Source organism: Luteimonas mephitis DSM 12574 (assembly GCF_000422305.1).
Lineage (GTDB): Bacteria > Pseudomonadota > Gammaproteobacteria > Xanthomonadales > Xanthomonadaceae > Luteimonas > Luteimonas mephitis.
Genome location: NZ_KE383816.1, coordinates 741395 through 797169, shown reverse-complemented (window position 1 = coordinate 797169; position 55775 = coordinate 741395). Strand labels below are relative to the sequence as shown.

Below are 55775 nucleotides of genomic sequence, written 5' to 3'. Positions count from 1 at the left end.
CTTGCCGTTGAAGAGCGCAGCAAGTCGACGTCGTCTCACGTCAAGGCCGAAGCTACCGCCTGACAGTCTGGACGAACGTCTCGAGTGTCATAAGGTCCGGGCGAATGGCCGCCGGATAGGCACGATGCAGACGCGCAGGCGCAACAAGGGTCACGCCTTCATCCCGCATTTCCCTGAACTGGTTGGTCGAAACGCCTTCCTGCAAGGTAATCAGGTGCTTGTTCGGAATCAGGTTGGCTTCGTTGAGAATCTGTCGCCAGCGATCCTTGCAGGTGGTCTTGGCCGCCAGCATCCACAGTGGCTTCTCCCCTCGGCGGTAGGCTGATGCCGAAGGGAACAGGAAGTCTGGCTTCTTGTTTCCTTCCGAGACTTCGCCGTGGGAGAAGCTGATTCCCTCCTCGCGGAATAGCGCGTTCAGATGGAGCTCAAGGGAGCGACCGGATCGACTCTTTCGGCGGTTGTTGACCGAACTGCTGTAGTTGATGAACTCGTCGACGCTCGCAAAGCCCTGCTGCAGGCGCGGCAGCACGTGAATTTTCTCGATAGAGAGAAACATCTCGTACTCGCATGCGCGGCGAATCAGGAGCCGATCATCGACCGGCTTGCCGGGTGCGCGACGCAGCTGCGCGCAATACTCGGCAATTTCCTGTCCTGCAGGGAATCGTGTCAACCAATCCGCGGGCATCGTCGCAGCCGTCAGCGTGCAACTGGTTTGCGTGGGCGCCCGGAACAGTGGGAGTTGTCCCGAAACGAGGAGGGGAAGTCCGGGCTCCACCGGGCCGACTCGCTCTTCCAGAACTTCGACCTCTGCCTCTCTGCAGACCCACACCGCGCAGTAGTCGGAGTCAGTGCCGGACTGCTTGCGGAACGCAAGCACGACAGCGGCGCCGGTGGAGTCAGGATGCACGACTGGCGAGACTTGCCCACCCCAACGGGTGATGCGGCACTCGTTCCGGGAGCGCTGGTTGTACCAGGTCACGGTCACATCACGTTCCGGAAGGCCGTGGGAGTCGACGGACGCGGCAAAAACCACCTTGGGGTTGGGGGTCTGGGCGCGGAGCGATGGAAAGAGGTCAAACGCTTGCTGTTTCGGTAGGTAGGGACCGGCCTGATGCGCCCCCGTCGCATTGGTGTCATTCGCGGCCAAGCGCTTGATGTACCAATGCCACTCGTCGCCGGCGTGTGCGTCGAGCCAACTGCGGAAATCCTCGCTCATGCATTCCCCCTGATATCCAGCGCCAGGCGCTGAAGACGCTTGGCGCCAATCTCGCATTCCCACACGACCTGCACGTTCCAGCCGTCGCTGCGAAGCCGTTCCGCCACCTCTCGATCGCGTCGCTTGTTGGATTCGAACTTTGCCAGCCAGAACTCGGAATTGCTTGCCGGTGTCGTTGTGAACCGACAGCCCTCGTGACGATGCCAGTAACAACCATGCACCAACACTACCGCTCGGTACTTCGGCAGAACGATGTCGGGCTTGCCGAACACATCCCGCGGGGACAGTCGAAAGCGGAAGCCGGCAGCATGCAGGAAGCGACGAACCTGCAACTCCGGCTTTGTGTCCCGCCCGCGAATGCCGGACATCATCCGGCTGCGCGTTTCCTTGTCGACTATGTCGGCCACCGCTTCTCGCCTGGAAGATCCCGCAGAAAGAACGGCAAGCCTATGTCGTACACGTCATCTCCGTGACAGCTGAGCATGTGCGCGATCGTGTCTCGAAGTTCTTCACACTCGGATGCGGTGAACGTCGGGCTGTCGTCAGCGATGCAAACGATGTTGGCGGGATCATCGTCCGGATGAAACAGCAGGCCGCGATCGTACATCTGTTCAAACCAGCGGGAAACGCTCTCGCGGCTGTCGTCGGCAAGGCGGGGAATGCGGCTCTCGTCCATGTGGTTCGCTCCTTTCAGTTAAGCGGCAACGCGGTCTGCTCTTTCTGCTCGCGCATCACCAGTTCCATCACGCGCGGGACCATGATGCGCGCTACCTCCTGTATCACCGGAACGACGACGCTGTTACCGAACTGCTTGTAGGCCTGGGTGTCGCTGACCGGAATCTGGAAGGAGTCGGGGAAGCCCATCAGTCGCGCGCATTCGCGCGGGGTCAGTCTACGGGGGCGCTTGCGCGGTCCCTGCGAGACAAGGATCTCCGAGCCGTCCTTGTAGTAGCGCGCCGACAACGTGCGTGAAACACTGTTGCCGTTGACCAGCCCGAATCCGAAGCCGTTTCCCGCCGCCTTGTGCTTGGCGGCATAGCTCTGCAGGTAGGCCCACAGCTTCGGTGTCAGCGTGTACTTGTCGTCGATCTTCCCGCGTGGCCCGCCGGTCCAGCGCGACTCGACCAGTTCGCTGCCGTCCTGAGGATGCAGGATCGCCGCCATGCGCTTGTCGGCTTCAGGCAGACGGAGGTCGTCCCAGTCGAAGCCCGCAGAATCACGGAAGCCGACGATGATGATTCGTTCTCGGTGCTGCGGAACGAAGTGACGCCCATCGATGAGGCGATGGTGGACTTCGTATCCGAGTTCTTCCCGAAGCACGCGCAGGATCGTCGCGAACGTGTTTCCGCGGTCGTGGGACAGCAGGTTCTTGACGTTCTCCAGCAAGAACGCCTTCGGTCGCTTGGCGGCGATGATCCTCGCCACGTCGTAGAACAAGGTGCCCTGCGTGGTGTCCTCGAAACCGTGTGGCCGCCCCAACGCGTTTTTCTTGGACACGCCGGCGATGCTGAAGGGCTGGCAGGGGAAGCCACCGAGCAGCACGTCGTGGTCCGGCACGTCGGCCGCATCCACCTGCGTGATGTCGCCGACCAGGAGATGCCCGTCGTCCTGTGGAAAGTTCGCGAGGTACGTCTTCTGCGCGAACGTGTTCCACTCGCTGGTGAACACGCAGCGCCCGCCCAGCTCCTCGAAACCGAGTCGGATGCCGCCGATGCCGGCGAACAGGTCGATGAAGGTAAAGGCCGAGTCGTCGTTGGCCGGCGCCGTCAGCAACGGCAGCAGTCGCTGACGGATCGAATCGACCCGGTAGGACGGAATGTCCTCGCCGACCTTCCAGCGTCGCAGCGTGCTTTCGTTCACCTCAAGCAGGGCGGCCAGCTGCTTCTGCGAATAGCGGGTTCGGGCCTGCCGAAGCAATTCCATCGGACACATTTCGGCGTTCAAGCGGAGTTCCTTTCTCTAGGGCGATTACCGCGCATCATGCGCGAAGTTCGTCCCAGATGGCAATGTCGTGTACGCGATGCTGCACTCCTGCCGTCGCACGGGGCGGGATCGCAACGCGATGGGCCTCCACGCTCCGCAACCGAAGCTGAAACAGGCCACGCAACCAAGGTCAAGCGCTGCACTAATATGGTGCAATGCCTTCCGCACCCGTGCTGCCGCCCGACCTGGACGCCCTCGCCACGCCGCTGGCGTGGACGGATGCGGACGGCGCGATCGCCGGCTGCAATCCCGCCTTCGCGCGCTGGCTCGGGGTGGGGGCACGGCGCCTGCAGGGGTTGCCGCTGGCGGCGCTGGAGTTCGAGGGCGATGCGCTGGCGCGCTGGCTGGCGGACGGCGCCGCGCAGGAGCAGATCCGCCTGCGGCGGCTGCCGCTGGCGTTCCTCGGCGCTTCGCCACGTTTCGCAGACGTGTGGACCGGGGCGCTTGAAGCCGGCGGCTGGCTGCTGGAGGCCCATCCGGTCGACGAGTTCCCCGGCGAGGATCCGGTGGCCGCGCTGCCGTCGGCGCTGTCGGCGGCGCTCAAGGGGCTGGCGCACGAGTTGCGCAACCCGCTGGCCGGGCTGAAGGGCGCGGCGCAGCTGCTGTCGCGGCGGGTCGAGGATGCGTCGTCGCGCGAGCTGACCGGCCTGATCGAATCCGAAGTCGAGCGCCTGGCGCAGCTGCTCGACCGGCTGCTGTCGCCGATGCCACCGCAGCCGCACGCAGCGCTGAACATCCACGCGGTGCTTGAAAGGGTGCTGCGCCTGGCCGAATCCGATGCCGGCTGGGCGGTGAAGCTTGCGCGCGACTACGACCCGAGCCTGCCCGACCTGGCCGGCGACGCGGATCGCCTGGTGCAGGCCACCTGGAACCTCGTACGCAACGCGATCGAGGCCGGCGCCGCCAACGTCACCCTGCGCACCCGGGTCGAGCACGCGGTGCGCATCGCCGATGAGGTGCATCCGCTTGCGCTGCGGCTGGAGATCGTCGACGACGGCCGCGGCGTGCCCGAGGCGCTGGCCGAACAGGTGTTCCTGCCGCTGGTGTCCGGACGCGCGGAAGGCAGCGGCCTGGGCCTGGCGCTGGCGCAGCAGGTGGCGCGCGAGCATCGGGGCTCGCTGGCCTTTCGCTCGCGGCCGGGGCACACGGTGTTCACGCTGCTGCTGCCGATGGTGGGTGAGGCAGGTGGGGATGGAGGTAGCAGTGCTGGTGCCTAGTCGCGCGTGCTGTTCTTGCAGGAGCTAAGGTCATGACCGCCACCATCTGGATCGTCGACGACGACCGCAGCGTGCGCTTCGTGCTGGCCACCGCGTTGCGCGAGGCCGGTTTCGACGTGGTCGGCTTCGATTCGGCCGGCGCGGTGCTCGACGCGCTGGGCATGCGTCCGCCGCCGCAACTGCTGTTCACCGACGTGCGCATGCCCGGCGACGACGGCCTGGTGCTGCTCGACCGGCTCAAGCACGCGCACCCGCGGCTGCCGGTGGTGGTGATGTCGGCGTACACCGACGTGGCCAGCACCGCCGGGGCGTTCCGCGGTGGCGCGCACGAATTCCTGTCCAAGCCCTTCGACCTTGACGACGCGGTGGCGCTGGCCGAACGCGTGCTGGCGCAGCGCGGCGAGGGCGCTGGTGATGGCGATGTCGCGCCTGCACCACCCGCAGCGGCACCCATCGATGCGCTGGTTGGCGATACCCCGGCCATGCGCCAGCTGTTCCGCGCGATCGGCCGGCTCGCGCAGGCGCCGCTGTCGGTGCTGGTCACCGGCGAGACCGGGACCGGCAAGGAGCTGGTGGCGCGCGCGCTGCACCGCGAATCGCCGCGCGCGCGCGCGCCGTTCGTCGCCCTCAACACCGCCGCGATCCCGGCCGAATTGCTGGAAAGCGAACTGTTCGGCCACGAGGCCGGCGCGTTCACCGGCGCGAGCAAGCGCCACGTCGGCCGCTTCGAACAGGCCGACGGCGGCACCCTGTTCCTCGACGAGATCGGCGACATGCCGCTGTCGCTGCAGACGCGGCTGCTGCGGGTGCTGGCCGAAGGCGAGTTCTTCCGCGTCGGCGGGCGTGAGCTGATCCGGGTCGACGTGCGCGTGGTCGCCGCGACCCACCAGGACCTCGAGGCGCTGGTGGCCGAAGGCCGCTTCCGCGCCGACCTGCTGCATCGCCTCGACGTGGTGCGGCTGCACCTGCCGCCGCTGCGCGAGCGCCGCGACGACGTGCCGAAGCTGGCCGAACGCTTCCTGCAGGCAGCGGCGGAAAAATTCGACGCGCCGCGCAAGCGTTTCGGCAAGGCCGCGCTCGAACGCCTGCTCGGGCACGACTGGCCGGGCAACGTGCGCGAACTGGAGAACCTGTGCTGGCGGCTGGCCGCGCTCGCGCCGGGCGACACCATCACGCCGGCCGACCTCGACGGCATGCTGGCCGCCTCGCGGCGTGCGCCCGCGCGCGAGTGGGACGACGCGCTCGCGGCCTGGGCGCGCGAGCGCCTGGCCAGCGGCGACAGCGGCATCCATGCCGAAGCGCTGGAACGTTTCGACCGCGCGCTGCTCGAAGCCGCGCTCGCGCACACCGGAGGCCGCCGTGCCGAGGCCGCGCAGCGCCTGGGGCTTGGCCGCAATACACTCGCCCGAAAGCTCGGGACCGGGCGCAAGCGCCGTTGATGCGGCGCGCGGACGGGCCATTGCCCGTTCGGCTTTCGTAGGCGTGCGTTCGAACATCCTGTTCTCAGCCCGCCCGCGTTCGACCCGCGTGCTTTCATCCACCGTGAACCCCGCGCGCGCTAGCGTGCGCGGACTTTCAGCAAGGAGATCACCATGCCCAACCGCCATCGCCACCACCTGCTCGCCGTCGCCGCCGCCTGCGCGCTGGCGGCCTGTTCGACCACGGGCGAGAAGGCGCCGCCGCCGATGTCGTCGCCGACCCCGGCCACGCCGGTCACCAGCGCGGCGGAATCGGCCACCGTCAACCTTGCCTCGGCATCGGGCAGCCTGGTCAGCGGCAAGCTGTCGATCGTGCCGATGGGCGACGGCGTGCACATCACCGGCGAGATCGGCGGCCTCGGCGGCGGCAAGTCCCACGCCATCCACGTGCACGAGAAGGGCGACTGCAGCGCCGCCGATGCCAGCAGCGCCGGTGGCCACTTCAATCCGACCGGCAGCGCCCACGGCCGCGCCGGCACGGCGACGCATCACGCCGGCGACATGGACAACATCCTTGCCAACGCCCAGGGCGTGGCGGCCATCGACATCCACCTGGCCGGCGTCACCCTTGGCGGCGGCGCGGCCAACGACATTGCCGGCCGCGCGGTGATCGTGCACGCCGCACCCGACGACTACCAGTCGCAGCCGGCCGGCAACGCCGGCGCGCGCGTGGCCTGCGGGGTGATCAAGGCCCAGTAATCGCCTGCTGGACTCTCCGCCACATGACCACGCGCTCGATCCGGGAAGCCACTGCCGCCGACTGTGACTGGCTCGCCGACTGCGCCATCGCGATGGCGTGGGAAACCGAGCGCAAGCACCTCGATCCCGGCACCGTGCGCGCCGGCATCGACGCGGGCATCGCCGATCCGGCGAAGGCGCGCTACTTCGTCGCCGTCGACGACGGTGGCGAGCCCGCCGGCACCCTGATGCTCACCCGCGAATGGAGCGACTGGCGCAACGGCCACTGGTGGTGGATCCAGAGCGTGTACGTGGTCCCGGCGCAGCGGCGGCAGGGCGTGTTCGCGGCGCTGTATCGGCACGTGGAGGCGCTGGCGCGCGCGACGCCCGGCGTGGTCGGCCTGCGCCTGTACGTCGAGCGCGGCAACGATGCGGCGCGCGGCACCTACGCGGCGCTTGGCATGGCCGACGCCGGTTACGACATCCTCGAAGCCGGGATGCCGTAGGTCGGGACTACGCCCGCGGCGCCCCTCGATGATCGGGATCCACCGCGTCGGGGACGTCGCCCCGACCTACAGCTCGGCCGCCGGATCGCCCTGGCAATGCGCGAACGTCACCGCCACGCCGTGCGCGCGCAGCACCGCGGCGAACTGGCGCTGCCGCGCCTCGTAATGGGCGAAACCGCGCTGCAGGCGTTCGTCATCCATGTCCTTGCCGTCGCCGTTTGCCGCCGCGTTGCGCGCGCGCCACGCGGCCGGGGTCAGCAGGGCGATGCGCGCCTCCTGCCCTGCGTAGCGCAGCAGCGGTTCGGGCGGGGCGTCCAGCCAGGCTTCGCGCTCGGGCGAGAGCAGCGCGGTTTCGAGCACCGGCCACAGCGGTGCCAGGCCTGCGTGCTCGTACTGCATCGCCATCAGCGCGCACAGGTCGTGCATGGTCAGGTAGCGGGCGTGCTCGACCTGCAGGCCGAACGCTTCCTGCGCCAGCAGCGCGGTGTCGGCGCCGGCCATGCCGCGTTCCATCAGGTCGCGTTCGCAGGCCTCGCCGACCTCGCTTGCGACATCGCCCGCGCCGGCCAGCGACCAGGGCACCAGCCGCAGCGGGCCGCCGGCGTAGTCCGGTGATGGCGACAGCGCGCCGGGCAGGCGCCCGTCGTGGCTGCCGAAGGCGATGATGCGGCCGCCGCCACTGCCGCCGCCGGGCGCGCGCGCGCCGAGCTGGTCGAGCTCGCGATGCACCGGCCAGCCCGGACGCAGCAGTTCGACCGGGTCGTAGTGCGCGCCGGTAGTGGTCAGGTCCAGCGTTGCAGCCTGCGGCGCGAAGCGGGCCAGGTCGCGCGCCATCGCGGCGCCCAGTTCGCCGGCCTCGCGCTGCGGCAGCGCATCGCGCGCGGCGCTGCTGCCGGGGGTCAGTTCCAGTGCCAGTGCACCGAGGACGTGCAGAATCGGTTCGCTCATCGCCTGCTCATGATTGGCCGTACACCGTCACGGCGCTAGACTCCAATCCATTATGGCCCGCCACGCTGGCAGGCCCGCAACGAGGCAAACCCGATGCTCCATGGCCGTCCCGTCGCCGTCCTCGGCGGCGTCCGCATCCCCTTCTGCCGCCAGAACACGGCCTACGCCGACGTCGGCAACCTCGGCATGTCGGTGCGCACGCTGGGCGCGCTGGTCGAGAAGTTTGGGCTGCACGGGCAGCAGCTGGGCGAGGTGGCGCTCGGGTCGGTGATCAAGCATCCCAGCGACTGGAACCTCGGCCGCGAGGCGACGCTGTCGTCGGGCCTGTCGCCGCTGACCCCGGGCATCACCCTGCAGCGCGCCTGCGGCACCTCGCTCGACGCGCTGATCACCATCGGCAACAAGATCGCCACCGGCCAGATCGAGGCCGGGATCGGCGGTGGCTCGGACACCACCTCCGACGTGCCGATCGTCTACGGCCAGAAGCTGCGCCGGCGCCTGCTCGAAGCGGCGCGCGGCAAGACCACGCGCGACAGGATTGCCGCGTTCAAGGGCTTCCACTTCCGCGAACTCAAGCCCGAGTTCCCCGGCGTGGCCGAGCCGCGCACCGGCAAGAGCATGGGCGACCACTGCGAGGACATGGCCAAGGAATGGAACATCTCGCGCGATTCGCAGGACGAACTGGCCGTCGCCTCGCACCACAAGCTCGCCGCAGCCTATGACCGCGGCTTCTTCGACGACCTGGTGGTCAGTTTCCGCGGCGTCTCGCGCGACAACATCCTGCGCGCCGACACCTCGCTGGAGAAACTGGCGACGCTCAAGCCCGCATTCGACAAGGTCTCCGGCCGCGGCACGCTCACCGCCGGCAATTCCACGCCGCTCACCGACGGCGCGGCCGCCTGCCTGCTGTCGAGCGACGAATGGGCCGCGGCGCACGGCCACGAGGTGCTGTGCCACATCCGCGACGCGCAGGTGGCGGCGGTCGACTTCGTGCACGGCGAAGGCCTGCTGATGGCGCCGACCATCGCGGTGCCGGAGATGCTGGCGCGCAACGGCCTCACCCTGCAGGACTTCGACCTGTACGAGATCCACGAGGCCTTCGCCGCGCAGGTGCTGTGCACGCTGCGGGCGTGGGAGAGCGAGGACTACTGCAAGACCCGGCTCGGCCTCGATGCGCCGCTGGGCAAGATCGACCTGGCGAAGCTCAACATCAACGGCTCGTCGCTGGCCACCGGCCACCCGTTCGCGGCGACCGGCGCGCGCATCGTCGCGACCGCGGCCAAGGAGTTGCAGCAGCGCGGCGGCGGCCGCTGCCTGGTGTCGATCTGCACCGCCGGCGGCATGGGCGTGGTGGCGATCCTGGAGCGCTGAGCGCGAAGGACACCTCTGAACAGTTGCCGTCATTCCCGCCCTCGCAGGGATGACGGGCAGAAGCCGGGCCACCAGGCCTTCCCTAGACGATCCGCACCGGCGCCACGCGCTGCTGTTCGATCGCCACGTCGTCGACGGCCTGCTGCTGCCGCGCCGGCATCGGTTGCATGGCGTCGCGCAGCGCATCGAGCTGGCGAAACGACTCGGCAGCCGGCGTTTCCACCGCGACTTGCGTCTTCATGTGCGCGCGCAGATGCGCAGGATCATCAAGCCGGCCCTGCACGACGAACACGTTCTCGCCCTGGCGGACGTTCTCGTTGTGTTCGCTCAACACGACGTGGTCGACGCGGTCGAGTCCGCGACGACGGGCGAGGCAGGCCAGGCTGGCGGCCATGCATTCGCTGCTCTGGTCCGGCGTGCGGCCGAGGGCGGCATCGAGTCGACGCACGGCTTCGCGGCTGCTCAGGTACAAGGGGTCGTCGGGGTGGTCTGGATCGTGCATGGCGAGCTGGTTCGTGGTTGCGGGAACATCGGCCCCGGCGAGCGTGAAAGGGCTGCGTGCGATCTCGCGGTGCGGGTCGAGCGGATGGAATTGCGCCGCCTTCTGCTGCCGCTCCAGGCGCACGGCTCGGGCGCCGTCGAGCTCGGCGATGCGCGCCGGATCGGTGACGCGACGTATTATCGGTCCGCCCATCCCGCCGCCGGCGATGCTCGACCATTCGCATGCGTTGCGGTCGTACAGGTAGTAGAAGCCGGCCGCACCGATCACGTCCGGATCGGTGTCCGGCCGATCCTGCGAGGCCATCGCGCTGGCGCCGGCCAACGCGCCGGTGTAGCGCATGGCCGGCAGGTGTTCGTCGTTGTAGCGCACGATGTCGCCGACGGTGATGCCGGCGCGGCCGATCCCCAGGCCGAGGCCAAGCGCGTTGTTGTCGAGCATCGCGTGCCAGACGCCTTCGGCGGCTTGTTCGCCACCCTGCCGGCGCGCGGCCTCGAGCAGCTGGCGCGGGGTCCAGGCGTTGGGATCGATGTCGTGATCCTGGAAGGATTTGTCATGCGCGGACTGGATTTCCTTGACCGGCAGGTTGAGTGCAAGATCCGGTCGATGTCTGTTCATCCAGTACTGCCGTCGTTCGAGGTCGCGCACGAGCAAGTCCTGACCGAATTGCTCCCATTCACGCTCAGTGAGCACGCGATCGTCATGGCTGCGAGCATAGTTCTGTGCGAAGTTGTTGGCCACGGCACCCGGCATGCTGTCGTTGCGCACCACGCCCAGCGCGAGCAGGCCGTAGCCGTCGCTGCCTTCGTGCTGGGCCAGGTAGTTCCAGTACAGTTCGCGGTTTCCCTTCTGCGCGTAAAAGCTCAGGACATCCATGTCTCGTTGATCGAGTCTTGCCACGATGCACTTCCTTGCAGAATGAAGCAGGTCAATCCTTGCGATATTGCGTCAGCAACGCGCGGGCACGATCCTCGATCCGCTTCCAGTCCCGGAGGAACACCCGCGGATAGAAGGCCGAGAACGAGATCTTCTCGTCCGGCATCAGGAAGTAGTGGATGCAGCCGGCCGAGCGATGGCCTTCGCGGATCAGGCGCTCGCCGTGGATGATGAATCCGTCGGGTTGCAGGTGGGAGTCGCACTTGATTACGGTGGAAACCGCACCCCCAGTATCGCGGGCAACGTACCAGTCCCAGGTATCCTCCAGCTTGGCGGTGGACGGAAAGCCGAAAACCTGTTCCTGCTGTTTCTCGTAGGCAACAAGCCGATCATGGTTGACATGGTAGGGAATGAGGCCGAACACGGGTGCTTGTGCATCACGCAAGTCGAGCCGTTCGCGTGGATTTTGGTAAGCGAGTGAATCTTTCGCAGAATGTGATTGGATCGACTTCTCCAGCAGCCCTTCCATCGGTACCCGATCCACGTAATCGGGCGAGATCGTGACCTGCTTCGCGAACGTCTCCATGTCCTGCTTCGAGCGCTCGCCCGGCGGCAGCGGTTGCAGGTCCGGCCACTGCACCAGCAGGCTGAAGTTGCCCTGGAAGTCCGGGCCGATCTGGTCGCGGAAGTAATTGGCCGGAATCAGGTAGCGGTGCGGCCCGAGGCGGGCTTCGACCGGGCGGTCGTTGTAGCCGTACTTCTGGTAAGCCGCGGTGGCGGGGTCCAATCCCATGTCTTTCTCCTGCGCGTCCGTGCGGGTGGTACAGGCGGCCAGCAGGCAGCCGAGCAGCAGGCACAGACAGCGCGCGAATCCCTGCGTCATCCCGATCTCCTTGTCGAAGGAAAAGCATACCTTCACTCCATTGGGAAGGATTGCGACGCGTGTCACGCGGAGATTCCGGCGGTCGCTCATGCATGTGGCCGCGCGCGGTGCTAAGCGCGAGTGCCAGTCTCGCGTTACAGGCTGCGGCGAATCGCCGCCTCGGCGGCGCGCCGGATCGCCGGCCAGTTGCGGGTGCCATCGGCGCGACGGACGCGCCGGCGCGGCATGCGGGCGCGAACCAGGCGCGCGTGTCGCCATGATCGTGCCGGCGATGGCACGAACACCGCGACCACCTCGCCGTTGAGGCCGGCGCTGCGGTCCACGCGACCGTGCGCGTCGAGTTTTCCGTACAGCGGCTTGGCGGCGTAGTAGCCGAGCAGGCTTGCGTGCGCGTCATCGCCGGCGCGCAGTGGATGGAAGTCGTGTGCGTGCAGCGGGTAGCGGAACCAGTGCGCGAATCCGGGGACTTCCTCGCGCAGATTCTCGGGATCCAGGGAACGGGGCAGGGGCATCGTGCGGGGTCCGTAGGAGCGGCGGGAGCCGCGAGCTTTTTTGAGGAATGGCTCGGGGTCTTCAGGAAAACGCTCGCGGCTCCCGCGACGGACGTGGAAAGCTGCGTTGGTTACTCGCGCAACCTCGGCAGGCCGTGTTCGTCGCGTTCCTCGGTCACAGCGCGGTCGTAGATTGTCTGCCGGAGGTCGCGCTGGGCGGGCAGCCGCTCGATCGTTTCGCCGCGCGCCGCGCGCAGGGCGTTGACGTAGGCGATGCGGGCGCTGGCGTCGTCACCGGCGGCGGCGAAGCCGTGGCCGAACTCTTCCCAGGCTTCGCTGCCGGCGCCCTGCGCCAGGGCGCGGTGCAGGTAGTCCTGAGCCGCTGGCCACTGGCCCTGCGCGCGGGCCAGCCGCGCCAGGGTCAGCAGCAATGCGGGGCTGGCCGGGTGCGCCTGCAGCCAGCGCTGCGCGTTGTCGCGGCGCTGTTCCAGGCGGGCGATCGGAAGGGTGCCGTAGCGCGCGGCAAGGCGCTCGTCCCAGCGCGCGTCGAGCGCCTGCTCGATGCTCTTTGCCGACGCATCCTCCCAGCGCAGGTCGGCGGCGCGGTCGGCGTAGGCGATCACCACGCGCGGCTCGGATTTCAGCGGCTTGGGCAGGGCTTCCCAGCGGTCCGCCAGCACGTTGGCGTCGCCGGCTTCGTGCAGCGACGCCTCGGCCCAGCGGGTTTCCAGCTCGGACAGGCGCGCCTCGGGCAGCGCCTGCTGCTGGCGCATCGGGCCGAGCATGCCGTAGGCCTGCGCGCCCTGGCCGGAGATGGCGAACGCCTCGGCGCGCAGCGCGAGCCCGCGCGGAGGCAACGGCTGCGCGGCCGGTGCGTCGAGCGCGACCAGCGCGTCGGTGGGGCGGCCATCGGCGAGCGCGAGCTCGGCGGCGGCGATCGCGCGCGAAGCGGCGTGGCGTTCGCCCATCGCCTCGACTTGCGCACTCGCGCCGGCGACGTCGCCGCGCGCCAGCGCGGCCTGCGCCGCGGCGCTGCGGGCGACGCCGGCAACCGCGTCGTCGTCGCCCGCGGCCTGTTCCAGCAGCTTCTGCGCGCGCGCGTAGTGGCCGTGGTGCAGCGCCTCCAGGCCGCCGCCCAGCCGCGCGCGCGATTGCCGGTCGCGATGCCCGCGCCAGGCGCGCAGCGGCAGCGTCAGCAGCTTCCACAGCAGCCACAGCGCGAACAGCGTGCCGGCCAGGATCAACAGACCGGCCGCCACCGTGGTGGTGTAGTCCATGCCGCGGTAGCGCACCAGCACGTAGCCCGGATCGGCCAGCAGCAGCTGCGCGAGCAGCGCGCCCACCAGCGCCAGCACGATCCAGAACAGCAAGTTGCGGAACAGGTTCATCGCACGCTCTCCGTGTGTGTCGGTACCGCGTCGACCCGGGCCGCATCCGTGCACGAACGCGTCGAACCGACTTTCCCGGCGCCTCGCCCGCGATGCGGAAGGGCGGCAGGAAGGCACTCGAACAATTCGAGTACCCCTTCTATAACGCGCGCCGCGTGAACCCGGCATCGGGCCGCTGAACGCTTTCGAACCGGCGCGGCGCGTCAGGGCGACGCCGCGCGCATCGCACGCAGCTGCTGGAGGGTGGTGCCCAGCGTCGGCAGGTCGATCGCCAGCGGCAGTTCGCGCAGCTCGCGCAGGCCCGCGCGGCGCTCGCGCAGCTGCGGCGTGTCCGGCCACAGGCGCGTGGTCCAGCCGTCGGCGCGCGCAAGCGCATTGCGGTAGCCGTCGCGGTCGCGACGTTCCGCGGCGGCCTGGGCAAGGGTGAGCTCGAGTTGCAGCGCGGCCAGCCCGGCGGCGCGGTCGCCCGGTTCGATCGCCACCGCGGTGTCGGCGTGGCGCACGTCGATGACGCGAGCAAACGCACGTTGCCACCACGGCAGCGTCGCGTCGTCGCGCGTGGCGACGGTGATCGGCAATGCCGGCAGCGCCGCGGCGAACGCCTGCAGCCGACCGGCTGCGACCGCGCGCGGGTCGGCGCCCAGCGCGTCGACCGCGCTGCGCTCCTGCGCCAGGGTCTGGCGCAGGCTCAGCCAGGCGGGATCATGGATGCCGTCGAGCAGGTTTGCCGCAAGCGCATAGCCGCGGCGCGCGCCGTCGAGGTCGCCGGCCAGCTGCAGGCGCTGCTGGACCAGGCCGAGCACCAGTTCGAGTTCGTCCAGGCGCAGCGCCTGCGCGCCGCTGTGCGTGGGGTCCGCGAGCGCGGAGACGCTGTCCTCGAGCAGCGCCGCGCGCTGGCCGATGCCAAGCAGTTCGTCGCGCAGCACGCGGTTGGTGGCGGTGGCCTGCTGCAGCCGCTGCGCCTGCGCGCGCTGGTCGGCGTGCAGGGCGTCGATGCGCTGTTCGAGCGCGCCGAGGCGCTGGTCGGCCTGCGCTTCGACGTCGCGTGCATGCTGCGTGCGCGCCTGCCACCCGTGCCAGCCGAACCAGCCGCCCGCGGCGAGGACCAGCAGCGCCAGCAGCCAGGCCAGCGCGGAACCGCCGCGGCGGCGCGTGGCGGGAGGTGGAACGGGAGTGCTCAAGGCGTGCGGCCGGTGGCGACTGTGTCGGGGGATGGCGCAAATGCTATCGGATCAGCGCTGCTTCCGGGATCCGGCGGCGGTGGACGCGGCGGCATCAAGCAGGTCGCGCGGGCGCGCGCTGGCCGCGGTGACGATCCCGCTGAAGCCGTTCTCGCCCGCCAGCTGCGCGAGCCGTTCGCTGGCCGCGGCCACGCGCGCGCGGCGCAGCGCGGCGAGGGCGTCGCCGGGCAGGACATCGAGCAGGTGCGCCAATGCCTCGCCGCTGCTCAGCAGCAGCCAGGCGGGCGCGGCGGGCGCCGCCAGCGCGCGCAGCGCCGCGAGCGCGCGCGGCGACGGTGCGATCGGCACGCGTTCGTAGACGTTGGCGCGCAGCACGCGCGCGCCGCGGCGCTGCAGCGCCGGCACGATGCGGCCGCGGCCGCCCGGCGCGGTGACCAGGCCGGCGCTGCTGCCGCGCAGGCCGTGCAGCCCCGGCAGCGCGAGCAGGCCTTCGCTGTCCATCCGCGTGGGCGCGGCGACCTCGTCGATGCCGGCCCGCCGCAGCGCCGCGGCCGTGCCCGCGCCGACCGCGAACCACTGCTGCCCGCGCCGCCGATGCAGCGGCTGCAGCGCCCGCGCCGCGCCGACCGCGGCCGGGCTGGTCACCAGCACCCGGTCCGCGGCCAGCGCGGCGCGCAGGCTGGCGCGGGCCGTGCGGTCGTCGTGCAGGACCAGCTTCCATGGCGACAGCGCCAGCACGCGTGCGCCGTGGGCCGCCGCGGCGCGCCGGATCGCGGCATGCGCGCCCACCGGGCGCAGCGAGATGACGTAGCATCCGGCCAGTGCGGTGGGAGGCGGTGGTCGAGTGCGCATGCGGCCAGCTTGGGCGGTCGCCGGGATGCTCGCAAGCCTCGCTGCATCCGTTTCCACGCAAGACGATCCCTTCCAGCGAGGACCCTGCCGTTGCAAGACCAACCCGCCCTGCGCGCGCTGGACGCCCACTACCAGGCGATGCCGCCGGTGGCGGCGATGCAGCTGCGGATCGCCGGCCATGACGGCGACACGCTGACCCTGGAAGCGCCGCTGGCGCTGCACGTCAACGACAAGGGCTGCGCGTTCGGCGGCAGCCTGGTGTCGCTGATGACGCTGGCGTCGTGGGGACTGGTGACGCTGCACGTGCAACAGGCCGGGCTGGACGCGGACGTGTTCGTCGCCGACAGCGAGGTGCGCTATCTGGCGCCGCTGTTCGCCGACCTGCGCGCGCAGGCGCGGATCGCCGAGGACAGCGCGTGGGGCGACTTCATCGCCACGCTGCGCGAACGCGGCCGCGCCCGGACCACCCTGGTCGCGACCGTGCCGCTGCCCGACGGCGGCGTTGCCACGACCTTGCGCGCGCGCTACGTGGCGATCGCGCGCAAACCGGGGTGAGCCCCACTCGCCGCGCCGGGGTGGCGCGGCCGTTCTGCGATCGCACGCAAGCGCAGGCGCGCCCCGGATTGCTACCCTTGCCGCCACGCCGGGCCCGGGGAGGAGAAACGCGATGCGGATGTTGAAGCACTGGTGGCTGCTGCTGGCCGTTGCGCTGCTGGCTGCGGGCTGCGCCAGCACGGGCGGCAAGGCCGACAAGCTGCACGAAGCGCAGTACGCCTGGTCGGCGGCGATCCGCTGGGGCGACTTCGAGGGCGCCTGGAACCTGGTCGACGCCAAATATCGCGAAGCGCATCCGATGACGGCAGTGGAATTCGAGCGCTACAACCACGTCGGCATTTCCCGCTACCACGACCTGGGCGCACAGACCTTGCCCGACGGCGACGTGGTGCGCGAGATCGACCTGGGCGTGATCAACAAGCACACCATGACCGAGCGCGGCATGCGCTACACCGAGCGCTGGCACTACGACCCCGAGGCCAAGGCCTGGTGGCAGATGAACGGCCTGCCCGACCTGTGGGAAGGCGAATAGGCGCGGGCTCGTCGCCGGCGTCCCGCGCGGGCGCCTGTGCGACAATCGCGGCCCGCCAGTTCCCGGCTTGCCCCGTCAGACCCCGTGAATCCTGAAGAACTGCTGGCCTTCGCCGGCCGCCACGAATTGCTGTCGATCGCGCTGGTCGGCCTGACCCTTGCGATCATCGGCAACGAAATCGCGCAGCTGTTCCGCGGCTACAAGGTGCTGCGGCCGGCCGCCCTGACCGCGCTGATCAACCGCGACAACGCGCTGGTCGTCGACCTGCGTCCGATGGCCGATTTCGAGAAGGGCCACGTGCCGGGCTCGAAGAACGTGCAGATGAGCCAGTTCGATCCCGAAAGCAAGCAGCTCGCGCCGGCCAAGTCGCTGCCGGTGGTGCTGGTGTGCAAGACCGGCCAGACCGCCGCCGGTGCCGCCAGGCGCCTGAAAAAGGCCGGTTTCGAGCACGTGCACGTGCTCGACGGCGGCATCGGCGGCTGGCAGCAGGCCGACCTGCCGCTGGTCAAGGGCCGCGCCAGGGGCTGAGCCCGCGAGGCCGGCGCGAGCCGGGCGTCCCGTGGCGCCATGCCATAATCGGCCTCTTTTCCCGTCTTTTCCTTTCAGCCGGAGTTCCCAGATGTCCGACCAACCCGTCAGCAACGGCGCCGCCGCGCCGGCCTCCAACGGCCCGCAGTTCAGCGTCGAGAAGATCTACGTCAAGGACGTGTCGTTCGAGGCACCGGGCGCGCCGGGCGTGTTCAACGAGCAGGGCCAGCCGCAGCTGCAGATGAACCTCAACCAGCGCGTGCAGCGCCTGAACGACAGCGCATTCGAAGTCGTGCTCGGCGTCACCCTGACCTGCACGTTTGCCGAAGACAGGACCGCCTACCTGGCCGAAGTGCAGCAGGCCGGCGTGTTCGGCCTGGCCGGGTTCGACGATGCCGCGCTCGACGCCATCCTCGGCACCCACTGCCCGAACATCCTGTATCCGTACGTGCGCCAGACCATCGGCGACCTGATTCAGGCCGGCGGTTTCCCGCCGTTCCTGCTGCAGCCGATCAACTTCGAAGCCCTCTACGCCGAAAGCCTGCGCCAGCGCGCCGAGCAGCAGGCCAAGGGCGGCGACGGCAACCTGGCCGCCAGCGAACCGGCCGGCAACGCCTGATCCGCCATGGCGGAAGCGACATCGTCGGTGGTGGTGCTGGGAGCCGGCTCCTGGGGCACCGCGCTGGCTGCACTGATTGCCAGGCACGGTCACCCGACCGTGCTCTGGGGGCGCGACGCCGCGGTGGCCGAGGCGATCGACCGGCGCCACGAAAACCCGCGCTACCTGCCGGGCATCGCGCTGCCTGAAAGCCTGCGCGCCACCACCGACCTGGCCGCCGCGATGCGCGGTGCGGACCTGGTGCTGGTGGTGGTGCCGTCGCACGCGTTCACCGAAACCCTGCGCGCGCTGGCGCCGCTGCGCCCGGCGCACGCCGGCGTGGCGTGGGCGGCCAAGGGCTTCGAACCCGGCTCCGGGCGCTTCCTGCACGAAGTGGCGGGCGAACTGCTCGGCCCGGACGTGCCGCTGGCGGTGGTCACCGGGCCGTCGTTTGCGAAGGAAGTCGCGCTCGGCCTGCCGACCGCGCTGACCGTGCAGGGCGAGGACACCGCGTTCGTGCAGCAGGTCGCCGACGTGCTGCACGGCCCGGAATTCCGCGCCTACACCGGCAGCGACATGCGCGGCGCCGAGCTCGGCGGGGCGATGAAGAACGTGCTGGCCGTGGCCACCGGCGCCGCCGACGGCATGGAACTGGGCCTCAACGCCCGCACCGGCCTGATCACCCGCGGCCTCAACGAAATGCTGCGGCTCAACGCCGCGATCGGCGGCCGCGCCGAAACCCTGATGGGCCTGGCGGGCCTCGGCGACCTGGTGCTGACCTGCACCGGCGACCTGTCGCGCAACCGCCGCCTCGGCCTTGCGCTCGGCCGCGGCCAGACGCTCGAGGATGCGGTGCGCGAGATCGGCCAGGTGGTCGAGTCGGTGCAGACCGCCAACGAAGTCATGCGCCTGGCGGAGCGCCACGGCGTGGAGCTGCCGATCTCGGAGAACGTGCGCGCCGTGCTGCACGGCGACATCACCCCGGCCGAAGCGCTGCAGCGCCTGCTGTCGCGCGAGCAGAAGGCCGAATACCCAGCCGGGTAGCTCGGCCCTCGGGGCGAGAGCCTGCAGTCTCCTGCTTCCTGCTCCCCGCTCTTCTGGAAATCACTCATGCCGCTTATGCCGGCAGACCCGGAGGGCGCTGCATATCCATGCGCGCCGCCCTCCGGGTCTGCCATCGACACAGGTGGTTCGGATCCGTTGAAGCAGAGCCCGTCGGGGCACTTTGTAGGAGCGGCTTCAGCCGCGAGCTCTTGGGGGCCGGGCCGAGGATTGGCGACTCGCGAAAAGCTCGCGGCTGAAACCACTCCTGCGAAAACTCGAAGGCCGAGACATTAAAAAGCCCGGCCATTGCTGGCCGGGCTGGTCGCGATGCGGGGAGAGAGATCGATCGCGGGTAAAACCTTGTCGCTTGATGGTGATGCTGCGGTTACCAGGTCAGGCGCGGACCGACGAACCACTGCGTGTCGCCGTCGGAGAACTTGACGTCGCCGCTCACGCCCCAGTTCTGGTTGAACTTCCACTGCGCGCCGAGGCGGCCGTAGAAGTTGCTGTCATCGGCGAGCAGGCCGTTGCTGTCGTAGTTCTCGTAGCCGGCCAGCGCGTAGCCTTCCAGGTTGTTGGTCAGCGCCGCGCGGGCGCCGGCCTCGACGCTGTAACCGTCGAAGTCCAGGTTGCTGCCGGCGTCGAACTTCTCGTAGGCGATGCGGGTGAGCAGGTCGACCCGCGGCGAGATCTCGTGGTTGTAGCCCACGCCGGCGCGCCACTGGTCGATGTCGATATTGGTGTTGTCGATTTCCTGCTGGTTGAAGGCACCGAACAGGTGGAAATTGGGGTGCACGGCGACCGAGCCGTCGATCGCCCAGCCGTCGGCATCGACGTTGCCGTCGCCGTTGGTGGCGGCGTAGCCGCCCTGGATGTAGTTGTAGGACACGCCATCGGCCGCCGAAGCGCCGGTAGCCAGGGCAAGCGCGGGCACCGCCAGCAGTGCGGCGGCAATCAGGGAGTTCTTCATTCTGGGGGACCCTTCTGGAATCGTTGTTTTTGTAAGGGCCGGCCAGGCGTCAGGGGAGGGAGAGAGACCGTCGGGGAAACGGCGACGCCTGGACCGGTGGCGCGCATTGTCCGCGCGCGGCGCCAACGCACGCTGAATAGTAAACTTGACAGTACAGGAACTTTTCGGTCGCGACCGGGTCAGGCGCCGCCGCGGAACTCCAGCTGTCGCCAGGCTTCGAACACCACCACCGCCACCGCGTTGGACAGGTTGATGCTGCGGTTGTCCGGGCGCATCGGCAGGCGCAGGCGCTGCCCGTCCGGGATCGCGGCCAGCACCTCGTCGGGCAGGCCGGCGGTTTCGCTGCCGAACACGAAGGCGTCGCCCTCGACGAAGCGCGGGGTGTCGAAGCGCACCGCATTGCGCGTGCTCAGCGCGAACAGCCGCGGCGGGGCGATCGCGGCCAGCGCCGCTGCCAGCGAATCGTGCACCTGCACGCGGGCGTACTCGTGGTAGTCGAGGCCGGCACGGCGCAGCTGGCGGTCGTCCATGTCGAAGCCCAGCGGGCGCACCAGGTGCAGGCGCGCACCGGTGTTGGCGCACAGCCGGATCGCGTTGCCGGTATTGGGCGGGATTTCCGGCCGATGGAGGATGACGTCGAACAACTGTTATTCCGGCGCTCTGCGCGCCGGAATAACTGTCGGCGTTGATACGGCCTATCGGCCGCATAACGCCGACAACGGCGCGGGATGGGGAGGATAGCGCGGGGTGGGCGCAACCCCGTAGGAGCGGCGGGAGCCGCGAGCTTCTGATTGCGTCCGTGCAGCGCCGAAAGCTCGCGGCTCCCGCCGCCCCTACGGTCACCAGGGCAGCGTCTCGCCCCGCCAGTCGCGGAAGCTCCCGCTGTCTTCCGGCGCGAGCCCGTCGATCACCGCCAGCAGGCCGCGCACCGAATCGGCCGCCGGCACCGTCGCGTTCGGGCCGCCCATGTCGGTCTGGACCCAGCCCGGATGCAGCGCGACCACGACGATCCCGCGCTCTCGCAGCGCGTGGGCGAGCAGCACGCTGGCCATGTTCTGAGCAGCCTTGCTGATGCAGTAGCTGGGCGTGCCGAAGCGGCCGGCGTTGGTGATCGAGCCCAGTTCGGAGGACACGTTGGCCACCCGTGCGCCGTCGGCCAGCAGCGGCGCCAGCGCCTGGGTCAGCAGCAGAGGCCCGGCGGCGTTGGTGCGGAAGCTGTCGTCGAGGATCGCGGCGGTGACCTTGCCGAAGCGTTCGCCCGAATGCAGGACGCCGGCGCCGTTGACCAGCAGGTCGAGCCGGCCGCCGTCGCCCAGCACCAGCGGCAGTTCGGCGGCCAGCGTGGCGTGCGATCGCGGATCGGCGACGTCCAGCGGCAGCACGTGCAGGCGGCCGGGGTGGCCGCCGGCAAGCGCGTTGAGGGCACTGGCGCGGCCCGGCTGGCGGCAGGTAGCGACCACGCGGTCGCCGCGCGCCAGCAGCTGGCGGACGAATTCCAGGCCGAGGCCGCGATTGGCGCCAGTGACGAGACAGTGGCGGATAATCATGGCACCGAGTCTGTCAGCAATCGCGTTCATGGGCCGTGTGGGCGCGGAGGCGCTCGCAGGAGCGACCGGCCATAAGCGGGGACGAAGCCATCGCAATCGGGCGCCAATCGCGGCCGATGAAGGCATTCCGGACTTGCACCGGCCATGGCGTCCGCGCGCGGATTCGGGCGCCAGCCGGCCTGCCACGACTTGTGGCCTAGTGTTCAGCTGCCGGACAGCCGTTACGATGGTGGAACAATCCCGTCATTCATGCCCCCGCAGGAGCGCCCATGTCGCTTGCCAACCTCCGCCGTCCCCGAGCCGCCGTGCTCGGCCTCGCCCTGGCCACCGTCCTGGGAGGCAGCTTCGCGCCAAGCCTGGCGTTTGCCGATACCGGCCGCGCCGCCGCGGTCGATATCGCCTACGAGCAGTTCACCCTGCCCAACGGCCTGCGCGTGGTGGTCCACACCGACCGCAAGGCGCCGATCGTGGCGGTGAACATCTGGTACCACGTCGGCAGCAAGGACGAGCCGGCGGGGCGCACCGGGTTCGCGCACCTGTTCGAGCACCTGATGTTCAACGGCTCGGAAAACCATCCGGGCGAGTTCTTCGACCCGTTCGAGCTGGCCGGCGCCACCGACATGAACGGCACCACCAACTCCGACCGCACCAACTACTTCGAGAACGTGCCTACCACCGCGCTGGACATGGCGCTGTGGATGGAATCCGACCGCATGGGCCACCTGCTCGGCGCGATCGACCAGAAGACCCTCGACGAGCAGCGCGGGGTGGTCCAGAACGAGAAGCGCCAGGGCGAGAACCAGCCCTACGGCCAGGTCTGGGAGAAGCTCGGCCAAGCGCTGTACCCGGTCGGCCACCCCTATCACCACAGCACGATCGGGTCGATGAACGACTTGAACGCGGCCTCGCTGGAAGACGTCAAGAACTGGTTCCGCACCTGGTACGGCCCCAACAACGCGGTGCTGGTGCTGGCCGGCGACATCGACGTCGCCACGGCGAAGGAGAAGGTCGCAAAGTACTTCGGCGACATCCCGGCCTCGCCGACCATGGCGCAGCCGAAGGTCGACGTGGCGCAGCGTCCGGCCGACACCCGCGAAGTGATGCAGGACAAGGTCCCGCAAACGCGCATCTACCGGGTCTGGAACGTGGCCGAGGTCGGCACCGTCGACATCGACCGGTCGCAGCTGTTCTCGCAGCTGCTGGGCGGCAGCAAATCCTCGCGCCTGGACAAGCGCCTGCTGCACGAGGACAAGCTGGTCGACAGCGTCAGCGCCATGGCCGGCCCGTCGCAGCTGGGTTCCAACTTCTTCATCATGGCCACGGTCAAGCAGGGCGTGGATCCGAAAAAGGTCGAGGCGATCATCGACGAAGAGCTCGACCGGCTGATCGCCGAAGGCCCGACCGCGGCCGAGCTGGCACAGGCCAAGACCATGTTCCGCGCCGGCTTCATCCGCGGCATCGAGCGCATCGGCGGCTTCGGCGGCAAGGCCGACGCGCTGGCCTCGTGCACGATCTATGAAGGCGACCCGGGCTGCTTCCGCAAGGAGCTGGCCAACATCCAGTCCGCCAGCGCCGACGACCTCAAGGCGGTCGGTGCGAAGTGGCTCGGCGTCGGCGACCACACCCTGGTGGTCGAGCCGGGCGAGCGCACCCCGCTGGCCGAGGAGCCCACCGTCAAGCCGGCACCGATGACGCTGCCGCCGGTGGACCCGAAGTACACCGTCGAACCGAGCACCGTCGACCGCAGCAAGGGTGTGCCGGTTCCGTCGAGCTTCCCGGACCTGAAGTTCCCGGAGCTGCAGCGCGCGACGCTGAAGAACGGCTCGAAGGTGATCCTCGCCGAGCGCCACGACATCCCCGTGGTGCAGATGAGCTACGAGTTCAACGGCGGTTCGGCCAGCGATGCCAGGGACACGCTGGGCGCGGCCAGCTTCGCCATGGGCATGCTGGACGAGGGCGCGGGCGACCTGGGCTCGCTGGCCTTCGGCGACCGCGCCGAATCGCTTGGCGCCAGCCTCGGCGCGAGCGCATCGCTCGATGGCAGCAACGCGTACCTGTCGGCGCTGAAGGAGAACCTCGATCCGTCGGTGGCGCTGTTCGCGACCATGCTGCGCCAGCCGCGCTTCGAGCAGAGCGAGATCGACCGGGTCAAGGCCAGCTGGATCGCCGGCATCGCGCAGGAAAAGGCGCGCCCGAACGGCGCCGCCATGCGCGTGCTGCCGCCGCTGCTGTACGGCGAAGGCCATCCGTACGCGATCCCGTTCAGCGGCACCGGTACCGAGGCTTCGATCGCAGCGCTGGGCCGCGACGACCTGGTTGCCTACCAGCACGCCTGGATGCGCCCCGAGAACGCGACCGTGATCGTGGTGGGCGACACCACGCTCAAGGAGATCGTGCCGGTGCTCAACAAGCACTTCGGCGACTGGAAGGGCGAGGGCGCCGCGCCGCAGGCCGTGGCCGTGCCCGAGGTGGCGCGTCCCGGCCAGCCGCGCGTGTTCCTGATCGACCAGCCCGGCGCGGTGCAGGCCAACATCTTCGCCGGCGAGGTGGTGCCGTCGACGATGGATCCGAAGGCGGTGGAGTTCGAGATCGCCAACGACGTGCTCGGCGGCCAGTTCTCCTCGCGCCTGAACATGAACCTGCGCGAAGACAAGCACTGGGCCTACGGCGCCTACAGCTTCGTCTCCGGCGCGATCGGGCAGCGGCCGTGGATGGCGTACGCGCCGGTGCAGATCGACCGCACCGCGGATTCGCTGAAGGAAATGCGCAGCGAGATCGACGGCTATGCCGACGGCAGCAAGCCGGCCACGGCGGCCGAGGTGGAGAAGATCAAGGCCACCGAGATCCGCGGCCTGCCGGGCGCCTACGAGACCGCGCGTTCGGTGCTGTCGACCATCGGCGGCATCGTCCGCTACGACCGCCCGGACGACTACGTGTTCAAGCGCAAGGCCGAGGTTGAATCGCTGACCCCGGCCCAGGTGCAGGCGGCGGCCGGCACCATCGACCCCAAGGCGCTGACCTGGGTGGTGGTCGGCGACCTGGCGAAGATCGAGCAGCCGGTGCGCGCGCTGGGGCTGGGTGAAGTCAGCATCGTCGATGCCGACGGCAAGCCGGTCGCAGCCGGCGACAAGGGCGACAAGGGCGACAAATAAGTCCGCGCGCTTCAGCTCCCTCCCCTGCGAAGGCAGGGGAGGGTCGTGGAGGGGGATGCGCAGGCACCGGTGCGACGTCCAGGAAGTGGCATCAGCACCCCACCCCCTCGCCCAGCCTCATCCTGTTCTCGCAGGGGGAGGGGCAAAGCACGGCCCACGACCGGAACCGCTCGGATCGTGCTGCGCGGCCCGCAACTTGCCGCATTCAGGTGCGGCCACCCACAATGCCGCGTCCCCGCCACGAACGGAGCCTCCATGCGCAGCCTGCCGCTTGCCGTCCTCGCCACTGCAGTCCTCGGCCTGTCCGGCTGTACCTGGGTGCACATGGCGCCCGGCGCCAGCGCGGTGAAAGTGGCGACGGCCGCGCCCGTCGACTGCGAAAAGCGCGGCGAGATCAGCGTGTCTGTGGCCGACAAGGTGGCCCTGGTCTATGAACGCAACGACCTGCGGGTGCGCGAGGAGCTCGAAACCCTGGCCCGCAACGAGGCCCCGGGGATCGGCGCCGACACCATCAGCCCGCTCGGCCCGCCGGCCAACGGCGACCAGAAATTCGCCGCCTGGCGCTGCGCAAACTGAGCATCCGCCCGCCGCGGCGGGGGCCAAGCGGTGCGGGGAGGGGGCGGAGCCGGTAACATAAGTTCCCTTTTGTCCGTAATTCGGCGGCCAGCCCATGCTTTTCCAACACGTTGCCATCGCCGGCCTCGCCCACATCGACGCACCGCGCCGGTTGTCCAGCGACGAGATCAACGCGCGGCTCAAGCCCACCCTCGACCGCCTCGGGATCAAGACCGACGTGCTCCAGGACGTCGCCGGCATCCACGCCCGCCACCTGTGGGACGGCGCGGTGCTCGCCTCCGATGCGGCGACGCTGGCCGGGGTCAAGGCGCTGGCCGACGCCGGCATCGACCCGGACAAGGTCGGCCTGCTGGTCAACACCTCGGTCAGCCGTGACTACCTCGAACCGTCCACGGCCTCGATCGTCAGCGGCAACCTCGGCCTGGGCGACGAATGCCAGAACTTCGACGTCGCCAACGCCTGCCTGGCCTTCCTCAACGGCATGGACATCGCCAGCCGCATGATCGAGCGCGGCGAGATCGACTACGCGCTGGTGGTCGACGGCGAAACCGCCGATCTGGCCTACGAGAAGACCCTCGAGCGCATGACCCGCGCCGATTCCACCGAAGAAGACTTCCGCAACGAGCTGGCCACGCTGACCCTGGGCTCCGGCGCCGCGGCCATGGTGCTGGCGCGCGCCGAACTCGCGCCGGGCGCGCCCCGCTACCGCGGCGGCGTCACCCGCGCCGCGACCCAGTGGAACAAGCTGTGCCGCGGCAACCTCGACGGCATGGTCACCGACACCCGTACCCTGCTGATCGAAGGCGTGAAGCTGGCGCAGAAGACCTTCGTCGCAGCCCGCCAGGCGCTGGGCTGGGTGGTGGAGGAGATGGACGAGTTCGTGATCCACCAGGTCAGCAAGGTGCACACCGCCGCCTTCACCAAGGCGATGGGCATCGACCCGAAGAAGGTGCTGACGATTTTCGGCGAACACGGCAACATCGGCCCGGCCTCGGTGCCGATCGTGCTGTCCAAGCTGCGCGAGATGGGCCGCCTGAAGAAGGGCGACCGCGTCGCCCTGCTCGGCATCGGCTCGGGGCTGAACTGCTCGATGGCCGAAGTGGTCTGGTAGCGGCAGCGCCGCGATCCCACGCGAGGGCCGGTCTGTCCGGCCCTTTTCATGTCGATGACCACGATGGACCTCCCCGACTACCCCTTCACCCCGCAGCGCTTCGAGGTGCGGCCCGGCATCGCGATGTCGTACCTCGACGAAGGCCCGCGCGACGGCGAGGTGGTGGTGATGGTCCACGGCAATCCGTCGTGGAGCTATTACTGGCGGCACCTGGTGCTGGGGCTGCGCGACAGGTATCGCTGCATCGTGCCCGACCACGTCGGCATGGGCCTGTCCGACAAGCCCGACGACGGCGGCGGCGTGCGTCCGCCGGCCGACCCGCGCAGCGCGCGCTATGACTACACGCTGCGTTCGCGCATCGATGATCTCGGCGCGCTGCTGCGCCACGCCGGCATCGACGACGCCACGCCGGTGACGCTGGTGGTGCACGACTGGGGCGGGATGATCGGCTTCGGCTGGGCGCTTTCGCACGCGGCGCAGGTGAAGCGGCTGGTGGTCACCAACACCGCCGCGTTCCCGCTGCCGACCGGCAAGCCGATGCCGTGGCAGCTGTCGCTGGGGCGCGACTCGCGCATCGGCGGCTGGGCGATCCGCCGCTTCAACCTGTTCGCGCGCGGCGCGGCGTGGCTGGGCACGACACGCAGGCTGCCGGCGTCGGTGCGCAAGGCCTATGCCGGCGTCTACAGCGGCTGGGACAAGGCGATCGCGACCCTGCGCTTCATGCAGGACATCCCGCTGCGCGCCGGCGACCGCGCCTGGCCGCTGGTGGACGAAGCAGGCCGCCGGCTGCACGAGTTCGCCGATCGTCCGGCGTTCATCGGCTGGGGCCTGCGTGATTTTGTGTTCGACCGGCATTTCCTGGCCGGCTTCCGCGACGCACTGCCGCGCGCGCAGGTGATGGCGTTCGAAGACGCCGGCCACTACGTGATGGAAGACCGCCACGAGGCGCTGGTGCCGGCGATCCGCGCGTTCCTCGACGCCAATCCGGCATAGCGCGTACGCACGGCGGAAGTCGCGGCGGGAAGCGCCTGCGGCCGCAGGCCGGTCGCGACGTTGCCGTTGCGCGGCGCAGGCAACTTACGCTGCGATCGGCGGCGGTGTGGCGGGCGGCGCGCTGCCGTTGTCGTCCGGATTGCCGCTGCCGTCGTTGGCGGCGGCTTCGCGCCAGGTCCAGTCGGCGGGCGTGAGCGGCAGCAAGCCATGGGCCAGGCGCGCCTTGTCGCACTGTGCGCTGGGCTGGCCGGATTCCCACGAGGCTTCCACCGCCGCGCAGGCGCTGGGTCGCAGCGGGTGGATGCTGCAGCGCGAGCGCACGCCGATGTCCGCGTCCAGTGCAATGCAGCGCGGCTGCGGCTGCGAGGTGCCGCGCATCGCCCGCTCGTGCCGGCGCAGCGGCTCGGTGAGTTCGATCGGCACCGTGCCGCCAAGCGCCGGATCGGCCTCGGACCAGTGGAAGCCGACGCGGAAATGGGCGCAGCAGGCGCCGCAGGCCAGGCAGGGGTGCAGCATGGCCGAGGCCGGGGGCGTGGAGGGAAGCGGATTTTTCTCCCGTCGCGGGTCGCGCGCAAGGGGCGGGCGGCGATAATCCCTCGATGATTCCCGTCTGCAACATCGCCGCCGCGCTGCCGCGGCTGGCCGCCGAGCGTCCCGACCAGGTCGCGATCCGCTGTCCCGGGCGCGGCGGCCGGTACGACATCGCGCTGAGCTACGCACGGCTCGATGCGCGCAGCGACGCCATCGCCGCCGGGCTCGCCCGCCGCGGCGTCGTGCGCGGTACCCGCACCGTGGTGATGGTGCGGCCGACGCCGGAGTTCTTCCTGCTGATGTTCGCGCTGTTCAAGGCCGGCGCGGTGCCGGTGCTGGTCGATCCGGGCATCGATCGGCGCGCGCTGAAGCAGTGCCTGGGCGAGGCGCAGGCCGACGCCTTCATCGGCATCCCGCTGGCGATGCTGGCGCGCACGCTGCTGGGCTGGGCGAAGTCGGCGCGCATGCGCGTGACCACTGGCGCGCATGCGTGGCTGGCCGACACCACGCTGGCACAGGTCGAACGCGACGGCGCCGGCGCGGGCCCGCAGCTGGCCGACACCCGGCCCGACGACGTCGCCGCGATCCTGTTCACCAGCGGCTCGACCGGCGTGCCCAAGGGCGTGGTGTACCGGCACAGGCATTTCGTCGCCCAGGTGGAAATGCTGCGCTCGGCGTTCGGCATGCAGGCCGGCGGCATCGACCTGCCGACTTTCCCGCCGTTCGCGCTGTTCGATCCCGCGCTCGGCCTGACCTCGATCATCCCCGACATGGACCCGACGCGGCCGGCCGCTGCCGACCCGCAGAAACTGCTGGCGGCGATCGAACGCTTCGGCGTCACCCAGCTGTTCGGCTCGCCGGCGCTGATGCGCGTGCTCGCGGAGCACGGCGTGGCGCTGCCGACCGTGCGCTGCGCGACCTCCGCCGGGGCGCCGGTCCCGGGGGAGGTGGTGGCGAAGATACAGGCGCTGCTGCCCGACGACGCGCAGTTCTGGACGCCCTACGGCGCGACCGAATGCCTGCCGGTCGCCGCGATCGAGGGTCGCGAGCTGCTCACGCTGCGCGAACGCACCGAGCAGGGCGCCGGCACCTGCGTCGGCCGCCCGGTGGCGCCCAACGAGGTGCGCATCATCCGCGTCAGCGACGAGGCGATCGAACACTGGTCCGACGAGCTGCTGGTGAAAGCCGGCCAGGTGGGCGAGATCACCGTCGCCGGTCCGAGCGCCACCGACAGTTACTTCAACCGCGAGACGCAGACGCGGCTGGCCAAGATCCATGAGGCGCCATCTCCGCCTTCACCAGGCGAGGGCACGAGCGAGTCGGGCGACCGCGCCCGCGTCGTCCATCGCATGGGCGACCTGGGCTACTTCGACGCGCAGGGCCGGCTCTGGTTCTGCGGCCGCAAGTCGCAGCGCGTGGTCACCGCGCGCGGCACGCTGTGCACCGAGCAGGTCGAGCCGGTGTTCAACGTGCACCCCGAAGTACGCCGCACCGCACTGGTCGGCATCGGCGAGCGCGGCGCGCAGCGTCCGGTGCTGTGCGTCGAGCTGCGCGGCGAGGTCGCGCGCAGCCAGCAGCCGCGCATCGCCGACGAGCTGCGCCACATCGGCGAAGGCTTCGTGCATGCCGCGCAGGTGGAAACGTTCCTGTTCCACCCGCGCTTCCCGGTCGACATCCGCCACAACGCCAAGATCGGGCGCGAAAAACTGGCCGCGTGGGCGACGAAACAACTGCGGAGGCGCGAATGAAGATCCTGGTCACCGGCGGCGGTGGTTTCCTCGGCCGAGCACTGTGCCGCGGCCTGGTCCAGCGCGGCCATGAAGTGCTCAGCTTCAACCGTGGCCTGTATCCGGCGCTCGACCGGCTGGGCGTGCGCCAGCTGCGCGGCGACCTGGCCGACCGCGACGCGGTGGTCGCCGCCGCGCAGGGCTGCGAGGCGATCTTCCACAACGCCGCAAAGGCCAGCGCCTGGGGCAGTTACGACAGCTACCATCGCGCCAACGTGGTCGGCACCGACAACGTGCTGGCCGCATGCCGCACCCACCGCATCGACCGTCTGGTCTACACCTCGTCGCCCAGCGTCACCCACCGCGCGACGCATCCGGTCGCCGGCGGCAGCGCCGACGACGTGCCCTACGGCGAAGGCTTCAAGGCCGCGTACGCCGCCACCAAGATGATCGCCGAAAAGGCCGTGCTGGCCGCCAACGACGCCGGGCTGGCCACCGTCGCGCTGCGCCCGCGGCTGATCTGGGGGCCGGGCGACAACCAGCTGCTGCCGCGCCTGGTCGAACGCGCGAAGGCCGGCCGGCTGCGCTTCGTCGGCGACGGCAACAACGTCATCGACACGACCTACATCGACAACGCGGCGCAGGCGCACTTCGACGCGTTCGAACACCTCGGCCCCGGGGCGGCCTGCGCCGGCCGCGCCTATTTCATCAGCAACGGCGAGCCGAAGACCGTGCGCGAAGTGGTCAACGGCCTGCTGCGCGCGGCCGGCGCGCCGGAAGTGGACAAGACGATTCCGTTCGGCGCCGCCTACGCGGTCGGCGCGGCGTGCGAAGCGCTGTGGTCGCTGCTGCCGCTGCGCGGCGAGCCGCCGATGACCCGCTTCCTCGCCGAGCAGCTGAGCACCACGCACTGGTACGACATGGCGCCTGCAGCGCGCGACTTCGGCTACCGGCCGCTGGTGTCTTTTCACGAGGGGCTCACCGAGCTGAAGCGTTCATGCGCGAACGCGGGCGCCGTCACCCGCTGACGACCGCGGGCTACCGAAGATGATGGCCAACCTCAACGGCCATCTCGGAGCCTTGCATGCTGCACTACGCCATCGTTTTCTTCGTCATCGCCATCATCGCCGCGGTACTCGGCTTCTCGGGCATCGCCGGCGCCGCCAGCAACGTCGCCTGGATCCTGTTCGTGGTGTTCCTGATCCTGGCGGTGGTGTCGCTGCTGCGCGGCAAGCGCGTCTGACGCCGCGCACCGTGTGGACCCGACGGGCCCGTGAAGACGGGCCCGCCTTTGTTTGCGGGCAGTTGCAGAAGCGGCGCTAGTCGCGGGCTTCTGCTGTTGTCCCCTGCGGGGAGGGGTGCGGAGAAGCGTTTGCGAGTCACGGCTCGTGCACGAAGCAACGCATGCCAGCCCTGCTGGCGGGCCTGGCCTGCGACGCAGCCTGGCTTCCCGATCGGCGCGGATCGTGGCCGCTCGCGGCCGGTCGTTCCCGCCTTCGCAGGAGAAAGGGCGAAACCAAGGACCTGGCGCCGAAGCCGTTCCCGCAAGCACGGCTCCCGGACCGCGAGGCCCCCGCGGCTACAATGGGCCATGACCGACGCGCCTTCCCCGACCTCGCCGCTGGATGCCCTGAAGCCCGCAGCCGGGCGGCTGCTGGAAGCCGCGCTCAATCGCGCCGTCGCGCTCGATCCCGACACCCGCGAGGCGCTGCGCGCGCTGGACGGCCGGCGGATCGAACTGGCCTTGCAGTCGCCGCCGCTGGCGCTGCAAGTGCGGGTGGAGGGTGAACGACTCGTGGTCGGTCCGGTCGGAAGGGACAGCGAACCCGACCTGTCCGTGCGCAGCACGCTTGGCGCGCTGCTAGGCCAGCTGCCGGCGCTGCTAGGTTCGCGCCGCGACGATGCGCCGCCGATCGGCGGCATGCGCATCTCCGGCGACGCCGACCTCGCGCGGCGACTGCAGCGACTGGCCGAGCGCTTCGATCCGGACTGGCAGCAGCCCTTCGTCGCGGTGCTGGGCGACGTGGTCGGCGTGCAGGTGGCGAATGGTTTTGCCGGCGCGCTGAAGCAGGCGCGCACGCTGGGCGGCGAGTTCGCCGGCAGCGCCGCCGAGTACGTGGTCGAGGAATCGCGCGACGTGGTCGGCCGTGACGAACTCGACGCCTTCCACGACGACGTCGACGCGCTGCGCGACCGCTTCGAACGCCTGGCCGCACGCGTCGCGCGCCTCGACAGGGCACGCATCGACGGGGCACGGCTCGACGGGGCAGGGATCGACGGAGCGAGGCGATGAAGGGCGCGTTGCGCGCGATGCGCATCGGTCGCGTGCTGGTGCGCCATCGGCTCGACGACCTGTTCGACGACACGCCGGCCGAGCGCTGGCTGAAGCTGATGCGGCCGTTCGTGCCGCGCGCGCCGCGCGAGCTGGCCGCGCAGTCGCGCGGTGCGCGCCTGCGCCTCGCGCTGCAGGAACTCGGGCCGATCTTCGTCAAGTTCGGCCAGATCCTCTCCACCCGCCGCGACCTGGTGCCGCCGGACGTGGCCGATGAACTGTCGCTGCTGCAGGACCGGGTGGCGCCGTTCGACGGCGACGCCGCGCGCCGTATCGTCGAGCAGTCGCTGGGCCGCACCATCGACGAAGCCTACGCCGACTTCGACACCGTGCCGCTGGCCTCGGCCTCGATCGCGCAGGTGCATGCCGCCACGCTGCGCGCGCATGACGGCCACCCGGCGCGCGAGGTGGTGGTCAAGGTGCTGCGTCCGGGCATCAGGCGCCAGATCGCCGCCGACATCGCGCTGCTGAAGAACGTCGCCGGCCTGGTCGACCGCACCCATCCGGCGGCCGACAAGATCCGCCCGCGCGAAATCGTAGCCGAGATCGAGAGCACGCTCGCGGCCGAGCTCGACCTGCAGCGCGAAGGCGCCAACGCCTCGGTGCTGCGGCGGTTCTGGCTGGATTCGGCCGACCTCTACGTGCCCGAGCCGGTCTGGAGCCACAGCGCCGGCAATGCGCTGACGATGGAGCGCGTGCGCGGCATCCCCAGCGACGACATCGAGGCGCTCGACGCCGCCGGCATCGACCGCAAGGCGCTCGCGGCCAAGGGCGTGCGCGTGTTCTATACCCAGGTGTTCCGCGACAACTTCTTCCACGCCGATGCGCACGCCGGCAACATCTGGGTCGACAGCGACCCCGCGCGCCGCGCCAACCCGCGCTTCATCGCGCTGGACTTCGGGATCATGGGCCAGCTCTCCAGCGAGGACCAGTACTACCTCGCCGAGAACTTCATGGCGATCTTCAACCGCGACTACCGCCGCATCGCCGAGCTGCACGTGCAGGCCGGCTGGATGCCGTCGCACATCCGCATCGACGAACTCGAAGCCGCCGCGCGCACCGTGTGCGAGCCGTACTTCACCCGGCCGCTGTCGCAGATCTCGCTGGCCGAAGTGCTGATCAAGCTGTTCCGCACCGCGCAGCGCTACGAGCTGACCCTGCAGCCGCAGCTGATCCTGCTGCAGAAGACCCTGCTCAACATCGAGGGCGTCGGCCGCCAGCTCGATCCGCAGATCGACATCTGGGCGGTCGCGCGGCCGGTGCTCGAACGCATCCTGGTGGAGCGCTACAGCCCGCAGCGGCTGCTCGGCGAGTTCCGCAAGCGCCTGCCGGAAATGGTCACGCACGCACCCGACGTGCCGCGGCTGGTGCACGCCTGGCTGACCCAGCAGGTGGAAGGCAAGCACGAGCTCGCGCTGCGCTCCAAGGACCTGGCCGAACTGGTGCACACCATCAAGGGCGTGCAGCGGCGCACGGTGTCGGCGATCCTGGGCAGTGGCCTGCTGATCGTCGCCACGGTGCTGTACGCGCTGGAAGCCGGCGGCCCGCCGCTGTTCTCGATTCCCGCCGCGGCGTGGATCGCGGGCATCGGCGGCCTGTGGGCCCTGGTTGCCGCGTGGCCGCGGCGCTGAAGCCTGCCTCCCCTGCCGAAGGGCTTTCGCTCCCTCCCCTGCCTTCGCAGGGGAGGGAGCAAGCGCTTGATGTGCTTTTCAGCGACGAGTTCCTCGCCGTCGTCGACAAGCCTGCCGGGCTGATGGTCCACGACAGCAGGCTGGCGCGCGGCGAAACCGACTTCGCCGCCGACCGGCTGCGCGAGCAGTTCGGCAAGCCGATCTTCCTCGTCCATCGCCTCGACCGTGCCACCAGCGGCTGCCTGCTGCTGGCATTCGACCGCGACACCGCATCGGTGCTGGGCAAGACGCTGATGTCGCGCGAGGTGGCCAAGGACTACCTTGCCGTGTGCCGCGGCTGGCCGGCGGAAACGGTGTTCACGGTCGACCATCCGCTCGACGGCGGCCCGGGCAAGCCCGCGAAGAAGCCCGCGCTGACGCGCTTCGAGCGGCTGGCGACGACGGAACTCGACGAGCCCTCGGCGGGCTTTCCCTCCTCGCGCTACGCGCTGCTGCGCGCGCGGCCGGAGACCGGGCGCTTCCGCCAGATCCGCCGCCATCTCAAGCATCTGTCGCACCACCTGATCGGCGACACCAGCCATGGCGACGGCCGCCACAACCGGGCGTTCCGCATGCGCGGCATCCATCGCATGCTGCTGCATGCGCAGTCGCTGGCGTTCGCGCATCCGCTCGATGGCCGCCGGATCGTGGTCGAGGCGCCGGTCGACGCACAGTTCGCGCGCGCGCTGGCGCTGTTCGGCGCTGCCGCCGACCCGCAAGCCGACCAGCCGGCACCATAGGTCGGGGCCACGCCCCCGACACACCGCTGCGGTGCGGTGCGCTACGGCTGCGCCTGCTCCAGCCCTTCGTCGAAGCCGCGCCGAAGATCCTGCAGCGCCGGCATCAGTTGCCGGCCCATCTCGTCCATCGCGTCCTGCGCGGCACGCACGCCCTGTTGCAGGCGCAGGTCACGGCCGGCCGGCGCGTTGCCGGACGACAGCAGTCCGTCCAGCCAGCCGGATTGGCGATCGGGCCGGAAAGCCGGATAGGTGCGATCCGGCCGGTCGCGCACGTCGGCACGGCCATGGGCCTGCCGGTACCGGTCGGGCGCAAGCGGCGCGACGCGATGCCACGGCTGCCTGGAGAGCAGGCCGGTGCCATGCGATGCCGGCCGCGGCTGGGCACGCGCTGGCGCCGCGAAGACCGCGGCCGGGTCCCGCACCTGCGCCCCGTCCACGCGCGCGGGATCCCGTGGCGCCGCGACGGCGGCGGCGCAGGCCAATGCCAGCGCAGTGGTCGTGGACAGGGCCGCCAGCTCGGTCCGGCGCATCGTGCTTGCCTGCATCGCCAATCCTCCCTGATCGAACATCCATCATCGGCTGCAGGCGTGGCCCGGGCAAACCCGCGGCGTGCGCACTTCACGCCCGAAGCGTGCCGGGGTGCGCGCTTCCCGCATCGGCAATTGCGGCGGCCACCTACAATGTCCGGTGGAGGCTCCCATGACCCAGCCGGCGATCACCATCCCGGAGCATGAAATCGTCGAACGCTTCGTGCGCGCCGCGGGGCCGGGCGGGCAGAACGTCAACAAGGTGTCCACCGCGGTGGAACTGCGTTTCGACGTCGCCAACTCGCCGTCGCTGCCCGAACCGGTGCGCGCGCGGCTGCTGGCCCGGCGCGACCGCCGCGTCACCGGCGACGGCGTGCTCGTGCTCAACGCCCAGCGCTTCCGCACCCAGGAGCGCAACCGCCAGGACGCGCGTGAACGGCTCGCGCACTTCATCGAATCCGGCCTGCACGCACCGAAGCCACGCGTCGCGACGCGGCCCACGCGCGCGTCGAAACAGCGCCGCCTCGACGCCAAGCGCGAACGCAGTAACATCAAGCGCGGCCGCGGCGGCGGCAGCCGCGATTGGGAATGAGCGAAGGCGCAAGCCAGGGGAATCGATGACGCCAACGCACGACGACGTGGTCCTGCCACTGCCGCCGAACGCGCCGCGGGTGAAGCCCAGCCGGCTCGCCCGCTGGCTGGGCCGCACGATCCTGAAGCTCGGCGGCTGGCGCATGGTCGGCACCCTGCCGGACATTCCGCGGCTGGTGCTGATCGGCGCGCCGCATTCGTCCAACTGGGACGGGCTCTGGGGATTCGCCGCCAAGCTCGCGCTGGGCGTCGACATCCGCGTGCTGGGCAAGGATTCGCTGTTCCGGATCCCGGTGCTCGGCTTCCTGCTCAGGCGCCTGGGCGTGATCCCGGTGGATCGCCAGGCCGCGCAGGGCGTGGTCGAACAGGCCGCCGCGCTGATCCACGGCAGCGAGAAATTCTGGTACGGGCTGGCGCCGGAGGGCACGCGCAAGCGGGTGGAGCGCTGGAAGACCGGCTTCTGGAAGATCGCCAAGGCCGCCGACGTGCCGGTGCTGCGGATGTACTTCCACTATCCCGACCGGATCATCGGCTTCGGCCCGCTGTTCCACCTGAGCGACGACATGGCCGCCGACATGGCCGCGATCCGCGCGTGGTACCGGCCGTGGGTGGGCAAGCGCCGCGGCACCACCTGAGCGGCGCGCCGCCCGGCGGAGGGGCTACTTCGCCGGACTGGACTTGTGCGCGGTGGCAGGCGCGGCGCCTGCGCGGCGCCCGCGCGGCTTCGCCTTCGCCGCGGCCGGCGCGCTGATCCGGGTGGCATTGGGTGGCGCGGGCGGGTCGTCTCCGTGCAGGGTCATCAGCGATTCCATCAGCTGGTCGTCCGCGCTCGAGCACACGCCGAGCAGCAGCACTTCGTCGCAGCCGGCCGCCGCGGTGTAGGCGTGGCCCATGTTGGAGTCGATGTAGACCGACTCGCCGGGGCCGAGCACGATCGGGTCGTAGAACTCGGTGTGGACTTCGACCCTGCCTTCCAGCACGTGGATGTACTCCTCGCCGGAATGGCGCACCAGGTCGCCGAACTCGCCGATGCTCTTGGCGCGCACCCGGGTGAGCACCGGGATCATGCGCTTGCGGCGCAGTTCCGGGCACAGGTAGTAATAGTCGTAGTTGGGCGTGTTGACGCGGATCGCGTCCTCGATCCGGCCGATGCTGCGGCGCGCGGTGACCGCGGGCTCCGGATCGGCGTCCTGCTCGGCGAACAGCTCGGACATGCGGATGTTGAGCCGCTGGCTGAGCTGCAGCAGCTTGTCGTAGGTGAGCGTCAGCCGGTCGTGCTCGACCTTGGACAGCGTCGACAGCGGGATGCCGCAGCGCTCGCTCATTTCCTTGAGGGTCCAGCCGTTGCGCGCGCGCAGCGCGCGCAGCAGGCCGCCGATGGTGGGGTGGTGCTCGGTCATGGTGCGTGGGTCCTGCCGTTGGTTCGCATCGCCGACACGGGCGAAGCCGGGCGTCCGCGTGCCCGCGAACGACATGATCCCCCGACCAGACCGGATTTGCCAGATGGGTTGACAATTCTCTGATCAGGATGTTTATTGCGGAATGGAACATCACACCGGGCCGCCCGGCGCACGCCGCGCGGCCGGTCCAGCAACCGGCAAGGGGAGAGGCGGCGATGCGTGGGATCCGGATGATGGCGGGACTTCTCGGGCTGGCCCTGGCGTGGCCGGCGCTGGCGCAGGTGCCGCAACAGGCGCCGCGTGAGGCCGTGCAACCGGCGCCGGCGCTGGCACCCGAGCCCGCGCCGACGGCAGCGGACATGGACGCCGACGGCGACGGCGCGCTGACCCATGCCGACGCGGAGGCCTGGCTCGATGGCTTCCTGCCCTACGCGCTGGCCGCGGGCGATGTCGCCGGGGCGGTGGTCGTGGTGGTGAAGGACGGCAAGGTGCTGCTGCAGAAGGGCTACGGCTACGCCGACCTCGCCACGCACGCGCCGGTCGATCCGGCCAACACGCTGTTCCGGCCCGGCTCGGTGTCCAAGCTGTTCACCTGGACCGCGGTGATGCAGCTGGTCGAGCAGGGCAAGCTCGACCTCGACGCCGACGTCAACCAGTACCTCGACTTCGAGATCCCGCCGCGCGACGGCAAGCCGGTCACGCTGCGCAACATGATGACGCATACGGCCGGATTCGAGGAGCAGATCCGTGCGCTGATCACCGACAAGGCCGACGAGATCACGCCGCTGGGCGAGGCGCTCAAGCACTGGGTGCCCGAGCGCATCCATGCGCCGGGCAGCACGCCGGCCTACTCGAACTACGCCACGGCGCTGGCCGGTTACATCGTCCAGCGCGTGTCAGGCGAGTCGTTCGACGATTACATCGACCACCACATCTTCCAGCCGCTGGGCATGGCGCATTCCAGCTTCCGCCAGCCGCTGCCGCCGGCGCTGCTGGCGAAGATGTCCAAGGGCTATGCGAAGGCTTCCGACGGCGAGGCGAAGGACTACGAGTTCATCAGCCTCGCGCCCGCGGGCAGCCTGGCGTCCACCGGCGCCGACATGGCGCGCTTCATGATCGCGCACCTGCAGGACGGCGCGTACGGCGACGCGCGCATCCTCGGCGCGAACACCGCGCGCATGATGCATTCGACCGGGCAGGCGTCGGTGGGCCCGCTCAATCGCATGATGCTCGGCTTCTACGAGACCTCGGTGAACGGCCACCGCGCGATCGCGCACGGCGGCGACACCCAGTGGTTCCACAGCGACCTGCAGCTGTTCCCGGACGACGGCGTGGGCATCTTCGTGTCGATGAACAGCTCCGGCCGCGACGGTGCAACCGGGCAGATCCGCGACGCGCTCGCGCGCGGCTTCGCCGACCGTTACTTCCCCGGCACTCCCGCCAGGACCGGAGGCGTTTCCAAGGAGGACGCCAGGCAACATGCGCAGCAGATCGCCGGCACCTACCAGAGCAGCCGTCGCCCGGACAGCAACTTCATGTCGCTGGTCAACATGCTCGGGCCGGTCAAGGTGGTCGCCAACAAGGACGGCACGATCAGCGTGACGATGGCGCTGGGCCCGGGCGGCGCGCCGAAGAAGTGGCGCGAGGTGGCGCCGTACGTGTGGCAGGACACCACCAGCAGCGACCGGCTCGCTGCCGACGTCGTCGACGGCGCGGTCACCCGCTTCAGCATGGAGCCGTACGCGCCGATCATGGTATTCCAGCGGCTGTCGACCTGGCAGGCGCTGGCGATGCCGCTGCTGGCGGCGAGCCTGGGGATCCTGCTGCTGACGGTGCTGGCGTGGCCCGTTTCGGCGCTGGTGCGGCGCTACTACCGCGCGCCCTACCGGCTCGTCGGCATCGACGCGCGCGCGCATCGCCTGGTGCGGATCGCGGCGCTGCTGGTGCTGGTGGCGATGGGCGCGATGCTGGGCCTGGTGGTCGCGATGCTCGGCAAGCTGGCGTTGACCAGCCCCGACAGCGACGGCCTGATCATCGCGCTGCGGCTGTTCGCCACGGTGGTGTTGCCGCTCGGCGCCGCGGTCGCGGCCTGGAACGCCTGGCACGTCCTGCGCGGGCGGCGCCGCCTGCTGGCCAAGCTGTGGGCGGTGCTGCTGGCGCTGGCCTGCCTGTTCGTGCTGTGGATCGGCTTCGCCAACCACGTGATCGGGTTCGGCGCGTACTACTGATCGATGCACGGCCGGCTGCGAGCGCAGCCGGCCGCTCAACCGCACGCCATCCAGGAGCGCGTAAACCGTGCCGGTCGAACTCGAGTTGCACAACGAACCCCTGCCGCTGGCGGCGCCGTTCCGCATCGCCGGGCACGTCTTCGAGGCGATGCCGGCGACCGTGGTGACGCTGCGCGACGGCGCCTGCACCGGGCGCGGCGAGGCCGCCGGGGTCTACTACAACGACGACCATCCCGACGCGATGCTCGCCACGCTCGAGGCGCTGCGGCCGCGGATCGAGGCCGGCCTCGACCGCGAAACGCTGCGCACGCTGCTGCCCGCCGGCGGTGCGCGCAACGCGCTCGACTGCGCGCTGTGGGAGCTCGAGGCGCAGCGCGCCGGCGTGCCGGTCTGGAAGCTCGCCGGCCTCGACGCCGTGCGCCCGCTGCTGACCACGTTCACGGTCGGTGCCGACGATCCGGGCGTGATGGCCGACCACGCCGCGGCCTTTGCCCAGGCGCGCGCACTCAAGCTGAAACTCACCGGCGATCCGGCGCTGGATGCCGCGCGCGTGCGCGCGGTGCGCGCGCGTTGCCCGGAACCGTGGATCGGCGTCGATGCCAACCAGGGCCATGGCGCGGCCACGCTCCCCGCATTGCTGCCGGCGCTGCTCGAAGCGCGCGTCTCGCTGCTCGAACAACCCTGCGCGCGCGGCCGCGAAGACGAACTGGACGGCATCGAACGCGTGCTGCCCTTCGCCGCCGACGAAAGCATCCTCGACCTGGCCGAACTCGAGGCGCGCCACCATCGCTTCGACGTCATCAACATCAAGCTCGACAAGTGCGGCGGCCTGACCGAAGGCCTGCTGATGGCACGGCGCGCGCGCGAACTTGGCAAGCAGGTGATGGTCGGCAACATGTGCGGCACCAGCCTGGCGGCGGCGCCGGCCTTCGTGCTCGGGCAGTTCTGCGACGTGGTCGACCTCGACGGCCCGATCTTCCTGGCCGCCGACCGCACGCCTTCGGTGCGCTACGAGGATGGCTATATCTTCTGCGGCGACGAGGTCTGGGGCGCCAAGGCAGCCGCGTGAGCGCGGTGGCCGACAAGACCTGGTTCGGCCAGCCGCGCGGGCTGACGATCCTGTTCCTGACCCAGATGTGGGAGCTGTTCTCCTACTACGGCATGCGCACGCTGCTGGTCTATTACATGACCAAGCAGTTGCTGTTCGCGCAGGACAAGGCGTCCTTCATCTACGGCACCTACACCGCGATGGCGTACTTCACGCCGATCCTCGGCGGCGCGATCGCCGACCGCTGGCTGGGCAAGCGCAACGCGGTGGTGATCGGCGGCAGCATCATGGCCATCGGCCATTTCGTGATGGCGTTCGAGCCGATGTTCTACGTCGCGCTGGCGACGATCGCGCTGGGCAACGGCCTGTTCCTGCCGAGCCTGCCGAGCCAGATCAACGACCTCTACGCCGCCGACGATCCGCGCCGCGGACGCGCCTACAACGTCTACTACGTGGGCCTGAACGTCGGCGGCCTGCTCGCACCGCTGGTCTGCGGCACGCTCGGCGAGCTCTACGGCTGGCACTACGGATTCGGCGCGGCGGGCGTGGGCATGTTCCTCGGGCTGGTGATCTACCTCGCCGGCCGCCGCTACCTGCCGCCGGAGCCGCCGCGCTTCGTGCAGCCGGTCGCCGCCGCGCGGGACGCGCGCCGCGGGAATCGCAGGGTCTGGTGGCTGCTGCTCGGCGTCGGCATCGCGGCGACGATCTTCCGCGGCGCCTACGAGCAGATCGGCAATACCCTGCCGCTGTGGATCGATACCGGCGTCGACCGCACGTGGCTGGGCTTCACGATCCCGATGACCTGGTTCCAGTCGCTCAACCCGCTGCTGGTGATCTCGATGACCCCGCTGCTGCTGATGCTGTGGCGGCGGCGCGCCGATGCCGGACGCGAGAGCTCGCCGGCGATGCGCATGGCGATCGGCGCGCTGGTGGTCGCGGCGGCGTACGTGCTGCTGGCCGCCGTCACCGCCGTGTCCGGCGGGGCGCGCGTGGACTGGGCGTGGCTGGTGGTGTTCTTCGTGATCCTGACCTTCGGCGAGCTGTACATCCTGCCCACCGGCCTGGGCCTGTTCGCCAAGCTCGCGCCGCCGCGCCTGGGCGCGACCACGGTCGCGTCGTGGTTCCTCGCGATCTTCAGCGGCAGTTTGCTGGCCGGCCTGGTCGGCACGCTGTGGTCGAAGGCGGGCCATCCGGCCTTCTTCCTGCTGCTGGCGGCGCTCGCGGTGGCCGCCGCGGCGCTGCTGTGGCGGCTCGACCGCCCGATCCGCGCATTGCCATGAACCCACCGCGCAAAGGAGTCGTTCCATGCCGCGCCTGACGCTCGCCCTGCTTACGCTGGCCCTGGCCGCCTGCAGCACCACGCCGGTCGCCGACGCGCCATCGCAGCGCTACGACCTGCTGGTGCGCAACGGCATCGTCTACGACGGCAGCGGCGCCGCGCCGCAGCGCGTCGACGTGGCCGTGCGCGGCGACCGCATCGCGGCGCTGCTGCCCGCGGGCAGCGAGGCGTCTGCCGCCCGGGTGGTGGATGCGCAGGGCCGCGCGGTGGCGCCGGGCTTCATCAACGTGCTGAGCTGGGCGGTCGACTCGCTGATCGCCGACGGGCGCGGGATGAGCGACACCCGGCAGGGCGTGACCCTGGAGATCTTCGGCGAAGGCTGGTCGATGGGGCCGCTCAACGAGCGGATGAAAGCCGACGCGCTCAAGCAGCAGGGCGACATCCGCTACCCGATCGAATGGACCACGCTCGGCGAGTACCTCCAGTCCCTCGAAATCCGCGGCATCACGCCCAACGTCGCCTCGTTCGTCGGTGCGACCACGGTGCGCATCCACGAGCTGGGCGAAGACGACGTCGATCCCACCCCGGAGCAGCTGGCGCGCATGCAGGACCTCGTGCGCGCGGCGATGGCCGAGGGCGCGCTCGGCGTCGGCGGCTCGCTGATCTACCCGCCGGCCACGTTCGCCGAAACGCCGGAACTGGAGGCGTTGGCGCAGGCGGCGGCCGAGTCCGGCGGCGGCTACGTCGCGCACATGCGCAGCGAGGCCGACCGCTTCCTCGAGGCGCTCGACGACACCATCGCCATCGCGCGCGCCACCGGCCAGCGCGCCGAGGCCTACCACCTGAAGGCCGCGGGCGAGAAGAACTGGCCGAAGATGGCGCAGGCCATCGCCAGGATCGATGCCGCGCGCGCCGAAGGGCTCCAGGTCGGCGCCAACATGTACGCCTACACCGCCGGGGCCACAGGGCTCAGCGCCGCGCTGCCGCCGTGGGTGCAGGCGGGCGGGCACGAGGCGATGGTCGCGCGGCTGAAGGACGCCGCGGTCCGCGCACGCGTGCTGGCGGAAATGCGCGACCCGGACGTCGAGTGGGAAAACCTGCGCCTGCTCACCGGCTCCGACGCGCGCCTGCTCCTGATCGACTTCAGGAACCCGGCGCTGAAGCCGCTGACCGGCCGCACGCTGGCGGAGGTGGCGCGCGAACGCGGCACCTCGCCCGAGGAGACCGTGCTCGACCTGATCGTCGAGGACGATTCCCGCGTCGGCGCGGCGTACTTCCTGATGAGCGAGGACAACGTCGAACTCGGCCTGCGGCAGCCGTGGGTGAGCCTGGGCTCGGACGCGGAGTCGTCCGCGCCCGAGGGCGTGTTCCTGGCGACCAGCACCCACCCGCGCGCCTACGGCAACGTCGCCCGCTTCCTCGGGCACTACGTGCGCGACCGCAGGCTGATGCCGCTGGAAGAAGGCGTCCACCGCCTGACCGGGCTGCCGGCCACGAACTGGAAGTTGGCCGACCGCGGCTGCCTGCGTCCCGGCTGCTTCGCCGACATCGTGGTCTTCGATCCGGCCACGATCGCCGACCACGCCACCTATGCTGCGCCGCAGCAGTACGCCACCGGTGTCGACGATGTGTTCGTCAACGGCGTACAGGTGCTGCGCGACGGCGAACACACCGGCGCGACGCCGGGCCGCGTGGTGCGCGGGCCGGGCTGGCGCGGCGACCGCGCGGCCGGCGGCGCCGAGGGAAACAAATGATTTTCCGCTTGTATTGACAATTCTCTGATTGGGATCATCATCCCCAATCAGGATCGAGCATCGGGCGCCGCCGGGCGGTCGCCCGCCCATGTGCACTTCCAAGCAACGACCCCGGGGAGAACGACCATGACCGCATCCACGACCACCGGATGTTCCCGCCGCTCACGGCTGGCGCTCGCCATCCTTGCCGCCATGGCATTCACGGCCACCGGCGCCGCGCTCGCCCAGGACGCGGATCCGGGCCGGCCCGCGACGGCCGACGCCACCGAGCTGGACCGCGTGATCGTGACTGCCAACAAGCGCGTGGAGAACGTGCGCGAAGTGGCGGCGGCGATCAGCGTGATCGGCGAGCAGCAGCTGGAGAACATGGGCGCGAACTCGCTCACCGACTACGCCGACCTCGTCCCCGGCCTGCAGGTGCGGGACGCCGGTGCGCCGGGCATGACCGCGGTCTCGATCCGCGGCATCGCCGCGATGTCGTCCGGCGCCACCGTGGCCACCTACATCGACGAGGTGCCGGTGGGCTCGAGCGGCGTCTATCAGGCCGCGAACATCTTCAATCTCGACCTGCTGCCCTACGACATCAGCCGCATCGAGGTGCTGCGCGGGCCGCAGGGCACGCTGTACGGCGCCGGCGCGATCGGCGGCCTGCTCAAGTACGTGACCCGCGAGCCGGACCTGCTCTCGCGCGAAGTCCGGTTCGGTGCGGGGCTGTCCTCGGTGTCCGACGGCGACCAGGGCTGGAACGTCCGCTTCGGCGCGAGCCTGCCGCTGCAGGAAGACCGGCTCGGCCTGCGGGTGAGCTACGCGCGCAACGAGCTGCCCGGCTACACCGACAACATCGTCGACGGCCGCAAGGACATCAACGGCGGCAGCCAGACCGGCGCGCGCGCGGCGCTGGCATGGGATGGCGACGCCTTCGACCTGAAGCTCTCGGCACTGCGCCAGACCATCGACAGCGACAACAGCGCCAGCGTGGCGCTCGACCCCGTGACCGGTGCCGCGATGTTCGGCGACCTGACCGGCCAGGTGTGGCAGCCGCAGCCGTTCACCAAGGACCTCGACCTGTATTCGCTGACCCTGGACTGGGACCTGGGCTGGGCCGACTTCGTCTCCGCGACGGGGTGGTCCGATACCCGGACCATGTACCAGCTCGATTCGTCGATCCAGTTCGGCGAGTTCGCCAACCTGCAGCTCGGCCTTCCGGAACCCGGGCAGTCGAGCATCCGCTACACCCTCGACCTGGACAAGTGGACGCAGGAATTCCGCCTCAGCTCCAAGAGCGGCGGCCGCTTCGAGTGGCAGGTCGGCGTGTTCCATACCCGCGAGGACGCGATGCAGCGGCAGTACGTGCGCCTGCTGCAGGGCGACGGCTCGGCGCTGCCGGCGCCGCTGGACGACATGTTCGGCGTGCTGGCGGTGGTCGAGCTGCCCAGCGACTACAAGGAGACGGCGCTGTTCGCCAACGGCTCCTGGCGCATTGGTGACCGCTTCAAGATCGATGCCGGCGTGCGCCAGGCGCGCAACGACCAGTGGTTCAGCCAGAACGTGCCGAGCGGCGTGCTGGTGCCGCTCGGCGACGTGCCCGGCGAGTCCGACGAGGACGTGTTCACCTGGAGCCTGAGTCCGCAGTTCCAGGTCAGCGACGACGTGATGGTCTACGCGCGCGCCGCCACCGGCTATCAGCCCGGCGGGCCGAACGTGGCGCTGCCCGGCATGCCGTCGAGCGTGGATTCGTCGATGCTGTCGAGCTACGAGGTCGGGCTGAAGTCGCAGTTCGCCGACCGCCGCGTGCAGCTGGACCTGGCCGCGTTCCGCATCGACTGGGACGACATCCAGGTGGCGGCGCAGTTCAACGGCATCGGCGGGCTGGTCAACGGCGGCGAGGCGACCAGCGAGGGCCTGGAGCTGGCCGCGCTGTTCCGCCCGGTCGACCGCCTGCAGCTGGGCCTCAACGCCGCGTACACCAAGGGCAAGGTGAAGAACGACTTCGCCGCGAGCGTGATCCCGCAGCCGGGCTTCGACGTGGTCCTCAACACCGGCCTGGCCGGCGACCGCATGCCCTACATCCCGAAGCTGGCATGGTCGGCGACCGCGGAATACCAGTTCGACCTGGCCGGCGGCACGCAGGGCCAGGTCGGCGCCGCGCTGCGCTGGGTCGGCGACCGCGTCAACGACACCACCGAACGCCAGCGCATCACCGCGCCGGGGGACCCGTCGACCATCCTGGACGAGCAGATCACCCCGCCGGTGAAGCTCGATTCGTATCGCGCGCTCGACGTGTACGCAGGGATCGGCAAGGGCGGCTGGTCGCTGCGCGCCTACGCCAACAATGTGACCGACGAACGCGCCTGGTCTTCGGTTACCCCGGCTGCCAGCGCACTGACCGGCGCCACCGTGCACAACGCCGCGGTGCCGATCCAGCCGCGCACCTTCGGCCTCGAGTTCGACTACCGCTTCTGATCCGTCCCGCAGCCCCAAGGACGAACCGCCGCATGCCCAGTGCCGATCCACCGCCGCGCGAACCCGACGTCCTCCCGCAGCCCTACCTGCTGTTCCTGGGCGACATCGTCGAGCCGGCGTACGCGAAGACCGCGTTCGGCCTGCGCGACTGGGCGCGCGAGCGCTGCATCGGCGAGTTCGCCTGTGCGGACGGCAAGGTGAGCGTCGGGCTGCCGTCGCTGACGCCGGCGCAGGCACGCAGTGCCGGCGCCGGCTCGCTGGTGATCGGCGTCGCCAATCCGGGCGGGCGGATTCCCGACAGCTGGCTGCCGTCGCTGCTGCAGGCGCTGGAGGCCGGGCTGGACCTGGTGGGCGGCATGCATGCGAGGCTGGGTGGGATCGCGGTGTTGCGCGAGGCGGCGGCGCGGCTGGGCAGGCGGCTGATCGACGTGCGCGAGCCGCCGCGCGACCTGCCGATGGCCAGCGGCCGCAAGCGCAGCGGCAAGCGACTGCTGACGCTCGGGACGGATTGCGCGATCGGCAAGAAGTACACCGCGCTGGTGCTGTCGCGCGCATTCGCGCGGCGCGGCATCGACGTCGATTTCCGCGCCACCGGCCAGACCGGCATCCTGATCGCCGGGCGCGGCATCCCGATGGATGCCGTGGTCAGCGATTTCGCCGCCGGTGCCGCGGAATCGCTGTCCCCCGATGCCGACGCACGCCACTGGGATGTCGTCGAAGGGCAGGGCTCGCTGCTCCACCCCGCCTATGCCGGCGTGTCGCTGGCGCTGCTGCATGGCAGCCAGCCCGACGTCATCGTCGTCTGCCACGAGCACGGTCGCGCGCACGTGCTGGGCTATCCCGACTATCCGCTGCCCGGCGTCGAGGACACCATCGAGCTGGCGCTGCGCCTGGGGCGGCGCACCAACCCGGCGATCCGCTGCGCCGGCGTCAGCCTCAACACCGCGACGCTGGCACCGGACGAGGCCGCGCGCGTGATCGCCGCCGAGGGCGAGCGGCTGGGCTGTGCCGTCGCCGACCCGATGCGCGATGGCGCGGCGCTGGACCGGCTGGTGGAGGCATGCCTGGCATGAGCGGCCCCGCCACGTGGTTCCAGCGCTACCTGTTGCCGGGCTTCGTGTTCCAGGCGGCGGTGATCGCCGGCGGCTACGCCACCGGGCGCGAACTGGTCGAGTTCTTCCTGCCCGCCGGGCCGTGGGGCGGCCTGCTGGGCATGGTGGTGAGCATGCTGGTGTGGAGCGCGGTGCTGATGGCCAGCTTCGAGCTGGCGCGGGTCGCGCGCGCCTACGACTACCGCTCGTTCTTCAAGCTGCTGCTCGGCCGCGGCTGGTTCGTGTTCGAGATCGGCTATTTCCTGCTGATGATCGTGATCCTGGCGGTCATGGGCGCGGCCGCGGGCGAGATCGTCCACAGCCTGTTCGGGCTGCCGAGGCTGGCCGGTTCGCTGTGCATGATCGCCGCCACAGGCGCGATGCTGGTCTTCAACAGCGCGGTGATCGAGAAATTCCTGACCGTGTCGGTGGGCTACCTGTACCTGGTCTACTTCGTGTTCGTGGCGTGGAGCGTGCTCGCCTTCGGCGACCGCATCGAAGCCAACTTCGCGTCGGTGCCGGTCACCGGCGAGTGGTTCGCCGCCGGCGTCACCTATGCCGGCTACAACGTCGCCACGATTCCCGCGGTGCTGTTCTGCATCCGCCATCTCGGCCGTCGCCGCGAGGCGCTGGTCGCCGGCGCGCTCGCCGGGCCGCTGGGCATGGCGCCTGGCGTGGTGTTCTACATCGCGATGATGGGCTGGTACCACGAGATCGGCGCCGAGGCCCTGCCGTCGGCGTTCCTGCTGGCGAAGCTGCACGCGCCGTGGTTCGAGTGGGCGTTCCAGCTGGCGGTGATGCTGACCCTGGTGGACACCGGGGTGGCGCTGCTGCACGCGATCAACGAACGGGTGGCGAAAGCGTACGAGGAGCGACGGCGGCCGATGCCGCAGGCGCTGCGCCCGGCAATCGCGGTGGGCGTGATGCTGGTCGCGGTATACGCCGCCAGCGCCGTGGGCCTGGTCGAGCTGATCGCGAAAGGTTACGGCACGCTGACCTGGGTGTTCCTGGCGATTTACGTGCTGCCGCTGATGACCTGGGGCGTGTGGCTGCTGTGGCGCCGGCCGCATCGTGTTGCAGCGACGTAAGCAGGTACTTTTCCCGTGAAACCGTGGCTTTGCCGCAGGGCTCGCCACGTACCGGTTGCAGCGATTCCTTCTCCTTCCGGGAGAAGGTGGCGCGTAGCGCCGGATGAGGGAAGGAGTCATCAGTACCGACGGTTTCCGGCGATCTGATGGTGCCTTCCCTCATCCGCCCTTCGGGCACCTTCTCCCGGAGGGAGAAGGAAGCCCATAACGCGGAGTTGTCCAGGAGGTCATGATGCTTTCCATCTCGAAATGCTTGCAGTCTGTCGCTGCCGCGACGTTGCTGCTCGCCACGAGCGCGCTCGCCGCGCCGCCGCCAGGCCTGGACGCACGCGTCGAAGCGGCGATGCAGGCCTACGGCACGCCGGGCTTCGCGGTGGCCATCGTCGAGGATGGAAAAGTGGTGCACGCAAAGGGCTACGGCGTGCGCAAGCTCGGTTCGCCGGAACGGGTCGACGCAGACACCATCTTCCCGACCGGATCCACCGGCAAGGCGGTGACCACGGCGGCAATCGCCATCCTCGTCGACGAAGGCAAGCTGGGCTGGGACGACAAGGTCATCGACCACCTGCCCGATTTCCGCATGCATGACCCGTGGGTCACGCGCGAGATGACCGTGCGCGACCTGCTGGTCCACCGCAGCGGCCTGGGCCTGGGCGCGGGCGACCTGCTGTACGTGCCGCGCACCAGCCGCAGCCGCGCCGACGTGGTGCGCGCGCTGCGCCACATCGCGCCGGCCACCAGCTTCCGCAGCGGCTACGCGTACGACAACATCCTGTATGTCGTTGCCGGAGAGTTGATCGCGACGGTCAGCGGGCAAAGCTGGGAGAGCTTCATCCGCGACCGCGTGTTCCGCGCCGCCGGGATGGAAGACTCGGTCAGCGACGAAGCCGCGCGCTTCGCCAATCCCAACCGCGCGCATCCGCACGCGCGCATCGACGGCCGCGTGCGCGGCCTCGGCACCCAGGTCGTGCTGCCCGAGCGCGAGGGCCTGGGCCAGGTCGCGGCCCCCGCCGGCGGGCTGTCGTCGAGCGCGAACGACCTCGCGCGCTGGCTGCAGGTCCAGCTAGCGCATGGGGCGCTGCCGGGCGGCGAAGGCAAGCGCCTGTACAGCGAAGCCAGCGCGCGCGAGATGTGGACGCCGCAGGTGCTCACCCCGGTACGCGCCTACCCGCCGCCGATCAGCGACATGACGCCGCAGTTCTCCAGCTACGCGCTGGGCTGGAGCGTGCAGGACTATCGCGGGGTGAAGACCGTGCAGCACGGCGGCGCGGTGTTCGGCGTGCTGACCATGGTCGTGCTGGTGCCGGACCACAAGCTTGGTTTCTCGCTGCAGATGAGCTCCGAGGACTACCCGGTGATGCGCGGCGTGATGAACGAGCTGCTCGATCACTACCTGGGCTTCCCGAAGCGCGACTGGGTCGCCGCGTTCGGCGAATGGAACGACAGCCGCCTCGCCGCAGGCGTGGCCGCGCTCGACGCCACCACCGCGGGCAAGCGTGCGCAGACCCGGCCGTCGCTGGCGCTGGCGCAGTACGCCGGCCGCTACGCGGACAGCTGGTACGGACCGATCGCGATCACCCACGACGGGCAGGGCGGCGGCAGGCCCGGGCTGCGCATCGACTTCCTGCAATCGCCGAACATGGCCGGCACGCTGGAGCATCACCAGTACGACACCTTCATCGCGCGCTGGGACGATTCGGCCATCGAGCCAGCCTACGTCACCTTCAACCTCGATGCCGAAGGCAAGGTCGCGCGCATCACGATGAAGGCGGTCTCGCCGCTGGCCGACTTCAGCTACGACTACCAGGACCTGCTGTTCACCCCGGTGCACGGCGACTGAGTGCCGCAGGCGGGCCCCGGCGCGCCGCCGCGCCGGGCGTCCGTGCAGGCGCGGTGCGATGCCCCGGCGATTGCTGAACGGCCGCCTGAACCAATTGCACATGCCCGTCCCCGACCCGGGCGCTACCCTGTGCGGCTTCCGGCCCATCGCCTCCCACAGGAGTCCGTTCCATGACGCGACCGCTCGCGCTCGCCGCCGCCGTGACCCTCGCCCTCGCGGCGTGCAACGGCCAGGCCCCCGAATCCCAGTCCCCCGAACCGAAGGCAGAAACCGCCGCCGTGACCCCCGCCGCCTCCGAGAACCCGCTGCTGGTCGCCAGCACCCTGCCGTTCCAGGCGCCGCCGTTCGACAAGATCAAGGACGCCGACTACATGCCGGCCTTCGAGGAGGGCATGAAGCAGCACCTGGCCGAGATGCGCCAGATCGCCGACAACCCGGAGCCGGCGACGTTCGACAACACCATCGTGGCGATGGAGAAGAGCGGCGAGACCCTCGGCCGCGTCGCCCGCGTCTTCTTCGGCCTCGTGCAGGCCGACACCAACGATGCGCGGCAGAAGATCCAGGAAGAGATCGCGCCGAAGCTCGCCGCGCACCAGGACGAGATCAACCTCGATCCCAAGCTGTTCGAACGCGTCAAGGCGATCTACGACCAGCGTGACAAGCTCGACCTCGATCCGGTGCAGAAGCGCCTGGTCGAGCGCGACTACGACGACCTGGTGCGCGCCGGCGCGCAGCTGTCCGACGCCGACAAGGCGACGATGCGCAAGCTCAACGTCGAGGAAAGCTCGCTGTCGACGAAGTTCCACACGATGCTGGTCGCCGCCGCCGCCAAGGGCGCGGTGGTGGTGGACGACAAGGCGAAGCTGGACGGCCTGTCCGAAGGCGATCTCGCCGCAGCGGCGCAGGACGCCAAGGCGCGCAAGCTCGACGGCAAGTGGCTGTTCGCGCTGCAGAACACTACCCAGCAGCCGGTGCTGGCGTCGCTGAAGGACCGCGACCTGCGCGCGAAGATCCTCGACGCCTCGGAAACGCGCACCGAGCACAACGACGAGAACGACACCCGCAAGACCATCCAGCGCCTGGCGCAGCTGCGCGCGCAGAAGGCCAAGTTGCTGGGCTATGACACCTTCGCCGCCTACCAGCTGGGCGACCAGATGGCCAAGACGCCGGCCAACGCGCTCAAGCTGCTGACCGACACCGTGCCGGCGGCGACCGCCAAGGCGCGCAGCGAGATCGCCGAGATGCAGAAGGTGATCGACGCACAGAACGGAGGCTTCAAGCTGGCCGCATCGGACTGGGACTTCTACGCCGAGCAGGTGCGCAAGGCGCAGTACGACCTCGACGAGGCGCAGATCAGGCCCTACTTCGAACTCGACAACGTGCTGCAGAACGGCGTGTTCTTCGCCGCCAACCAGCTCTACGGCATCAGCTTCAAGGAGCGCAAGGACATCCCGGTGTACAACCCGGACGTGCGCGTGTTCGAGGTGTTCGACAAGGACGGCAGCTCGCTGGCGCTGTTCTACACCGACTACTACAAGCGCGACAGCAAGTCCGGCGGCGCGTGGATGGACGTGTTCGTCGACCAGAACGGCCTGACCGGCACCAAGCCGGTGGTCTACAACGTCGCCAACTTCACCAAGCCCGCACCCGGCCAGCCGGCGCTGCTGTCGTTCGACGACGTGACCACGATGTTCCACGAGTTCGGCCACGCGCTGCACGGCATGTTCTCGGACGTGAAGTACCCGTCGATCTCCGGCACCAGCACCTCGCGCGACTTCGTCGAGTTCCCGTCGCAGTTCAACGAGCACTGGGCCACCGACCCCAAGGTGTTCGCCAACTACGCCAAGCACTACGAGACCGGCGAACCGATGCCGCAGGCGCTGGTCGACAAGATCAAGAAGTCGCGCACCTTCAACCAGGGCTACGCGACCACCGAATACCTCTCGGCCGCGCTGCTCGACATGGCCTGGCACACGCTGCCGGCCGACGCGCCGCTGCAGGACGTGGACAAGTTCGAGGCCGATGCGCTGAAGCGCTTCAAGGTCGACCTGCCGGAAGTGCCGCCACGCTACCGCACCAGCTACTTCGACCACATCTGGGGCGGCGGCTATTCGGCCGGCTACTACGCCTACTTCTGGTCCGAGGTGCTCGACGACGACGCGTTCGAATGGTTCAAGGAGCACGGCGGCATGACCGCCGAGAACGGCCAGGTGTTCCGCGACAAGATCCTGTCGCGCGGCAACACCGTCGACCTCGCCACCCTCTACCGCGACTTCCGCGGCAAGGATCCGAGCGTCGAGCCGCTGCTGGAGAGTCGCGGGCTGAAGTAGGGCAGCTGACCTGAATGACACCGGTCGGGATGGCAATCGCCATCCCGCACTGGTTCCCGGCAGGGCCGTGTCGGTACGATGCCCGGTATGAACCAAGCTGATCGGGCGAAGCGCGCCCGGCTCCTCGTCGATATCCTCCTGCCGACCTGCGCACTGGTGCTGGGCGCGTTCTATGCGCTGATGTTCCAGCGCGACAACGCCGCGCCGACCGTTGACATCAGTGGCTTCCAGGCAGGCGACGCGAAGGGTTTCCGGTACCGCATGGAAGAGTGCTGGTCGAACGGAAAAAAGCTCGCAGCCATCGGCTGGGTCGCACGCGAAGGGCGCGACAGGTCGCGTCGCTCGGTACGGGTGGTGCTGGTGGAGGACGAAGGCGGCCAGGCGCGTGCGCTGAAGACGACGCTGCTCGATCGCGAGGACATCAGCGAACACTTGAATCGCCAGCTGGGCGACAAGCTGCGGTATTACGGCGTGGGCTTCACCGCATCGCTCGACGTGGCGGCCGCCGATCCCGCGATCCGGCCCGGCGCGCTTCATATCGCCTACGACGAAGCCGGCACGAGGGTCCTGCTGCCGATACCGTGCCGGGTGGGAGCTCCGCAATGAGGTCCTGGTTCGACCGTCACATGGGCCGGATCTGCCTGCTCGCGGTGGTGCTGACGATCATCGTGCTGCATGTGGTCGCGCTCGGCCATGGCCTCGTCGCTGACGATGCCTGGTTTGCCAGGGCGCTGGATCACCAGTCGCTGACCGGGTTCCTCGTCTCGCGCTACGTGCAGTGGTCGGGACGAATCCCTGTCGAGGCGGCGTTGGTGCTGGTGATCAACCATCCCTGGGCGTGGCGGATGATCAACGCGGCGATGCTGCTGCTGTTCTGCCATTCGGCCGGAAGATTGGCGCTGGCCTCGACCGGGAAGCCGGCCGCTGTCACCACATCGCTCGCGTTCGCGCTGCTGATGCTGGTCTCGCCACACCTGCTGTATACCGCGGCGTGGTGGATGACTGGTTCGGTGAATTACCTGTGGACGGCGGCGCTGGGGCTGTACGGCATGCTCGCGTTCGTCGAGCCTAGGGATCGCGGCCCATTCGCGCGCTTCCTGTGCCTGTTGGCGTCGGGCGCGGCGATGTACAACGAACAGGTTGCAATGGCGCTGCTGCCGGCCGCGTTCCTGTTGCTGGGGGCGCTGGTGATGCAGCACCGCTGGCGGCGCTGGGATGTGGCGCAGGTCGCGTTCATGGCCGCCAATGCGCTGGTGGTCTTCACCGCGCCGGGTTCGCATCGACGCTACCTGGACGAACAGGCACTGCGGTTCCCGGATTTCGAGTCACTCGGCATCGCCGACAAGCTGGCGATGGGATTCGGGCTGGTGTCCGAAAGCGTCACCGACCCGCAGAATCTGCTGGTGGCAGCGCTGGTCGTGATGGCACTGGTTCTGGTGGTTCGTGCTCCGGTGGGCAAGGTATCCAAATCAACCATGTTGGTAGTGCTTGGAGTCCTGCTGCTTGGCCATGTCGCGCATGCGCTGGGCATGGGGGAGGCGGGTTCGCACGGGCTCCATGCGCTGCAGCGCCTGGACGGCGCGGCAGCGAGCTCGGCGCGTGCTTACGCGCTGGCGGCATGGTCCGCATTTTCGGTGGCCTGCGTGGTGATGGCAGTCGTGGTCGCGTCGTGGCATGCACTGCGCGAGTGGAAGGCTGTGCTTGCGACGCTCCTGCTCGGCCTCGCATCGCTCGGCGCGATGGGGTTTTCTCCAACAGTCTATGCGTCCGGGGGGCGCATCCACTTCGTTTGCCAGGCGGCGCTGTTGCTGGCCGCGCTGCGTCTGGTCGCGGGGCTCGAACGGGAGTTCGGGATTCAAGCTGCGAAGGTGGGCATCGCGATCATGGCCATCGCTGCGGCGTACCGCGTCCTGCAGTTGCTGGGCTAGGCACCAGCGTCCGGCATGCCCGTTGTGGGCGGCTGCGCTCGCTCAGGTGAGCGGGAGGGCAGTCTCGATCCGCGCCAGTTTGTCCGGGTTGCGCATGATGAACACGTCGGTGAGCAGGCCGGCCTCGTCGTAGGCGAAGGACACCGTTGCGTTGATGTCGCCGCCGTCGCGGAACAGGAAGCCGCGGTTGCCGTTGATCGTCGCTTCCTCCAGCTGTCCCGACGCCCACCACGCGTGCAGGCCGGCCTGGATGAAACGCAGCACTTCCGCCGGCCCGTGCATCACGCGGCGCGCGGCGGACACCCTGCCGCCGCCGTCCGCCGACAGGCGCACGTCGTCGGACAGCAGGCCGGCGAGCGCATCGACCGAGCCGGTGGCGATGGCGGTGCCGAACGCGGCGAGCAGCCGGCGCTGCCGTTCCCGCGGGGTGACGTGCCGCACCTTCGCCCGTTCGATGTGCGCGCGCGCACGCGTCACCAGCTGCCGGCACGCCGGTTCCTGCAGGTCGAGCGTGCGCGCGACCTCGGGGTAGGGCATGTCGAAGATCTCGTGCAGCAGGTAGGCCGCGCGCTCCTTCGGCGTGAGCCGCTGCAGGGCCAGCAGGAAGGCGGTGGTGAGCGAGGAGGCCAGCGCGCTGGCGTGCTCGGGCGTCGCGTGCTCGATCGTATCGTCGTTGGCGGTCTGCACCGGTTCCGGCAGCCACGGGCCGACGTATTCCACGCGCGCGCGGTCGGCCGAACGCAGGAGATCGAGGCAGTGGCGCGTGCACACCGTGGTCAGCCACGCGCCGGGGTTGTCGACGCCGCCGCGGTCGTTGGCCTGCCATTTGAGGAAAGTGTCCTGCACCGCATCCTCGGCATCTGTGCGCGAACCGAGGATGCGGTAGGCCAGGCCGAGCAGGCCGGGGCGGGCCTGCTCGAATGCCGCGAGGCCATCGCGGGTTTGCATCGTCACGGGCCGGGGCTCACTGGTTCGAGATGGAGATGCGGTTCCACAGGTTGATCATCGCCACGTCCGCACCGAGCGCGGCGACCTCCTGTTCGGTGAAGTGCTCGCGCAGCGCGGCACGCAGTTCCGGCAGCACGGACTGGTCGTCGAGCCGGGTCATCGCCTCGGTGAACGCCAGCGCGGCCTTCTCGCGCGGCGTGTAGTCGTCGACGTGCCGCCAGACCACGAGGCGATCGAGTCGCTCGTTGCTCTCGCCGTCCTCGCGCGCCTCGCGGGTGTGCATCTTCACGCAGTGGGCGCAGCCGTTGATCTGCGAGGCGCGCAGGACCACCAGGTGGTGGAGCATGCGGTCGAGCCCGAGCGCGTCGATGGCGGGGTTGACCTGGGCGAGGGCCTGCATGACCGCGCGGGCGAGCTGTGGGTAGCGGATGGTGGTTTCGTCTTTCATGGGGGAGTTCCTTGGTTCGGGCGGGGTGTCTTGCCTGTTCGACGATCCAGCGTCCGGCGCTGTGACGCCGCTGCTTCCCCTTCTCCCTCCGGGAGAAGGTGGCGCGAAGCGACGGATGAGGGCAGGGGGCGCCAGCACCCGCGCTTGCATGTGACCTGGGAGCCCTTTCCCTCATCCGCCCTTCGGGCACCTTCTCCCGGAGGGAGAAGGAAGCGCCTCATTCAGTCGCGCGTGGTCCCGTAGCCGCCGAAACTGCCCGCGGCGCCGGGAAACACCACCGGGCTTTCCGAGCCATCCTTGCCCACCGCCGACACGCCGAAGAAATAGTTGTCGATCACCACGTTCTTGAGGGTGTGCTGCGTCACGTTGCCGACGTAGACGCTGTGCGTCCACTGCGGCTGCGTGGTCAGGCGCCAGTGGATGCGATAGCCGGCCAGATTGGGTGCCTGCGCTGCCGGCGGCCGCGCCCACTTGAGCATGGTGTCGGCGGTCACCGCGCCTTCGATCGTCACGCCGGCCGGCGGCGGCGGCGCCGAGGCCATGCCGGCCAGGCTCACCGCGTTGAGCGCGGTGAGTTTCGCCACGTAGTCGAAGTCCACGCCCTCGATCACGTCGCCGTAGGCGATGCGCTGCCCTTGC

54 protein-coding genes (2 of these 54 running past the window's edge) are annotated in these 55775 nt (G+C 69.8%); 34 read left to right on the top strand and 20 right to left on the bottom strand.

Annotation, left to right across the window (positions count from 1 at the left end):
* Positions 1 to 63 carry the end of a DUF6339 family protein gene (locus H570_RS17645; RefSeq protein WP_051176400.1) on the top strand. Its footprint begins 732 nt before the window's first position, so the window shows 63 of its 795 coding nt (coding positions 733–795); its start codon lies off the left edge, out of view; its stop codon occupies positions 61 to 63.
* Here H570_RS17645 and H570_RS0113630 read toward each other — a convergent pair.
* Genes H570_RS0113630 through dcm form a run of 4 tightly spaced genes read right to left on the bottom strand, consistent with a single transcriptional unit; the run spans position 53 to position 3160 of the window.
* Positions 53 to 1216 carry a type II restriction endonuclease gene (locus tag H570_RS0113630; protein WP_027081226.1) on the bottom strand — a complete coding sequence of 388 codons (1164 nt, stop codon included), beginning with the start codon at positions 1214 to 1216 and terminating at the stop codon, positions 53 to 55. The genes H570_RS17645 and H570_RS0113630 overlap by 11 nt on opposite strands.
* The gene (locus tag H570_RS0113625) at positions 1213 to 1623 is read right to left on the bottom strand and encodes a very short patch repair endonuclease (RefSeq protein WP_027081225.1); all 411 of its coding nucleotides are present in this window, start codon (positions 1621 to 1623) and stop codon (positions 1213 to 1215) included. Before H570_RS0113625 ends, H570_RS0113630 begins: the two co-directional genes overlap by 4 nt.
* Positions 1611 to 1892, bottom strand: coding sequence for a hypothetical protein (locus tag H570_RS0113620; RefSeq protein WP_027081224.1), 282 nt, complete (start codon positions 1890 to 1892; stop codon positions 1611 to 1613). The genes H570_RS0113625 and H570_RS0113620 overlap by 13 nt, the downstream gene beginning before the upstream one ends.
* A 14-nt stretch (positions 1893 to 1906) precedes the next feature.
* Positions 1907 to 3160 carry a DNA (cytosine-5-)-methyltransferase gene (gene dcm / locus H570_RS0113615; RefSeq protein ID WP_281167573.1) on the bottom strand — a complete coding sequence of 418 codons (1254 nt, stop codon included), beginning with the start codon at positions 3158 to 3160 and terminating at the stop codon, positions 1907 to 1909.
* Between the two features lie 194 nt (positions 3161 to 3354).
* Here dcm and H570_RS0113610 point away from each other — a divergent pair, with 194 nt between their 5' ends.
* The 4 genes from H570_RS0113610 (at position 3355) to H570_RS0113595 (ending at position 7078) form a co-directional block, all read left to right on the top strand.
* A complete protein-coding gene (locus tag H570_RS0113610; protein WP_027081222.1) occupies positions 3355 to 4416 on the top strand; it encodes a two-component system sensor histidine kinase NtrB in 1062 nt (353 codons plus the stop codon).
* 32 nt (positions 4417 to 4448) lie between these two features.
* Positions 4449 to 5855: a nitrogen regulation protein NR(I) gene (ntrC, locus tag H570_RS0113605; RefSeq protein WP_027081221.1), complete on the top strand. Its 1407-nt coding sequence runs from the start codon at positions 4449 to 4451 to the stop codon at positions 5853 to 5855.
* A 153-nt stretch (positions 5856 to 6008) separates the two neighbouring features.
* Positions 6009 to 6593, top strand: coding sequence for a superoxide dismutase family protein (locus H570_RS0113600; RefSeq protein WP_051176399.1), 585 nt, complete (start codon positions 6009 to 6011; stop codon positions 6591 to 6593).
* 23 nt (positions 6594 to 6616) lie between these two features.
* Positions 6617 to 7078: a GNAT family N-acetyltransferase gene (locus tag H570_RS0113595; RefSeq protein WP_027081219.1), complete on the top strand. Its 462-nt coding sequence runs from the start codon at positions 6617 to 6619 to the stop codon at positions 7076 to 7078.
* Positions 7079 to 7144: 66 nt separating this feature from the next.
* On the opposite strand, the gene H570_RS0113590 is transcribed toward H570_RS0113595, so the two are convergent.
* Complete coding sequence (locus tag H570_RS0113590) at positions 7145 to 8026, bottom strand: hypothetical protein (RefSeq protein ID WP_027081218.1); 882 nt, start codon at positions 8024 to 8026, stop codon at positions 7145 to 7147.
* A gap of 93 nt (positions 8027 to 8119) precedes the next feature.
* Between H570_RS0113590 and H570_RS0113585 the strand changes: the two genes are divergently transcribed.
* Positions 8120 to 9397: an acetyl-CoA C-acetyltransferase gene (locus H570_RS0113585; protein WP_027081217.1), complete on the top strand. Its 1278-nt coding sequence runs from the start codon at positions 8120 to 8122 to the stop codon at positions 9395 to 9397.
* An 82-nt stretch (positions 9398 to 9479) separates the two neighbouring features.
* Here the strand turns inward: H570_RS0113585 and H570_RS0113580 are convergent, their stop codons facing one another.
* From H570_RS0113580 to H570_RS0113550, 6 genes are all read right to left on the bottom strand, one after another.
* A complete protein-coding gene (locus tag H570_RS0113580) occupies positions 9480 to 10796 on the bottom strand; it encodes an XVIPCD domain-containing protein (protein WP_027081216.1) in 1317 nt (438 codons plus the stop codon).
* 28 nt (positions 10797 to 10824) lie between these two features.
* Positions 10825 to 11721, bottom strand: a complete 897-nt coding sequence (locus H570_RS0113575; protein ID WP_156899977.1) for a hypothetical protein — start codon at positions 11719 to 11721, stop codon at positions 10825 to 10827.
* Positions 11722 to 11789: 68 nt separating this feature from the next.
* The gene (locus H570_RS17640; protein ID WP_036136131.1) at positions 11790 to 12167 is read right to left on the bottom strand and encodes a hypothetical protein; all 378 of its coding nucleotides are present in this window, start codon (positions 12165 to 12167) and stop codon (positions 11790 to 11792) included.
* A gap of 110 nt (positions 12168 to 12277) precedes the next feature.
* Positions 12278 to 13534, bottom strand: coding sequence for a heme biosynthesis protein HemY (locus tag H570_RS0113560; RefSeq protein WP_027081214.1), 1257 nt, complete (start codon positions 13532 to 13534; stop codon positions 12278 to 12280).
* A gap of 203 nt (positions 13535 to 13737) precedes the next feature.
* Complete coding sequence (locus tag H570_RS0113555) at positions 13738 to 14715, bottom strand: uroporphyrinogen-III C-methyltransferase (protein WP_027081213.1); 978 nt, start codon at positions 14713 to 14715, stop codon at positions 13738 to 13740.
* Between the two features lie 51 nt (positions 14716 to 14766).
* Entirely contained in the window at positions 14767 to 15567 is an 801-nt protein-coding gene (locus H570_RS0113550; protein WP_051176397.1) for a uroporphyrinogen-III synthase, read from the bottom strand.
* Positions 15568 to 15657: 90 nt separating this feature from the next.
* Here H570_RS0113550 and H570_RS0113545 point away from each other — a divergent pair, with 90 nt between their 5' ends.
* The 5 genes from H570_RS0113545 (at position 15658) to H570_RS0113525 (ending at position 18824) form a co-directional block, all read left to right on the top strand.
* Positions 15658 to 16122, top strand: a complete 465-nt coding sequence (locus H570_RS0113545; RefSeq protein ID WP_245559599.1) for a YiiD C-terminal domain-containing protein — start codon at positions 15658 to 15660, stop codon at positions 16120 to 16122.
* Positions 16123 to 16234: 112 nt separating this feature from the next.
* Positions 16235 to 16654 (top strand): hypothetical protein, encoded by a 420-nt coding sequence (locus H570_RS0113540; RefSeq protein WP_027081210.1) that lies wholly within the window; start codon positions 16235 to 16237, stop codon positions 16652 to 16654.
* 84 nt (positions 16655 to 16738) lie between these two features.
* Positions 16739 to 17182, top strand: coding sequence for a rhodanese-like domain-containing protein (locus tag H570_RS0113535; protein WP_027081209.1), 444 nt, complete (start codon positions 16739 to 16741; stop codon positions 17180 to 17182).
* 91 nt (positions 17183 to 17273) lie between these two features.
* On the top strand, positions 17274 to 17801 hold the full coding sequence (gene secB / locus H570_RS0113530) for a protein-export chaperone SecB (RefSeq protein WP_027081208.1): 528 nt from the start codon (positions 17274 to 17276) through the stop codon (positions 17799 to 17801).
* Between the two features lie 6 nt (positions 17802 to 17807).
* On the top strand, positions 17808 to 18824 hold the full coding sequence (locus H570_RS0113525; protein WP_027081207.1) for an NAD(P)H-dependent glycerol-3-phosphate dehydrogenase: 1017 nt from the start codon (positions 17808 to 17810) through the stop codon (positions 18822 to 18824).
* Positions 18825 to 19209: 385 nt separating this feature from the next.
* On the opposite strand, the gene H570_RS0113520 is transcribed toward H570_RS0113525, so the two are convergent.
* From H570_RS0113520 to H570_RS0113510, 3 genes are all read right to left on the bottom strand, one after another.
* A complete protein-coding gene (locus tag H570_RS0113520; RefSeq protein WP_027081206.1) occupies positions 19210 to 19794 on the bottom strand; it encodes a porin family protein in 585 nt (194 codons plus the stop codon).
* A gap of 179 nt (positions 19795 to 19973) precedes the next feature.
* Complete coding sequence (locus tag H570_RS0113515; protein ID WP_027081205.1) at positions 19974 to 20438, bottom strand: tRNA (cytidine(34)-2'-O)-methyltransferase; 465 nt, start codon at positions 20436 to 20438, stop codon at positions 19974 to 19976.
* Positions 20439 to 20633: 195 nt separating this feature from the next.
* Positions 20634 to 21341: an SDR family oxidoreductase gene (locus tag H570_RS0113510; RefSeq protein WP_051176396.1), complete on the bottom strand. Its 708-nt coding sequence runs from the start codon at positions 21339 to 21341 to the stop codon at positions 20634 to 20636.
* Positions 21342 to 21610: 269 nt separating this feature from the next.
* Here H570_RS0113510 and H570_RS0113505 point away from each other — a divergent pair, with 269 nt between their 5' ends.
* The 4 genes from H570_RS0113505 (at position 21611) to H570_RS0113490 (ending at position 27173) form a co-directional block, all read left to right on the top strand.
* Entirely contained in the window at positions 21611 to 24493 is a 2883-nt protein-coding gene (locus tag H570_RS0113505; RefSeq protein WP_027081203.1) for a M16 family metallopeptidase, read from the top strand.
* A gap of 255 nt (positions 24494 to 24748) precedes the next feature.
* Positions 24749 to 25069 carry a DUF4156 domain-containing protein gene (locus tag H570_RS0113500; RefSeq protein ID WP_027081202.1) on the top strand — a complete coding sequence of 107 codons (321 nt, stop codon included), beginning with the start codon at positions 24749 to 24751 and terminating at the stop codon, positions 25067 to 25069.
* A gap of 94 nt (positions 25070 to 25163) precedes the next feature.
* The gene (locus H570_RS0113495; protein ID WP_027081201.1) at positions 25164 to 26180 is read left to right on the top strand and encodes a 3-oxoacyl-ACP synthase III; all 1017 of its coding nucleotides are present in this window, start codon (positions 25164 to 25166) and stop codon (positions 26178 to 26180) included.
* Between the two features lie 63 nt (positions 26181 to 26243).
* Positions 26244 to 27173, top strand: a complete 930-nt coding sequence (locus H570_RS0113490) for an alpha/beta fold hydrolase (RefSeq protein ID WP_027081200.1) — start codon at positions 26244 to 26246, stop codon at positions 27171 to 27173.
* Between the two features lie 84 nt (positions 27174 to 27257).
* Here the strand turns inward: H570_RS0113490 and H570_RS17635 are convergent, their stop codons facing one another.
* Complete coding sequence (locus H570_RS17635; protein ID WP_084500203.1) at positions 27258 to 27689, bottom strand: YkgJ family cysteine cluster protein; 432 nt, start codon at positions 27687 to 27689, stop codon at positions 27258 to 27260.
* A gap of 83 nt (positions 27690 to 27772) precedes the next feature.
* Between H570_RS17635 and oleC the strand changes: the two genes are divergently transcribed.
* The 6 genes from oleC (at position 27773) to H570_RS17625 (ending at position 34173) form a co-directional block, all read left to right on the top strand.
* Positions 27773 to 29452 carry an olefin beta-lactone synthetase gene (gene oleC, locus H570_RS0113480; RefSeq protein WP_027081199.1) on the top strand — a complete coding sequence of 560 codons (1680 nt, stop codon included), beginning with the start codon at positions 27773 to 27775 and terminating at the stop codon, positions 29450 to 29452.
* Positions 29449 to 30459, top strand: a complete 1011-nt coding sequence (gene oleD, locus H570_RS0113475; protein ID WP_027081198.1) for a 2-alkyl-3-oxoalkanoate reductase — start codon at positions 29449 to 29451, stop codon at positions 30457 to 30459. The genes oleC and oleD overlap by 4 nt, the downstream gene beginning before the upstream one ends.
* A 56-nt stretch (positions 30460 to 30515) precedes the next feature.
* Complete coding sequence (locus H570_RS18675) at positions 30516 to 30674, top strand: DUF1328 domain-containing protein (RefSeq protein WP_027081197.1); 159 nt, start codon at positions 30516 to 30518, stop codon at positions 30672 to 30674.
* 348 nt (positions 30675 to 31022) lie between these two features.
* Positions 31023 to 31724, top strand: coding sequence for a ubiquinone biosynthesis accessory factor UbiJ (locus tag H570_RS17630; protein ID WP_051176395.1), 702 nt, complete (start codon positions 31023 to 31025; stop codon positions 31722 to 31724).
* The gene (gene ubiB / locus H570_RS0113460; protein ID WP_027081196.1) at positions 31721 to 33394 is read left to right on the top strand and encodes a ubiquinone biosynthesis regulatory protein kinase UbiB; all 1674 of its coding nucleotides are present in this window, start codon (positions 31721 to 31723) and stop codon (positions 33392 to 33394) included. The genes H570_RS17630 and ubiB overlap by 4 nt, the downstream gene beginning before the upstream one ends.
* A complete protein-coding gene (locus H570_RS17625; protein ID WP_425411565.1) occupies positions 33337 to 34173 on the top strand; it encodes a pseudouridine synthase in 837 nt (278 codons plus the stop codon). Before ubiB ends, H570_RS17625 begins: the two co-directional genes overlap by 58 nt.
* 41 nt (positions 34174 to 34214) lie before the next feature.
* On the opposite strand, the gene H570_RS0113450 is transcribed toward H570_RS17625, so the two are convergent.
* Complete coding sequence (locus H570_RS0113450) at positions 34215 to 34718, bottom strand: hypothetical protein (RefSeq protein WP_027081195.1); 504 nt, start codon at positions 34716 to 34718, stop codon at positions 34215 to 34217.
* A gap of 154 nt (positions 34719 to 34872) precedes the next feature.
* Here H570_RS0113450 and arfB point away from each other — a divergent pair, with 154 nt between their 5' ends.
* On the top strand, positions 34873 to 35292 hold the full coding sequence (gene arfB, locus H570_RS0113445; protein WP_036136127.1) for an alternative ribosome rescue aminoacyl-tRNA hydrolase ArfB: 420 nt from the start codon (positions 34873 to 34875) through the stop codon (positions 35290 to 35292).
* Between the two features lie 25 nt (positions 35293 to 35317).
* Positions 35318 to 35926, top strand: a complete 609-nt coding sequence (locus tag H570_RS0113440) for a lysophospholipid acyltransferase family protein (RefSeq protein ID WP_036136124.1) — start codon at positions 35318 to 35320, stop codon at positions 35924 to 35926.
* Positions 35927 to 35950: 24 nt separating this feature from the next.
* On the opposite strand, the gene H570_RS17620 is transcribed toward H570_RS0113440, so the two are convergent.
* Positions 35951 to 36691, bottom strand: a complete 741-nt coding sequence (locus tag H570_RS17620; RefSeq protein WP_084500252.1) for a helix-turn-helix domain-containing protein — start codon at positions 36689 to 36691, stop codon at positions 35951 to 35953.
* Positions 36692 to 36924: 233 nt separating this feature from the next.
* On the opposite strand from H570_RS17620, the gene H570_RS17615 reads away from it, so the two are divergent.
* The 11 genes from H570_RS17615 (at position 36925) to H570_RS0113380 (ending at position 53740) form a co-directional block, all read left to right on the top strand.
* Positions 36925 to 38919, top strand: coding sequence for a serine hydrolase (locus tag H570_RS17615; RefSeq protein WP_245559598.1), 1995 nt, complete (start codon positions 36925 to 36927; stop codon positions 38917 to 38919).
* A 67-nt stretch (positions 38920 to 38986) separates the two neighbouring features.
* Positions 38987 to 39988 carry an enolase C-terminal domain-like protein gene (locus H570_RS19465; protein ID WP_027081192.1) on the top strand — a complete coding sequence of 334 codons (1002 nt, stop codon included), beginning with the start codon at positions 38987 to 38989 and terminating at the stop codon, positions 39986 to 39988.
* Positions 39985 to 41247, top strand: a complete 1263-nt coding sequence (locus H570_RS19460; protein WP_027081191.1) for a peptide MFS transporter — start codon at positions 39985 to 39987, stop codon at positions 41245 to 41247. Before H570_RS19465 ends, H570_RS19460 begins: the two co-directional genes overlap by 4 nt.
* 25 nt (positions 41248 to 41272) lie before the next feature.
* Positions 41273 to 43000: an N-acyl-D-amino-acid deacylase family protein gene (locus tag H570_RS17610; protein WP_036136122.1), complete on the top strand. Its 1728-nt coding sequence runs from the start codon at positions 41273 to 41275 to the stop codon at positions 42998 to 43000.
* Between the two features lie 126 nt (positions 43001 to 43126).
* Positions 43127 to 45463, top strand: coding sequence for a TonB-dependent receptor (locus tag H570_RS0113410; protein ID WP_084500201.1), 2337 nt, complete (start codon positions 43127 to 43129; stop codon positions 45461 to 45463).
* A gap of 32 nt (positions 45464 to 45495) precedes the next feature.
* Positions 45496 to 46536 (top strand): N-acetyltransferase DgcN family protein, encoded by a 1041-nt coding sequence (locus H570_RS0113405; RefSeq protein ID WP_027081189.1) that lies wholly within the window; start codon positions 45496 to 45498, stop codon positions 46534 to 46536.
* Entirely contained in the window at positions 46533 to 47642 is a 1110-nt protein-coding gene (locus H570_RS0113400) for a YkvI family membrane protein (RefSeq protein WP_036136120.1), read from the top strand. The genes H570_RS0113405 and H570_RS0113400 overlap by 4 nt, the downstream gene beginning before the upstream one ends.
* Positions 47643 to 47895: 253 nt before the next feature.
* Positions 47896 to 49482: a serine hydrolase gene (locus tag H570_RS0113395; protein WP_027081187.1), complete on the top strand. Its 1587-nt coding sequence runs from the start codon at positions 47896 to 47898 to the stop codon at positions 49480 to 49482.
* Between the two features lie 170 nt (positions 49483 to 49652).
* The gene (gene dcp, locus H570_RS0113390; RefSeq protein ID WP_027081186.1) at positions 49653 to 51812 is read left to right on the top strand and encodes a peptidyl-dipeptidase Dcp; all 2160 of its coding nucleotides are present in this window, start codon (positions 49653 to 49655) and stop codon (positions 51810 to 51812) included.
* An 87-nt stretch (positions 51813 to 51899) separates the two neighbouring features.
* Positions 51900 to 52418, top strand: a complete 519-nt coding sequence (locus H570_RS0113385) for a hypothetical protein (protein ID WP_027081185.1) — start codon at positions 51900 to 51902, stop codon at positions 52416 to 52418.
* Positions 52419 to 52438: 20 nt separating this feature from the next.
* Positions 52439 to 53740, top strand: coding sequence for a DUF6056 family protein (locus H570_RS0113380; RefSeq protein WP_027081184.1), 1302 nt, complete (start codon positions 52439 to 52441; stop codon positions 53738 to 53740).
* Positions 53741 to 53782: 42 nt separating this feature from the next.
* Here the strand turns inward: H570_RS0113380 and sigJ are convergent, their stop codons facing one another.
* The 3 genes from sigJ to H570_RS0113365 all read right to left on the bottom strand — a co-directional run.
* Complete coding sequence (gene sigJ / locus H570_RS0113375) at positions 53783 to 54688, bottom strand: RNA polymerase sigma factor SigJ (protein WP_027081183.1); 906 nt, start codon at positions 54686 to 54688, stop codon at positions 53783 to 53785.
* A gap of 16 nt (positions 54689 to 54704) precedes the next feature.
* Entirely contained in the window at positions 54705 to 55136 is a 432-nt protein-coding gene (locus H570_RS0113370) for a carboxymuconolactone decarboxylase family protein (protein WP_051176394.1), read from the bottom strand.
* 221 nt (positions 55137 to 55357) lie between these two features.
* On the bottom strand, positions 55358 to 55775 hold the 3' end of the coding sequence (locus H570_RS0113365) for a M28 family metallopeptidase (RefSeq protein WP_027081181.1). It continues 992 nt past the right edge of the window; 418 of the gene's 1410 nt are visible here — the last part of the coding sequence; its start codon lies off the right edge, out of view — the gene reads right to left on this strand; it ends in the stop codon at positions 55358 to 55360.

Excerpts from the sequence above, each read along its gene's own strand:
- H570_RS0113630 (WP_027081226.1), bottom strand. The coding sequence starts at position 1,216 with ATGAGCGAGGATTTCCGCAGTTGGCTCGACGCACACGCCGGCGACGAG.
- H570_RS0113620 (WP_027081224.1), bottom strand. The coding sequence starts at position 1,892 with ATGGACGAGAGCCGCATTCCCCGCCTTGCCGACGACAGCCGCGAGAGC.
- H570_RS0113610 (WP_027081222.1), top strand. The coding sequence starts at position 3,355 with ATGCCTTCCGCACCCGTGCTGCCGCCCGACCTGGACGCCCTCGCCACG.
- ntrC (WP_027081221.1), top strand. The coding sequence starts at position 4,449 with ATGACCGCCACCATCTGGATCGTCGACGACGACCGCAGCGTGCGCTTC.
- H570_RS0113600 (WP_051176399.1), top strand. The coding sequence starts at position 6,009 with ATGCCCAACCGCCATCGCCACCACCTGCTCGCCGTCGCCGCCGCCTGC.
- H570_RS0113595 (WP_027081219.1), top strand. The coding sequence starts at position 6,617 with ATGACCACGCGCTCGATCCGGGAAGCCACTGCCGCCGACTGTGACTGG.
- H570_RS0113590 (WP_027081218.1), bottom strand. The coding sequence starts at position 8,026 with ATGAGCGAACCGATTCTGCACGTCCTCGGTGCACTGGCACTGGAACTG.
- H570_RS0113585 (WP_027081217.1), top strand. The coding sequence starts at position 8,120 with ATGCTCCATGGCCGTCCCGTCGCCGTCCTCGGCGGCGTCCGCATCCCC.
- H570_RS17640 (WP_036136131.1), bottom strand. The coding sequence starts at position 12,167 with ATGCCCCTGCCCCGTTCCCTGGATCCCGAGAATCTGCGCGAGGAAGTC.
- H570_RS0113560 (WP_027081214.1), bottom strand. The coding sequence starts at position 13,534 with ATGAACCTGTTCCGCAACTTGCTGTTCTGGATCGTGCTGGCGCTGGTG.
- H570_RS0113550 (WP_051176397.1), bottom strand. The coding sequence starts at position 15,567 with ATGCGCACTCGACCACCGCCTCCCACCGCACTGGCCGGATGCTACGTC.
- H570_RS0113540 (WP_027081210.1), top strand. The coding sequence starts at position 16,235 with ATGCGGATGTTGAAGCACTGGTGGCTGCTGCTGGCCGTTGCGCTGCTG.
- secB (WP_027081208.1), top strand. The coding sequence starts at position 17,274 with ATGTCCGACCAACCCGTCAGCAACGGCGCCGCCGCGCCGGCCTCCAAC.
- H570_RS0113525 (WP_027081207.1), top strand. The coding sequence starts at position 17,808 with ATGGCGGAAGCGACATCGTCGGTGGTGGTGCTGGGAGCCGGCTCCTGG.
- H570_RS0113520 (WP_027081206.1), bottom strand. The coding sequence starts at position 19,794 with ATGAAGAACTCCCTGATTGCCGCCGCACTGCTGGCGGTGCCCGCGCTT.
- H570_RS0113510 (WP_051176396.1), bottom strand. The coding sequence starts at position 21,341 with ATGATTATCCGCCACTGTCTCGTCACTGGCGCCAATCGCGGCCTCGGC.
- H570_RS0113505 (WP_027081203.1), top strand. The coding sequence starts at position 21,611 with ATGTCGCTTGCCAACCTCCGCCGTCCCCGAGCCGCCGTGCTCGGCCTC.
- H570_RS0113500 (WP_027081202.1), top strand. The coding sequence starts at position 24,749 with ATGCGCAGCCTGCCGCTTGCCGTCCTCGCCACTGCAGTCCTCGGCCTG.
- H570_RS0113495 (WP_027081201.1), top strand. The coding sequence starts at position 25,164 with ATGCTTTTCCAACACGTTGCCATCGCCGGCCTCGCCCACATCGACGCA.
- H570_RS0113490 (WP_027081200.1), top strand. The coding sequence starts at position 26,244 with ATGGACCTCCCCGACTACCCCTTCACCCCGCAGCGCTTCGAGGTGCGG.
- H570_RS17635 (WP_084500203.1), bottom strand. The coding sequence starts at position 27,689 with ATGCTGCACCCCTGCCTGGCCTGCGGCGCCTGCTGCGCCCATTTCCGC.
- oleC (WP_027081199.1), top strand. The coding sequence starts at position 27,773 with ATGATTCCCGTCTGCAACATCGCCGCCGCGCTGCCGCGGCTGGCCGCC.
- oleD (WP_027081198.1), top strand. The coding sequence starts at position 29,449 with ATGAAGATCCTGGTCACCGGCGGCGGTGGTTTCCTCGGCCGAGCACTG.
- H570_RS18675 (WP_027081197.1), top strand. The coding sequence starts at position 30,516 with ATGCTGCACTACGCCATCGTTTTCTTCGTCATCGCCATCATCGCCGCG.
- H570_RS17630 (WP_051176395.1), top strand. The coding sequence starts at position 31,023 with ATGACCGACGCGCCTTCCCCGACCTCGCCGCTGGATGCCCTGAAGCCC.
- ubiB (WP_027081196.1), top strand. The coding sequence starts at position 31,721 with ATGAAGGGCGCGTTGCGCGCGATGCGCATCGGTCGCGTGCTGGTGCGC.
- H570_RS0113450 (WP_027081195.1), bottom strand. The coding sequence starts at position 34,718 with ATGCAGGCAAGCACGATGCGCCGGACCGAGCTGGCGGCCCTGTCCACG.
- arfB (WP_036136127.1), top strand. The coding sequence starts at position 34,873 with ATGACCCAGCCGGCGATCACCATCCCGGAGCATGAAATCGTCGAACGC.
- H570_RS0113440 (WP_036136124.1), top strand. The coding sequence starts at position 35,318 with ATGACGCCAACGCACGACGACGTGGTCCTGCCACTGCCGCCGAACGCG.
- H570_RS17620 (WP_084500252.1), bottom strand. The coding sequence starts at position 36,691 with ATGACCGAGCACCACCCCACCATCGGCGGCCTGCTGCGCGCGCTGCGC.
- H570_RS17615 (WP_245559598.1), top strand. The coding sequence starts at position 36,925 with ATGGCGGGACTTCTCGGGCTGGCCCTGGCGTGGCCGGCGCTGGCGCAG.
- H570_RS17610 (WP_036136122.1), top strand. The coding sequence starts at position 41,273 with ATGCCGCGCCTGACGCTCGCCCTGCTTACGCTGGCCCTGGCCGCCTGC.
- H570_RS0113410 (WP_084500201.1), top strand. The coding sequence starts at position 43,127 with ATGACCGCATCCACGACCACCGGATGTTCCCGCCGCTCACGGCTGGCG.
- H570_RS0113405 (WP_027081189.1), top strand. The coding sequence starts at position 45,496 with ATGCCCAGTGCCGATCCACCGCCGCGCGAACCCGACGTCCTCCCGCAG.
- H570_RS0113400 (WP_036136120.1), top strand. The coding sequence starts at position 46,533 with ATGAGCGGCCCCGCCACGTGGTTCCAGCGCTACCTGTTGCCGGGCTTC.
- dcp (WP_027081186.1), top strand. The coding sequence starts at position 49,653 with ATGACGCGACCGCTCGCGCTCGCCGCCGCCGTGACCCTCGCCCTCGCG.
- H570_RS0113385 (WP_027081185.1), top strand. The coding sequence starts at position 51,900 with ATGAACCAAGCTGATCGGGCGAAGCGCGCCCGGCTCCTCGTCGATATC.
- H570_RS0113380 (WP_027081184.1), top strand. The coding sequence starts at position 52,439 with ATGGGCCGGATCTGCCTGCTCGCGGTGGTGCTGACGATCATCGTGCTG.
- sigJ (WP_027081183.1), bottom strand. The coding sequence starts at position 54,688 with ATGCAAACCCGCGATGGCCTCGCGGCATTCGAGCAGGCCCGCCCCGGC.
- H570_RS0113370 (WP_051176394.1), bottom strand. The coding sequence starts at position 55,136 with ATGAAAGACGAAACCACCATCCGCTACCCACAGCTCGCCCGCGCGGTC.